The sequence below is a fragment of the Limisphaerales bacterium genome (genome assembly GCA_014382585.1).
Taxonomy (GTDB): Bacteria; Verrucomicrobiota; Verrucomicrobiia; order Limisphaerales; family UBA1100; genus JACNJL01.
Genome location: JACNJL010000036.1, coordinates 1 through 57,671, shown reverse-complemented (window position 1 = coordinate 57,671; position 57,671 = coordinate 1). Strand labels below are relative to the sequence as shown.

The 57,671-nt window shown below is 54.4% G+C and carries 48 protein-coding genes (1 of these 48 running past the window's edge); 13 read left to right on the top strand and 35 right to left on the bottom strand.

Translation table 11 applies throughout. The annotated features are described in order from the left end of the window. From H8E27_06820 to H8E27_06800, 5 genes are all read right to left on the bottom strand, one after another. On the bottom strand, nt 1–864 hold the 5' portion of the coding sequence (locus tag H8E27_06820; GenBank protein ID MBC8325323.1) for a sulfatase-like hydrolase/transferase. 540 nt of this gene lie to the left of the window's left edge; 864 of the gene's 1,404 nt are visible here — the first part of the coding sequence; it begins with the start codon at nt 862–864; its stop codon lies off the left edge, out of view. Next, nucleotides 861–2,066: a sulfatase-like hydrolase/transferase gene (locus H8E27_06815; GenBank protein ID MBC8325322.1), complete on the bottom strand. Its 1,206-nt coding sequence runs from the start codon at nt 2,064–2,066 to the stop codon at nt 861–863. The genes H8E27_06820 and H8E27_06815 overlap by 4 nt, the downstream gene beginning before the upstream one ends. A 74-nt stretch (nt 2,067–2,140) precedes the next feature. Next, nucleotides 2,141–3,973: an arylsulfatase gene (locus H8E27_06810; GenBank protein MBC8325321.1), complete on the bottom strand. Its 1,833-nt coding sequence runs from the start codon at nt 3,971–3,973 to the stop codon at nt 2,141–2,143. Between the two features lie 54 nt (nt 3,974–4,027). Beyond that, the gene (locus H8E27_06805) at nt 4,028–4,939 is read right to left on the bottom strand and encodes a dihydrodipicolinate synthase family protein (GenBank protein MBC8325320.1); all 912 of its coding nucleotides are present in this window, start codon (nt 4,937–4,939) and stop codon (nt 4,028–4,030) included. Further along, nucleotides 4,939–6,681 (bottom strand): dihydroxy-acid dehydratase, encoded by a 1,743-nt coding sequence (locus H8E27_06800; protein MBC8325319.1) that lies wholly within the window; start codon nt 6,679–6,681, stop codon nt 4,939–4,941. The genes H8E27_06805 and H8E27_06800 overlap by 1 nt, the downstream gene beginning before the upstream one ends. Before the next feature lie 95 nt (nt 6,682–6,776). On the opposite strand from H8E27_06800, the gene uxaC reads away from it, so the two are divergent. Continuing rightward, the gene (uxaC, locus tag H8E27_06795) at nt 6,777–8,183 is read left to right on the top strand and encodes a glucuronate isomerase (protein ID MBC8325318.1); all 1,407 of its coding nucleotides are present in this window, start codon (nt 6,777–6,779) and stop codon (nt 8,181–8,183) included. Here uxaC and H8E27_06790 read toward each other — a convergent pair. Further along, entirely contained in the window at nt 8,180–9,211 is a 1,032-nt protein-coding gene (locus H8E27_06790) for a hypothetical protein (protein ID MBC8325317.1), read from the bottom strand. The two genes, uxaC and H8E27_06790, sit on opposite strands and share 4 nt — an antisense overlap. 66 nt (nt 9,212–9,277) lie before the next feature. On the opposite strand from H8E27_06790, the gene H8E27_06785 reads away from it, so the two are divergent. The 3 genes from H8E27_06785 to H8E27_06775 all read left to right on the top strand — a co-directional run bounded on the left by H8E27_06785 (nt 9,278) and on the right by H8E27_06775 (nt 11,945). Then, nucleotides 9,278–10,003 (top strand): SDR family oxidoreductase, encoded by a 726-nt coding sequence (locus tag H8E27_06785; GenBank protein ID MBC8325316.1) that lies wholly within the window; start codon nt 9,278–9,280, stop codon nt 10,001–10,003. 226 nt (nt 10,004–10,229) lie between these two features. After that, entirely contained in the window at nt 10,230–10,619 is a 390-nt protein-coding gene (locus H8E27_06780; GenBank protein ID MBC8325315.1) for a hypothetical protein, read from the top strand. A gap of 69 nt (nt 10,620–10,688) precedes the next feature. Further along, nucleotides 10,689–11,945, top strand: coding sequence for a DegT/DnrJ/EryC1/StrS aminotransferase family protein (locus tag H8E27_06775; GenBank protein MBC8325314.1), 1,257 nt, complete (start codon nt 10,689–10,691; stop codon nt 11,943–11,945). Between the two features lie 18 nt (nt 11,946–11,963). Here the strand turns inward: H8E27_06775 and H8E27_06770 are convergent, their stop codons facing one another. From H8E27_06770 to H8E27_06735, 8 genes are all read right to left on the bottom strand, one after another. Continuing rightward, nucleotides 11,964–12,620, bottom strand: a complete 657-nt coding sequence (locus H8E27_06770; GenBank protein ID MBC8325313.1) for a hypothetical protein — start codon at nt 12,618–12,620, stop codon at nt 11,964–11,966. Beyond that, on the bottom strand, nt 12,602–13,672 hold the full coding sequence (locus H8E27_06765; protein MBC8325312.1) for a hypothetical protein: 1,071 nt from the start codon (nt 13,670–13,672) through the stop codon (nt 12,602–12,604). The genes H8E27_06770 and H8E27_06765 overlap by 19 nt, the downstream gene beginning before the upstream one ends. Before the next feature lie 228 nt (nt 13,673–13,900). Beyond that, nucleotides 13,901–14,515 carry a hypothetical protein gene (locus H8E27_06760; protein ID MBC8325311.1) on the bottom strand — a complete coding sequence of 205 codons (615 nt, stop codon included), beginning with the start codon at nt 14,513–14,515 and terminating at the stop codon, nt 13,901–13,903. 77 nt (nt 14,516–14,592) lie between these two features. After that, nucleotides 14,593–15,675 (bottom strand): hypothetical protein, encoded by a 1,083-nt coding sequence (locus H8E27_06755; protein ID MBC8325310.1) that lies wholly within the window; start codon nt 15,673–15,675, stop codon nt 14,593–14,595. 164 nt (nt 15,676–15,839) lie between these two features. Then, nucleotides 15,840–16,517, bottom strand: coding sequence for a hypothetical protein (locus tag H8E27_06750; protein ID MBC8325309.1), 678 nt, complete (start codon nt 16,515–16,517; stop codon nt 15,840–15,842). Further along, nucleotides 16,517–17,479 (bottom strand): hypothetical protein, encoded by a 963-nt coding sequence (locus H8E27_06745; GenBank protein MBC8325308.1) that lies wholly within the window; start codon nt 17,477–17,479, stop codon nt 16,517–16,519. The genes H8E27_06750 and H8E27_06745 overlap by 1 nt, the downstream gene beginning before the upstream one ends. Before the next feature lie 31 nt (nt 17,480–17,510). Further along, complete coding sequence (locus tag H8E27_06740; GenBank protein ID MBC8325307.1) at nt 17,511–17,756, bottom strand: hypothetical protein; 246 nt, start codon at nt 17,754–17,756, stop codon at nt 17,511–17,513. Next, on the bottom strand, nt 17,753–18,811 hold the full coding sequence (locus H8E27_06735; GenBank protein ID MBC8325306.1) for a hypothetical protein: 1,059 nt from the start codon (nt 18,809–18,811) through the stop codon (nt 17,753–17,755). The genes H8E27_06740 and H8E27_06735 overlap by 4 nt, the downstream gene beginning before the upstream one ends. 570 nt (nt 18,812–19,381) lie before the next feature. Here H8E27_06735 and H8E27_06730 point away from each other — a divergent pair. Next, nucleotides 19,382–20,350 (top strand): rhomboid family intramembrane serine protease, encoded by a 969-nt coding sequence (locus H8E27_06730; protein ID MBC8325305.1) that lies wholly within the window; start codon nt 19,382–19,384, stop codon nt 20,348–20,350. A 144-nt stretch (nt 20,351–20,494) separates the two neighbouring features. Here the strand turns inward: H8E27_06730 and H8E27_06725 are convergent, their stop codons facing one another. The 4 genes from H8E27_06725 to H8E27_06710 form a co-directional block, all read right to left on the bottom strand. Continuing rightward, nucleotides 20,495–21,217 carry a murein L,D-transpeptidase gene (locus tag H8E27_06725; protein ID MBC8325304.1) on the bottom strand — a complete coding sequence of 241 codons (723 nt, stop codon included), beginning with the start codon at nt 21,215–21,217 and terminating at the stop codon, nt 20,495–20,497. A 233-nt stretch (nt 21,218–21,450) separates the two neighbouring features. Further along, complete coding sequence (locus tag H8E27_06720) at nt 21,451–22,536, bottom strand: alpha/beta hydrolase (protein ID MBC8325303.1); 1,086 nt, start codon at nt 22,534–22,536, stop codon at nt 21,451–21,453. Nucleotides 22,537–22,621: 85 nt separating this feature from the next. Then, nucleotides 22,622–23,473, bottom strand: coding sequence for an alpha/beta hydrolase (locus H8E27_06715; GenBank protein ID MBC8325302.1), 852 nt, complete (start codon nt 23,471–23,473; stop codon nt 22,622–22,624). A 4-nt stretch (nt 23,474–23,477) separates the two neighbouring features. Beyond that, a complete protein-coding gene (locus tag H8E27_06710) occupies nt 23,478–24,392 on the bottom strand; it encodes a PIG-L family deacetylase (GenBank protein MBC8325301.1) in 915 nt (304 codons plus the stop codon). Nucleotides 24,393–24,473: 81 nt separating this feature from the next. Between H8E27_06710 and H8E27_06705 the strand changes: the two genes are divergently transcribed. Next, the gene (locus H8E27_06705) at nt 24,474–25,544 is read left to right on the top strand and encodes a Gfo/Idh/MocA family oxidoreductase (GenBank protein MBC8325300.1); all 1,071 of its coding nucleotides are present in this window, start codon (nt 24,474–24,476) and stop codon (nt 25,542–25,544) included. Nucleotides 25,545–25,616: 72 nt separating this feature from the next. Here the strand turns inward: H8E27_06705 and H8E27_06700 are convergent, their stop codons facing one another. Continuing rightward, nucleotides 25,617–26,615, bottom strand: a complete 999-nt coding sequence (locus H8E27_06700) for a hypothetical protein (protein MBC8325299.1) — start codon at nt 26,613–26,615, stop codon at nt 25,617–25,619. Nucleotides 26,616–26,867: 252 nt separating this feature from the next. On the opposite strand from H8E27_06700, the gene H8E27_06695 reads away from it, so the two are divergent. Then, nucleotides 26,868–27,911, top strand: a complete 1,044-nt coding sequence (locus H8E27_06695) for a galactitol-1-phosphate 5-dehydrogenase (GenBank protein MBC8325298.1) — start codon at nt 26,868–26,870, stop codon at nt 27,909–27,911. Nucleotides 27,912–27,965: 54 nt separating this feature from the next. Continuing rightward, nucleotides 27,966–29,078: a hypothetical protein gene (locus H8E27_06690; protein ID MBC8325297.1), complete on the top strand. Its 1,113-nt coding sequence runs from the start codon at nt 27,966–27,968 to the stop codon at nt 29,076–29,078. A gap of 35 nt (nt 29,079–29,113) precedes the next feature. On the opposite strand, the gene H8E27_06685 is transcribed toward H8E27_06690, so the two are convergent. The 3 genes from H8E27_06685 to H8E27_06675 form a co-directional block, all read right to left on the bottom strand. Then, complete coding sequence (locus tag H8E27_06685; GenBank protein MBC8325296.1) at nt 29,114–30,589, bottom strand: DUF1501 domain-containing protein; 1,476 nt, start codon at nt 30,587–30,589, stop codon at nt 29,114–29,116. A 106-nt stretch (nt 30,590–30,695) separates the two neighbouring features. Continuing rightward, on the bottom strand, nt 30,696–31,040 hold the full coding sequence (locus H8E27_06680; GenBank protein MBC8325295.1) for a hypothetical protein: 345 nt from the start codon (nt 31,038–31,040) through the stop codon (nt 30,696–30,698). A 77-nt stretch (nt 31,041–31,117) separates the two neighbouring features. Then, the gene (locus tag H8E27_06675) at nt 31,118–34,087 is read right to left on the bottom strand and encodes a DUF1553 domain-containing protein (GenBank protein ID MBC8325294.1); all 2,970 of its coding nucleotides are present in this window, start codon (nt 34,085–34,087) and stop codon (nt 31,118–31,120) included. Between the two features lie 113 nt (nt 34,088–34,200). On the opposite strand from H8E27_06675, the gene H8E27_06670 reads away from it, so the two are divergent. Beyond that, nucleotides 34,201–34,953: an AraC family transcriptional regulator gene (locus H8E27_06670; GenBank protein ID MBC8325293.1), complete on the top strand. Its 753-nt coding sequence runs from the start codon at nt 34,201–34,203 to the stop codon at nt 34,951–34,953. 3 nt (nt 34,954–34,956) lie between these two features. Here the strand turns inward: H8E27_06670 and H8E27_06665 are convergent, their stop codons facing one another. Beyond that, nucleotides 34,957–36,090, bottom strand: a complete 1,134-nt coding sequence (locus tag H8E27_06665) for a lactonase family protein (protein MBC8325292.1) — start codon at nt 36,088–36,090, stop codon at nt 34,957–34,959. A gap of 110 nt (nt 36,091–36,200) precedes the next feature. Between H8E27_06665 and H8E27_06660 the strand changes: the two genes are divergently transcribed. Continuing rightward, complete coding sequence (locus tag H8E27_06660) at nt 36,201–37,301, top strand: PDZ domain-containing protein (protein ID MBC8325291.1); 1,101 nt, start codon at nt 36,201–36,203, stop codon at nt 37,299–37,301. 18 nt (nt 37,302–37,319) lie between these two features. Here H8E27_06660 and H8E27_06655 read toward each other — a convergent pair whose 3' ends face one another. After that, a complete protein-coding gene (locus H8E27_06655) occupies nt 37,320–38,261 on the bottom strand; it encodes a mechanosensitive ion channel (GenBank protein MBC8325290.1) in 942 nt (313 codons plus the stop codon). A gap of 91 nt (nt 38,262–38,352) precedes the next feature. Here H8E27_06655 and H8E27_06650 point away from each other — a divergent pair, with 91 nt between their 5' ends. Together H8E27_06650 and fbaA are read left to right on the top strand one after the other, a co-directional pair. Further along, entirely contained in the window at nt 38,353–42,069 is a 3,717-nt protein-coding gene (locus tag H8E27_06650) for a S8 family serine peptidase (GenBank protein ID MBC8325289.1), read from the top strand. A gap of 88 nt (nt 42,070–42,157) precedes the next feature. Continuing rightward, entirely contained in the window at nt 42,158–43,192 is a 1,035-nt protein-coding gene (fbaA, locus tag H8E27_06645) for a class II fructose-bisphosphate aldolase (protein ID MBC8325288.1), read from the top strand. On the opposite strand, the gene H8E27_06640 is transcribed toward fbaA, so the two are convergent. The 8 genes from H8E27_06640 to H8E27_06605 all read right to left on the bottom strand — a co-directional run bounded on the left by H8E27_06640 (nt 43,193) and on the right by H8E27_06605 (nt 51,939). Beyond that, on the bottom strand, nt 43,193–44,533 hold the full coding sequence (locus H8E27_06640; protein MBC8325287.1) for a sulfatase-like hydrolase/transferase: 1,341 nt from the start codon (nt 44,531–44,533) through the stop codon (nt 43,193–43,195). Nucleotides 44,534–44,662: 129 nt separating this feature from the next. Further along, entirely contained in the window at nt 44,663–45,508 is an 846-nt protein-coding gene (locus tag H8E27_06635; GenBank protein MBC8325286.1) for a 1,4-beta-xylanase, read from the bottom strand. A 4-nt stretch (nt 45,509–45,512) separates the two neighbouring features. Then, nucleotides 45,513–46,541 carry a TauD/TfdA family dioxygenase gene (locus H8E27_06630; GenBank protein MBC8325285.1) on the bottom strand — a complete coding sequence of 343 codons (1,029 nt, stop codon included), beginning with the start codon at nt 46,539–46,541 and terminating at the stop codon, nt 45,513–45,515. 72 nt (nt 46,542–46,613) lie between these two features. Then, a complete protein-coding gene (locus tag H8E27_06625; GenBank protein ID MBC8325284.1) occupies nt 46,614–47,783 on the bottom strand; it encodes an SGNH/GDSL hydrolase family protein in 1,170 nt (389 codons plus the stop codon). 130 nt (nt 47,784–47,913) lie between these two features. Then, a complete protein-coding gene (locus tag H8E27_06620; protein ID MBC8325283.1) occupies nt 47,914–48,471 on the bottom strand; it encodes a hypothetical protein in 558 nt (185 codons plus the stop codon). 82 nt (nt 48,472–48,553) lie between these two features. Beyond that, nucleotides 48,554–49,012 (bottom strand): VOC family protein, encoded by a 459-nt coding sequence (locus tag H8E27_06615; protein ID MBC8325282.1) that lies wholly within the window; start codon nt 49,010–49,012, stop codon nt 48,554–48,556. A 4-nt stretch (nt 49,013–49,016) separates the two neighbouring features. Next, nucleotides 49,017–50,486: a sulfatase-like hydrolase/transferase gene (locus H8E27_06610; protein ID MBC8325281.1), complete on the bottom strand. Its 1,470-nt coding sequence runs from the start codon at nt 50,484–50,486 to the stop codon at nt 49,017–49,019. Between the two features lie 40 nt (nt 50,487–50,526). Then, the gene (locus H8E27_06605) at nt 50,527–51,939 is read right to left on the bottom strand and encodes a sulfatase (protein ID MBC8325280.1); all 1,413 of its coding nucleotides are present in this window, start codon (nt 51,937–51,939) and stop codon (nt 50,527–50,529) included. A 137-nt stretch (nt 51,940–52,076) separates the two neighbouring features. Here H8E27_06605 and H8E27_06600 point away from each other — a divergent pair, with 137 nt between their 5' ends. After that, nucleotides 52,077–53,255 (top strand): NAD(P)/FAD-dependent oxidoreductase, encoded by a 1,179-nt coding sequence (locus H8E27_06600; GenBank protein ID MBC8325279.1) that lies wholly within the window; start codon nt 52,077–52,079, stop codon nt 53,253–53,255. A gap of 77 nt (nt 53,256–53,332) precedes the next feature. Here H8E27_06600 and H8E27_06595 read toward each other — a convergent pair whose 3' ends face one another. The 3 genes from H8E27_06595 to H8E27_06585 form a co-directional block, all read right to left on the bottom strand. Next, nucleotides 53,333–54,748, bottom strand: a complete 1,416-nt coding sequence (locus tag H8E27_06595; GenBank protein ID MBC8325278.1) for a sulfatase-like hydrolase/transferase — start codon at nt 54,746–54,748, stop codon at nt 53,333–53,335. Next, nucleotides 54,745–56,922: a DUF1559 domain-containing protein gene (locus H8E27_06590; protein MBC8325277.1), complete on the bottom strand. Its 2,178-nt coding sequence runs from the start codon at nt 56,920–56,922 to the stop codon at nt 54,745–54,747. The genes H8E27_06595 and H8E27_06590 overlap by 4 nt, the downstream gene beginning before the upstream one ends. A gap of 81 nt (nt 56,923–57,003) precedes the next feature. Then, the coding region (locus H8E27_06585; GenBank protein ID MBC8325276.1) for a hypothetical protein at nt 57,004–57,671 on the bottom strand (668 nt) is incomplete at its 5' end.

Here is a 57,671-nt window from a genome sequence, read left to right as displayed (position 1 = left end):
CCACTCAATGATTGCCGGCACGCGAATGCCGCCTTCGAGCAGCACCCCTTTCTTGCCGCTCAATCCGCCCATCGAATTGGGCTTGAGCCCGCCGTTATCGCTGCAGTACCAAAGCACGGTGTTATCCGAAACGCCGAGCTTGCGAATGCCGTTGCGGAGTTTGCCCATCGCGGAATCCATCCCGGCGATCTCCGCATAAAAGTTCGCCATCGCCTTGGGCTCGTCTTTGTATTGTTTCAAAAATTCTTCCCCACCCTGATGCGGACTATGCGGGTTGCCGAACCAAACCACGGCGAGGAACGGCTTGTCCTTCACCTTCGCCATCCACTTCAGCGCGAGCTCCACCGTGACTTCCGAGCTTTCGCCTTTCGTTTCAATCACTTTTCCATTGTGACTAAAGAGCGGATTGTTTTCGTAAAAATTCGGCGCGGAAAACCATTCATCAAATCCGTTCTTCCCCGGTGCCACATCGCTCTCTGAACGCACCGAGCCCAAGTGCCATTTGCCAAAATGCCCCGTTGTGTAGCCCGCTTTTTGCAGTGCCTCGGCGACAGTGATTTCATTGTTCCGCAACGTGTGGCCCCATTGAAAACAGCCCATCCGATTGGGATGCCGTCCCGTCAGCACACTCGCGCGCGTGGGCGAACAAACCGGTGCAGCGGAATAAAAGCGGTCAAAGCGCAGCCCTGTTTTTGCCATCGCATCGAACACCGGCGTTTTCAAAACCTTGTGCCCCATGTAGCCCATGTCGCCCCAGCCTTGATCATCGGCCATGGCGAGGATGATATTAGGACGTTTATTTGCTGCCTGAATGGTGCAGATCGAGGCTGCAATGAGTAGTGAGAAAAATGTTCGTAATTTCATTTTTGAATTGGAATATTCAATTTTTGAAGGGCGGCCTGCAGTAATTGAAGATCTTTTGCCGCGTGACCCGTTACCTTTGTCAGCGGCTTCTTTTCCATCGCGTCAGCGCGAACGTCGTAGTAATTTCCGTTCCGATAAAGTTTATGTTGTTTCGTTCGAACCCATGCCCGGCCGCCTTTACTTTCAGAAAATGCAACGACGCGCGCTTGATGTCGGCGCGTGCTGAACAGTGTGCTGTAAAAACTTACGCCATCGATTTTATTTTCTATCCTGCCGCCCGCGATGGCTGCCAGTGTGGGCAGCCAATCGCTGAAATCCACCAGTTCGTGGCCCACACTGCCGCCCTGAATGTGCCCGCGCCAGTGGGCGATGAGCGGAACGTTGGTGCCGATATCCAGCAGCGTGCCTTTTCCGCCGGGCACGCGTTTGCCGTTACGGATGGAAAATACATTTTCGTATTCGTACTTGCGCCCCGCGATGTGTCGCAGCTTGGAACGGCGCGCGGTGCCATTGTCGCCGGTAAAAAGGATGATCGTATTGTTGCGCAGGCCAAGTTGATCAATCTTGGCGACCAGTTTACCCACCATCGCGTCCATGCTCTCAATCATCTCGCCGTAGTTCATCCAGCGATCCTTGCCCGGCGCGTACGGCACTTGCGTGGGAATGTCATCGGTCACGTCGTGCGCCAGTGCCATGGAGTAATACGCAAAAAATGGTTTCTTCGCCACAGCACTGTTCTCCATAAATTCGCCGAGAAAATCCACGTACAATTCCGGGCCATATTTCCCCTTTCCGTCCGTGCGCAACCGACCATTCTCATACACCATCGGCTCGTGAAACCGCGCGCCTTCGTGCCAACCAAAAACGCTCCACGCGTCAAAGCCCATTCGCGCCGGTTGGTTCAAATCATTCTTCATGAGGCAAAGCTGCCATTTGCCGGCAATGGCCGTCGAATAACCCGCGCGCTTGAGCACCTGTGCGATGGAGTTTTTCTCTTCCGTCTTCGGGAAGGTCCCCCAGCCCGATTTGAGCCGAAACGGATATTTGCCGGTCATCAAACAAATGCGTGAGGGATGGCACACCGGCATACTGAAGCAATAATCGAACCGCATGCCGCCCTTCGCCAACGCGTCAATGTGTGGCGTCTTCCAGCGCTGCCCGCCGTACGCACCAATCGGTTCGCAGCCGACGTCATCAGCCATAATCAATACGATATTGGGCTGCACTTTCGCGGCAATCAAGGACAGGCTCGTAAGTATTAGAAACAGGAAGGGTTTCATTGTAATTTCTCCGGGATGCCTTGGATGATTTGATCATTGGGAAACATCATCTTTACTTCCGCCAAAACCGCTGCGCGATCATCGGCTAGCGACGTGTAACTGACCGTCTCGCCATTGAGGTATAGCGCCCACTTGTTGCATATAAAACAAATTGCAACCTGCGCCGTGTGGTCACCGTGGCGAAAGCGCAACAGGACGCCCGGGTCAAAGTGTGATTTTTCGTCATGGCGAGTGGTCGAGTCCGCAGTGGCCATCAACAAGCTGCGCAGGCGACTTGTGGCTTTACCTCTGAGCGTGCGGCCATCCCGACTGACGGTATAATAGAGGAATCGTTTATCATTAGGTTCAGCGTTGAGTCGGTGAGTGGTAATTTGCGCTGACTCAGAGATCAGTTTACCAAAAAGCTTCATGGGCGGACGCGTTCGGCCTGATGTTTTTTGTTTTATGATTTGCTTTTCAAAGGATTCAACCAGCCTCGGTTCATCGAGCCATAGATTCCGTGTTTCGCCAATGTCCCTGGCCAAATTGTAGAGTTGGCCGCGCGGCCCCTTCGGCTCCGGTTGCACACGGCTCGGTTTGGAAAAACCACCGGATCCGAGTGAAGGGATGTATTTATACTGACCCTGACGTACAGCCATATGCGTTGGCTTCGTGCCGGTGATGAGCTGTTGCCGTGCGGTTTCCCGTTGCCCCACCAATACCGGCAGGAAATTTTCGCTATCCTCCCCCTCGTCATCGGCCAATTTGCGTCCGGTAAGTGCGGCCAAGGTCGCCATCAAATCCGTCTGGCAAATCAGTGCATCACTTGTCGAGTTGGCCTTCACCTTGCCTGGCCAGCGAACGATGAACGGCATCCGATGGCCCGCCTCCCACGCGTCGGCCTTCATCCCGCGTAAAGGCGTGACAGCGCTGTGGTCAAAGCGTTTGGTATCGGCGGGATACCACACGGGGCCGTTGTCGCTGGTGAAAATGACGAGTGTATTTTTCGCGAGTTTTGAACGGTCGATGGCGCCGAGGATTTGGCCCACGGTGTCGTCCACCATTGCCACAAAGTCACTATACCTATTGTTCGTTTTACCTTGGAATTTTTTCGTGGGCAACCACGGGGTATGTGGTGCGGGTAAAGCCACATACAGAAAGAACGGTTGCTCATTACCCTTTCGTCCCTCAATGTATTTCACTGACTCCATCGTGAATCGTGGCAACACTTCCTCATGTTTAAAGTTTGGTGCAATCGGGCCGCCACGCCAAAACTCTCCTTGGATAGGACTCCAACCCTTCGTGTTGCGGGGACCAACGGTCCCTGTGGGTGCCATTACCGCCTGACGACCGCTGATGTAATAGTACGGCACAATGTCCAGCGAATGTGCGATGCCAAAGTACGAATCAAACCCGCGGTCCAACGGCCCTCCCACGAGCGGTTTGGCGTAATCATATTTCGGCCCGCCATCAAACCCGAGATGCCACTTGCCGACCATCGCCGTCGCATACCCCTGCCCGCGCAATGCCGAGGGAATGGTTGATCGCCCTTTCTCGACCAACGCCCGGCTGCGCCAATCCAGCTTGATCCGGTGCGGATAACGTCCGGTGAGCAGTCCGTATCGAGTCGGCACACAAAACGACGCCGGCGCATGCGCGTCAGTAAACCTCATTCCCTCACGTGCCAACTGGTCGATATTATGCGTGGGATTCTTGGACTTTGGATTGTAACAGCGCGCATCGCCGTACCCCATGTCATCAGCCAGAATAATCACAATGTTAGGTGCCCGGTCATTCGCGGAAGCCACAAAGGCAATGAACAAATATCCAATGGCAAAAAAACGGTGCATGCGCAATTGAAGCATCACGACGCAGGAGGAGCAAGGTGGAAGCCAACAACCCAACTAATTGTGCGCCAACAATGTTTTTGCCGCTTGTGCAATTTTAGCACGTTCATCCCGATTCACATCGTTCAGCAGCGGCAGGATCGGCCCCGTGTCAGCGATGCCGGCTTCTGCTACGGCAGCGTGAAGGACACGGATGGGGTGGATGGCATTGCGAAAATCCTCGAGAGGCTCAAAGGTTTGGCGGATGGTTTCGGCGGTTTCGTCGTCGCCCGCCCTCAGTGCGGTCAGCATTTTCATTGAGAGGCTTGGCGCGACGCACACGCAGCCGCTGGTGAATCCTTGCACGCCGAAATCGCGGAGGTGGACGATTGCCGGTTGCTCGCCAATGCCGCTGACGATGCGTTTCGGATCCACGCAGTCCACAAGTTGACGGAGATAATCATCGTGCGCGGGATCGTCGCGGACGATAGCGTATTTAATCCAGCTCACCACGCCGTCGTCCATCAGCGCGCGCGCGTGCTCCGGCTCGAGGTAGCCTTCGAATTTGATGTATAGCACGATGGGATTGCCATAAGCCTCGGCGAATTTGCGAATGCCGGTGGCAACCCCTTTCGGCGTGGCGATATCGCGCGCGGGCAACACCATCGCGGTGGGGAAATCAAACTCGCGCAGTACGGCCGCTTGGTCGAGCGCCGTGCCAAAGGCGGGACCGACGGAGGGAATGACGGTTGTATCCGCGCCGGCGTGATCGCGCAGCATCGTCAACGAATCGGCAAACTCAGCGAGGGCGATGTGGTAAAACACCGCGTTGCCGCCGTAGAGCAACGTGCGCACGCCGCCGGCCTCGAGATGGCGAATCACCTTCGCATTTTCGGTGGCGCAAATTTTCAGGTCCGCATCGCGCGCCAAAGGCGGCACGGCGATGACCGAGCTGGCTAACATTTCTGGAGTAATGACGTTTGTGTTCATCAAAAAATCGGTGGCTCGGGTGTTGCCGGGCCGTGTTGCAAAAAATCAAAATCGCAGCCTTCGTGCGCCTGGGTAACGTGGTTGATGTAAAGCTGGCCGTAGCCGCGGGCGTATTTGGGCTCAGGTTTTTTCCATGCGGTGCGTCGGGTTTCGAGTTCGGCATCATCCACGTGCAGATGGATTGTTCGGTTGGGGACGTCGAGCTCGATTTCGTCGCCGGTTTGTACGAACGCCAAGGGGCCGCCCACGTGACTTTCGGGCGAAAGATGCAGCACGCACATACCGTAGCTGGTGCCGCTCATTCGGGAGTCGGAAAGACGCACCATGTCGCGCACGCCTTCCTTCAGCAACTTGTCAGGAATGGGCAGCATTCCCCATTCGGGAAAACCGGGCGCGCCTTCGGGACCGGCGCTGCGCAGCACGAGCACGGTGTCTTTGGTGACGTCGAGGTCGGGGTCGTTGAGGCGTGCCTTGAGGTCGGGATAATTATCAAACACCAGCGCGGGGCCACAATGGGTGAAGAGTGATTCGACGGCGGCGGCGGGTTTCACTACGCAACCGTGCGGGGCAAGATTGCCACGCAACACAAAGGTGCTGCCCTCGACGGCGACGGGATTGTCCGGCGTGCGGATGACGTCATCATCAATCAACTCCGCGTCGGCGATGTTCGCGGCGAGCGTGTCGCCGTTGACCGTTACACAATCGCCGTGGAGTTGATCGCCGAGCTGCGCCATCAATGCGCGCAGCCCACCGGCGTTATAAAAATCCTCCATCAAATACTGCTCGCCGTTGGGGCGAATGTTGGCGAGTACGGGCGTGGTGCGCGAGAGGCGGTCAAAATCTTCCAACGAAATATCAATGCCCGCACGACCCGCCATCGCGATGAGATGCACGATAGCGTTGGTGGAGCCACCGATGGCCATGTCCACCGTGATGGCATTCTCGAAGGACTCGCGCGTGAGCACGTCCGATGGCTTCAAATCTTCCCACGCCATTTCCACCGCGCGCCGGCCACAGGCGGTGGACATCCGATGATGTTCGCTGACCACCGCCGGAATGCTCGAAGCGCCCGGCAGCGTGAAGCCCAGACTTTCGGCGATGGCCCCCATCGTCGACGCCGTGCCCATCGTCATGCAATGGCCGGGCGAGCGGCCGATGGCGTTTTCGAACTTCGTCCATTCTTCATCACAAAAATTGCCTGCGCACCGTTCCGCCCAAAAATCCCAGACCGAGCTCCCGCTTCCGAGTGTTTCCTTGCCCCAACGCGCCGTCAACATCGGCCCCGCCGGAAGAAATAATGCAGGGACGTTCGCCGAAATAGCACCCATTAGCAGAGCCGGTGTCGTCTTGTCGCAACCGCCCATCAGCACCGCTGCATCGATGGGGTGGCAGCGCAGCACCTCCTCGGTTTCCATCGAGAGCAGGTTGCGGTAAAGCATCGTGGTGGGCTTCATCAACGTTTCGCTGAGCGACATCACCGGCACCTCCACCGGGAACCCGCCCGCCTGCCACACTCCCTGCTTCACTTTCTCGGCACGCTCGCGCAAATGCGAATGGCACGTGTTGAGGTCGCTCCAAGTATTGAGGATGCCAACAACCGGCTTGCCTCGAAAATCCTCATCCGCAACCCCCATCCCCTTCACCCGCGACCGATGCCCAAACGCCCGTAAATTATCCGGCGCAAACCACCGTGCACTGCGGAGATTATCCGGATTTTTTTGTGTTAAAGATTCGTCACTCATGCAAGTAGATGCGGGTTTGTAACGGATAACCCTCCCCGAGGCGATGGCCTTTTTCCTCGCAAATCCAGCCTGTTTCTTTTAAACGACCGGCTCGCATGGCATTTATTCACGACGATTTTTTGTTGGGCAATGAGGCGGCGCGCCGGTTGTACCACGAGTACGCGGCGGGCGAGCCGATTCTGGATTATCATAACCACCTGCCGCCGGCGGAGATAGCCGACAACCGGCAGTTCGCCAATCTCGGCGAGGTGTGGCTCGAAGGCGATCACTATAAATGGCGGGCCATGCGCGCCAATGGTGAAGCAGAGGAAGTTATCACCGGCGATGCATCAGCCAAGGAAAAATTTCTCGCGTGGTCGCGCACGGTTCCGCATACGCTGGGCAACCCGCTTTATCACTGGACACATCTGGAGCTGAGCCGGCATTTCGGCATCGATACTTTGTTAAACGAAGAGACGGCAGAGGAAATCTGGGAAACCGCCAACGCAAAACTCGCCCAGCCGGAATTGTCCGTGCACGGGATTTTAAAGCAGTTTGATGTGCGCGCGCTATGCACCACTGACGACCCCACCGAAAGCCTCAACCAACACAAGGCCATCGCCGCGCTTGGAATCAACACCCAAGTTTACCCAACATTCCGCCCCGATAAAGCATGGAACGTTGACCAGCCGGAACGCTTTAATGCGTGGGCCGACAAGCTTGCCGGTGCCGCTGATGGCGATACCAGCACGCTGGCCGGATTCCTCGCCGCGCTGGAAAAACGCGTGGAAGATTTTCACGCCATCGGCTCGCGACTTAGCGACCATAGTTTCCCCTATGCCTACGCCAATTTTCCCAGCGGCACAAAGGCCGCGGCAATCTTCGACCAGACTCGTGCCGGCACCGCCGCCACGCCGGAGGAACAGGAACAATTCGGCGCGCACGTGATGGAGCATCTCGGCAAATTTTATGCCGCCAAAGGCTGGGCGATGCAATTGCACATCGGCCCGCTGCGTAATAACAACACGCGCCTGTTCCAGGCCATCGGCCCCGACATCGGCTGCGATTCCATCGGCGACTGGCAACAAGCCGCGCCGCTCTCCGCGTTTCTCGATCGCCTTGACCAGAACAACACGTTGCCCAAAACGATTTTGTACAACAACAATCCGATGGACAATCTAACCTTCGCCACGATGATCGGAAATTTTCAGGGCGGCATCGCCGGCAAAATGCAGTTTGGCAGCGGCTGGTGGCACGCCGATCAGCAAGAGGGAATGGAATGGCAAATGAAAGCGCTGGCCAACACCGGCCTGCTCTCTCGCTTCATCGGGATGCTCACCGACTCCCGATCCTTTCTGAGCTTCCCGCGCCACGAATACTTCCGCCGCACCCTCTGCAGCCTCATTGGTAAATTCATGCACAACGGCCAGCTGCCCGATGATTACGACCTCGTGGGCAACATGGTGAAACGCATCAGCTACCAGAATGCGAAGGAGTATCTGGCCCTGAATGTGGCGGATTAATCAATCCGCAAGATGCGGTTGTGACCGGTGTCGACAACGTAAAGCCTTCCCTTTTCCCAAGTCACCCCGTGTGGGTAATCGAGCTTCACTTTCCCATGACCCAAAACTGTTGAGACTTGTCCGGTCTTGGGATCAAATTTCCGAATGAGATCATTCGCCTCATCCGCAATATAGACATTGTCCTTATCATCCACACAAATATGCTTGGGAGCACCCAGCGTGGCTTGTTTGCCTGATCCATCCTTCCTACCCTTTTTGCCCGTACCCACAACGGTGTAAATTTTCCCATTCGATCGCACCACGCGTAAGGCATGGCCGGAGCGTTCAAGGATGTAAACATTCCCCTTGGAGTCTGGCGCAACAGCACGGGGATCAAACAGCGGTGCTTTCGCAGCCTCCACCCCATCCTTGGGCACACCCTTCTTGCCGTTGCCGGCAAGGGTGCTGACTTTGCCGGTTTTCAAATCCGCCACGCGGACGCGCTTGTTGCCGATGTCCGCGATATAAATCTTATCGTGCGTGGCGTTCGTGGTGATGCACATCACGTTGGTGAACGTCGCTTTGCCGCTCGGACCGCCATCGCCACTGAAGCCTTTTTTGCCCGTACCGATCACAGTGCTAATGCGGCCGGTCTCGGCAGCAATCTTGCGCACGCAAAAATTCCACGAATCAGCGATAAGCACATCACCTTTCGGCATCACGGCAACGTTGTGCATGCCGTTGAAGGTGGCTCTTTTCGCGGGCCCACCATCGCCCGTATAACTTTTGCTGCCGTCGCCGCCGATGGTTGTGAAGAGATTGCCGGGAGACAATCGATGCACGCGCCCGCCACCGAGTTCCACAATCCACATATTTCCCTCGGCATCAAAATCAACACCGAAAGGTTGCTTCAATGGATTCGGCTGGGTGGTCATCGGCCTGCCCTCACCGGGATACCAACTGCCATAAATCAGGGTAACCTTGGGTTCAACGCCATCGGCAGCCAGCGCGATGAGGTGTACGACCAAAAGTGAAAGGATGGTTTTCATGTGCGCGGATTGTCACAGGTGCAGGCGGGCTTGGCAATGCGCGCTTGAACCGGTATCGTCTGGCGCATGAGTTTGGCAGAACAAAATGCACTGGTTCTGGGCGGCGGCTCAGGGATGGGCGAGGCGATTGCGTTAGCCCTGGCCGCGGAAGGAATGAACGTGGTGATCGCCGGTCGGCGGCTCGAAAACCTCGAGGCCGTGGCGGCACAGTCGGACACCAAAATGTTGACGCACACCGCCGACGTGGGCGACCGCGAAAGTGTGCGCGAGTTATTTGAATGGTTCGCGGGCAAATTTGATCGGCTGCATTTGCTGGTAAACAGCGCCGGCGTCAATGTCCCCAAGCGCTCGATGAGCGAGCTGTCACCGGGAGACTGGGACAAGCTCATCCGCATCAATGCCACCGGCGCGTTCAACTGCATGCACTTCGGCCTACCGCTGATGCGACCGCACAAGGCGGGATTAATCATCAATATCTCGTCCATCGCCGGCTTGCGCGCGAGTCACCTCGGCGGCGTGGGTTACAACGCCAGCAAATTCGCCATGAACGCGCTGGGCACATCCGCCTCGGGCGATGAACTGGAAAACAACATCCGCATCACCACCATTTGTCCCGGCGAAGTGGATACGCCCATCCTCGATGACCGCCCCGTGCCACCCAACGCCGAGCATCGCGCCACGATTTTGAAAGCCACCGACGTCGCCCAAATGGTCCTCGCCGTCGCCAAGCTCCCCGCCCGCGCCCACGTGCCGGAACTCACCATCAAGCCCGCATCGCAATTGTTTGTGTAGCGCGGGAGGGACGAGTTCCGCCTCGTCCCAATTCTTTTTTATCACAGCGAGGTAGGGCGTGCTCTCCGAGCGCGCCGCGGCGGTTTCGGAGAAACCGCCCTACCATTCATTCTCAGTGCCCTCTGTGCCTCTGTGGTGAATCATCAAACGCGCCATTGATTCAATCGATAGTTGCATTGGTTTTATCAATTAACGCCCAATCGCCATTCGGGGCTACCTTGAGGGCATGAAAGCAAAGCTGATCATCCTATCCGCCACCAGCCTCATCCTGTTGGGCGGCACGGGTTGCACCATCATTTCGGAAGAAACATTTGTCGGCAAACGGGTGGAGCGCCAAACCACCTCTTTCAAACGGTCGCACTATATTGAGACGCGTGAAAATGGCCGGGTGATTTATCGATTATCCACCGAAGGCAAAGCGGCCGTGACAAAAGAGGCGCAACGCTACGAAAACCGCAAGACCGCCCGCCAAACACGCCGCGATATCTCAAAGCCAATTACTCATCTTGCGGATTGGGCTGCCGCAACCGTCACGTTGCCATTTGAATTACGCGGTGGAAGTTGGGGCCGAGCGATTGGTGAGAGTAAAAAAACCACTCCCCTAAACTATCCATAAAAAGATGGCTTTCCGACAGTTGTTCTGCTACTTATCCACAACGGCTCCGCGCTGGCCGGCAGGTTTTTAATGTTTGCCCGCAAACAGATCGACATCGGTTACCGCGACTTGGCTGCGGCCTTGGGCTACTGCCTTTGGCCGAGCTTGAGTCGACGACGCCTTGAGACGGAGCTCACGCGGCTTTGGTCTGATGATGGCGATGCGGTCACCGCGCTTTCTGTTCGCACCGCCTTCGATTGCTGGCTGTCCACTCAAAATCTTCCGCGCGGCAGCGAGGTCATTGTTAGCGGCATCAACATTCCCGATATGGCGCGCATCCTCGAGCATCACGGGCTGCAAATGATTCCGGTGGATGTGGACCTTGCCACGATGGAAATCCTCGCCGACGAATTGGAGGACGCCATCACCCCGCGCACGCGACTAGTACTCGTCGCTCACCTCTTCGGCTCGCGCATGGATTTGGATCCGGTTTTTGAAATCACCGGCCAACATCCGGAAATTTTGGTGGCGGAAGATTGCGCGCAAGCGTTTGATGGATGCGAAGGCTATCGCGGCGATGCCCGCAGCGATCTCAGCCTCTTCAGCTTCGGCGCCATCAAAACCGCCAGCGCACTCGGCGGCGCGATGGCCCGCGTGCGCGATGCCGCTGTGCGCGAACGGATGCGCGCGATGATGGCCGATTACCCCGCGCAACGCCGCGCGTATTTTTTCAAACGCGCCCTGAAATTTGCCGCGCTCAAAACGCTTGGCCTCAACTGGATTTACACTGCCTTCACCCAAGCCTGCAAAATGTTTGGGGTGGATTATGATTTGCTCGTGGTCAATGCCGTGCGCGGATTTATGGGCGACCTCATCCCCCTCCTGCGCCGCCAACCCGCCCTGCCCCAGCTGGCACTCTTGCGGCGGCGACTGCGCCAATGCCCGCGTGCCCGCCTCACCGCCCGTCGACAAGCCGGCCAGCGAGTGAACCATCAGCTACCCACTCCGCTCCGCTGCGCCGGCCACGCTAACCCGCACAACACGTGGTGGCTCTTTCCAGTTTTCACCGAGAACAAAACCGAATTAGTAACCGACCTGCGCGCCCAAGGCTTTGACGCCACCGCATCCTCATCCCAACTCTGCGCGATGGAAGGCGAAGACGGCGCGGCAGTCGATTGCGAAGATTTTATGGACGGCACCGTGTACGTCCCCGTCTACGCCGGCATCCCCAACGAAGCCCTCGATCGCCTCGCCGCCACCCTCCGCCAACACGCCCACGCCACGCAATCCCTCGGAGTGCTGCCAGCCGAGGAACCCGAACTGGAGTCGGCGATTCTTGCGGAATAGAACCTCCCATAAAAACCCTCAACGGATAACTCGCCCTTTTTCCATCAGACGAGGAACGTTCACCTTCAAAAACGCCACCGCAGCCTTCTCGTTCCTGTCCTTCTTTTTCAACCACTTAGCTACTTTTAGATAATTCCTAGGATTGTATACGAAGTTATGAAGATCGCCAACTTGCAAACCGCTCATATTTTCCCAGAATGAATACGTCCTCATTTCGATAAGAAAGTCCCATCCATCTGAAATTTCAGGGCTAAATTTCTTAAAACCAATTCCTTGATAAAGGACAGCTCCGTTGTCAGTTTGAATCCGCCTCAAACCCGTTGGCTCGAATACTGGATCCTTTGGAAAGGTTAATTCCGATTCCAATTTATTACTAATTACACGCCAATCTATTAGGGGGGATTCACCGTCAACGTGTGGCCCAAATTGAACAATCAACTTCTCTTCGGCTGTGGAGAATATTACTTCACGCCTCGTTAAAACAAGTGTAGAACTTGCCGATGTAAAATCAGGCAAGTAGAGATTAGCTTGAGACCAAGTCATGCCAATTTTAAGATTTGCTATTGCGGGAGAGAATGGGTGGCCAACTGCTCCGTTAGAGACCGCCCTATCCTGCACAGCGCAACCAATCGATAATAAAAGCAAAAATGAAAACTTCATTTCTTCTTCCCCCATTTCCAAGAAAATTTCCCGTTTGCATCAATTGTATATTTATGCCAAAGCGTGATTAAACCAACAGGGATTTTCGTGCCTGTTTTATACGAATAAATATTGTGCTTTATTTCATTCTCACTCCCACTTATTCCAATTGCAGAATGTACAGTTGCCGCATCGGCAACAATCATTGCACCGGTAAATCCTGCTTTCGGATTCCTTAATGTTGACACAGTCCAGATCCCTCCGTCTTCGACTTTTCTCAATTCATTTTTTACGACTTTTTCGTTTACCCGTTTTCCTGCAACTAAATGCGCTGTGGAAAATGTCTCACTCGAGTAAAAATCGCATTCACCGGAAAATTGAACTACAATTCCTACGTAAAATGCGACCGTTTTTAGGGACCCAGCTTTCCACTCTTTCCCGCCCTTATCCTTGAATTTAAGGTTAAATGCTTCTTGCTTTCCCATATTTACAAAAGGCTTGAAAGTCATTTTTTGTTTTGCATATTTGTCATTTAAATAAACCATTGAATCTTTTGCTAGTTTAGATATCGGGCCTTCTTTATCTAAAAATTTAGCATTGCCATCAGCGATGGTTCCCTCATATAACAATTGATACCCACCAACCTTGCAGATTTGTTTTTGAACAGGTTTATCCGCCACTTCCCGTTCGCCAGTTTCTGGAAAATCTGAATCTTGATCATTGCCTTTATTTGGAATCGTTTCTCCGATTTCAAATCCGTACTCGAATCCTTCCGGGTTTTCTGGCAACTCTTTGGGGTATTCACCTTCAGTTCCGGTATATCCTGCTAATTCCAGTTCCTTGAGGTCGGCTTCCTCCATTCCTGTACTGGCCAGATATTTCTGCCATTCGGATTCTCCGGTTTCTGTATCCACATCGTAGAAAGCGATTTCTTCGTCGTTGGCTTCGGGTTCGAGTGGTACTAAAATCAGAAGTGCTTCGCCGGGTTCGGGGTGGTCTGCTTCGTCAGCCGTGGTTGTGGGGGCATAGCCTATGAGTATGGCTGCGGTTAGGGCCATCATCGGCGGGATGAGTTTTTGTGTTTTCATTTTTTTGGTTGGTTGGTTGGATTGGTGGATTATTTCAGTCTTTGCTCTTTCTTTGTTTCTCGATTGCTTCCCGCATTTCTCTTGTTTTTTTCATTTTGATTAACTTGATGATGACTGCTTCGCGGCGTTTTTCCATACGTTTGCAAATACGAGCCTAGCCATGCCGGCAACTCATAGGAGCGACTGCCAAAATGAGGCCCGCCATACTGTTGCCGTTCTTCATTCCCTTCACCGCCGACTTGGGCGAGCGGCCTCGGGATATTTAGTACCCTGATCACTCCAGACAGCATATTTCCCACCTCTTAACAAATCCTCACGCTTCACTTTTGGCGGCACGGATATATTTGGTTTAAGCCGTGCTGAAATAGCGCACAATTGATTGCCACCAACCACCAGAAGAATTGATTCGGAACGAAGATAAGTGCCCGGTGGATCTCTTTGACAAACTATATCTAGTAAATATTTACTATCTGGGCGAGGAGGGCAATCGGCGATAATCTCCTTTTCCCATTCATATTCTGCCTCTGCAATCTTAAGAGCGTGCCATGGTGAAGTTTTTAATATTCCGATCAAGTGGTTCCTGTAATTATCGAATTCTTGGATGACCTGATTAATTTCTTTTTTGCTGAATACCCCAGCACAACTTCCAAGCGTACCAAACACAACACAATTTTTGAATTCATAAGCAAAAACCTCGCCACCAATTCTTCCCACTCGCCTGCCTCCCATTCTTACAAAATCACGTGACATAATTTCACCGATTGCATCATGATCAAGCGGGGATTCGTTTAGTATTTTCGCCAAAAATCCAGGGAATTCCGCAAGTTCATCTTTTGGCGCCACTACACAACCACCCCCCCCACATAACATGAGGAGGCAACATATAATTAAGCACAATTTCATTGTCATAATTGCCCTCCCTACGGAAGTTTGAACTCAATTGATGAAAATTTTGGGCCCGCTTTGACATCTATGGTTGCGTCTGCCCTGATTCTGGTCTTTAATATTCCGATCGCGTCAACACGCCCGACAACAAATAAATCCCTGTATATACTCCCATCATAAATAACCTCAGGCTTTGCGCTCTCAGGATCATGTATGTTTCCAATGTGCTCCACAACAAGAACTTCCACGATTGCAAACTGGCATTTCCCCTTCTTTTTGATTAGTTTGCCTACGTACTCTTCGATTGAAATTTTAGGCCCTAGATTTAACTTTTTCAGTTTGCCTTTAGCAGAATGTTTCGCCGCAAACAGTTTGCCGCCTACAATATGCACATATGTTACCAATGCAGAAATGTTCACCCCAAGAATAACATCTCCCCTCTTCAAATTCACTCCGCCCACTTCAGGAAATCTTTCGTTCGATAAATAATTCTCACCTAAAGAGTGCAAATTCTTGAATGGAAACCCATACTTTTCATACTTTTTCTCATCAGAAAAATATTGAATTGCTAATTTCACAAGTTTTTTCTCGTTAAGGTTAACATCAATGAACAGTCGATCCAAAAACTCCTTGTTGTTTTGATTAATTCCACTGACCAAAAACGCCCCGCAATTACCCCAATTCACTGGCAGCTTTACATTATCCGCCACTTCCCATTCGCCAGTTTCTGGAAAATCTGAATCTTGATCATCGCCTTTATTTGGAATCGTTTCTCCGATTTCGAATCCGTACTCAAAGCTTTTCTCGATTCCCGGCAACTCTTTGGGGTATTCACCTTCAGTTCCGGTATTATCAGTTGAATCTGGTGTTTCAAGGTCGGCTTCCTCCATCCCTGTATTGGCCAGATATTCCTGCCGCTCGGATTCTCCAGTTTCTGTATCCACATCGTAGGAAGCGATTTCCTCGTCGTTGGCTTCGGGTTCGAGTGGCACTAAAATCAGAAGTGCTTCGCCGGATTCACGGTGGTCTGCTTCATCAGCCGTGGTTGTGGGGGCATAGCCTATGAGTATGGCCGCAGTTAGGGCCATCATCGTTGGGATGAGTTTTTGTGTTTTCATTTTTTTGGTTGGTTGGTTGGATTGGCGGATTATTTCAGTCTCTGCTCTTTCTTTGTTTCTCGATTGCTTCCCGCATTTCTTCAGTTTTCTTTATATGAATCTGTCCGACTCACATTTTTCCACATTCGGAAAACACGAAGTTTCTTAGCTTACGATTCCAGACATTATTCGACCCCTTTCAATTCTTCCGGAGGAAATTTTGCATTTGAATAATATACTTTCAAATCGGGGCGTTTCACCTGCAATAAACGGACGGACTGTTCTGAGAGCCTACAGCGAAAGAACATTACCTTTTCAAGCGAATTCATCATAACGATTTCCCTTAAGGCGCCCTCTGTAACTTGGGTGCACCTAATCAAACAAAGTTCTTTAATATGCCTCCCAAATGATGATTTAATTTCAAGAATAGAGCGATCACTCCAACCTTTCCCATGAATAGTCAATCGCTTCAACTGATTGAACTTCGCCCATTTATTTACAGGAAACGTAGTGGCCACATCGTGCCCAGCTGTAAGCGCAATTAAAGGGGCATTTAATACAATCTGCATTTGAGATGCGGGTACTGATATTTTATAATTCAAATCCATCTGGTTTTCATCTATATACTTTGAAAACCGAATTTCTCCATACGGCTCCCCTTCCACCTCATACACTGAAGGCTGCCTGCCTGAAATTGGCGAGTTTGAGTGATAGGTAAATTTGCAACCCAATCGATACAACTTGATTATTGTTTGCGCCTTTGAATGAGGATGATCTACTCCTACAGATTGACACCCAATGTGACTAATGGATATCAAGGAAACGATTATTATTAATATTTTCATATCGATTAAAACTTCCATTAATTCTCTATATCCAATCTAACGATCCTTGGTTTTATTTCTTGAAATAAACCTGGCTCTGCCCTAAGGCTGTCAACATCAAACACAACACCAGCAACCCATGCTGAATAATCACCTCTGGATGAAAATATAACCTCATCCATGCTGCGCACAGTTACATCTGACCCAAATTGTATCTGGTAATTAATTTTATTGCCGTCAAAAATAACTGGACCACTTGAAACCTCACCCTTTAGTGATACATGCAATGGTTCTTTGCTGTATTGATCAATTACGCCCTTCATTGGGACCATGAAATAATCGTCATTTAGCACCTCAATTCCGTTTGTTATCAATTTCATATTGACTAACTGTTCATAGAAAACATCTCCGGCCACATCCTCCCACTTTTTCCCATATTCAAAGTGCACCAAAAACGGGAGCACTATTTCCCATTTTGCTCGTTCACCTGGTATAATCACTCGATTAATGCTAAAGGGTTCAGCAAAAATATACGCGATCTCTTCAACTGAAAAGAGTTTCAGTAAGTCCTTTTTGTCATCTTCTTTACCTTCATTAAGAACGATTTCATCTGGGAAACTCAAACCCTGACCATCACCTTCATCTGGAAATATCTCTTTTTTTTCGAGTCCGTACTCAAATCCTTCTTCGATTCCTGGCAACTCATTGAGATATTCACCTTCAGTTCCGGTATAACCTGCTGATTCCAGTTCCTTGAGGTCGGCTTCCTCCATTCCTGTACTGGCCAGATAATCCTGCCATTCGGATTCTCCGGTTTCTGTACCCACATCGAAGGAAGCGATTTCCTCGTCGTTGGCTTCGGGTTCGAGTGGCACTAAAATCAGAAGTGCTTCGCCGGATTCACGGTGGTCTGCTTCATCAGCCGTGGTTGTGGGGGCATAGCCTATGAGTATGGCCGCAGTTAGGGCCATCATCGTTGGGATGAGTTTTTGTGTTTTCATTTTTTTTGGTTGGTTGGATTGGCGGATTATTTCAGTCTTTGCTCTTTCTTTGTTTCTCGATTGCTTCCCGCATTTCTTTTATTTTTTTCATTTTGATTAACTTGATGATGACTGCTTCGCGGCGTTTTTCCATGCGTTCTTTGAAATGAGGATCTTTGAGGCGGCGAATTACATGGGCGCCTACTTTGGCGCGTTGATACAGGGTGTGCTCATCCCAACCCGTACCCGTGGGTGGCTGGGCCACGAGATCGATGAGGTAGCTAATTTTGTTGCTCATAGACATACGCAAGAGATCCCCCGCTTCCCTGCGGGATATACATTGCAGCACGCCTGAATGTGAGTGAGGAAATCTCGGGTTACATCGTTATCCACCCCAAGGTATTGGCGCAGGGCAAGATCGCGGGCTACGCCTCGGTCGGCTCTATTGAGGTCGTAGTTGTTATAAAGTTCGCGCAGCAGGGGGATGCAGGCTTCGTGTTGGAGGGCGTTGATGTAGTTGAGGTGCAGGGTGTCGAGTCGGTCATTGGCATCAAAGAGGTTTTTGCGGGCGTGGATGAGGTAGGTTTGATCTTTGTGTTTGAGGAGTAATCCCACGAGAAAGTTGCGGGATAAATCATCAAACCGGTTGGGCTCGGCGATGTGAGGTAATTTGAGCAATAATGTCGCGGCATTTTCCAAAGCCATTTGGGTGTATTGACCGGGGGCCAATTTTTCGAGGTGCTGTGCGATCACGGCTAGTTCTGCGCCGGAGGCGGTGGTTCTTAATGTTGCTGCTAGAATGGTTTCGGCCTTTTGTTCCCCGTGCTGCGCGAGCACATCGATGAGGCCCAGCCGCAGGGTGCGCGGGCACAAAGCGGGCTCGGGGTCTATGGGTCTTACCAAAACGCTGCTGGCACTGACGTTGTAGAGATGCTTACGCCAGGTGCCCATCTCCATATAATACTCGCGATCCACGTTGCGCTTGAGAAAGGCTTCGATGGGGACCAACGCTGCATCGCCCTGATCGCGGAGGGATTGGAAGTGATGAATGATGATGCGTTTGTTGGTTAAAGGGGGGGTATTTTTCTCGATGGCGATGAGGGCATCGATGATATCAATGGGATTGGTAATCACGCCGACGGGGCGAATGACGCGGACTTCCGTTTGAATTTCGGTGACCTCCACGCAGTTGGCGCGTGCATTGGCTTTGTTTAATTGTTGGCGTAATTCCACAACGGACGATTCTTCGCGTTTTGAGTTTTCGCGGTTCGCTGGATCGCCGGGGTTGTGGTAAGTGAACCCAACTGCAAACGAGATCGCTCCAACGACCAACATTAGCCCGGATAACTTCATTTTCCCCAAAGTAATCATGATGGAAACTTCACGGTTAACTCGTGGGATTTTCCCTCCCGAGAAAAGTGGGGACAGAATGGAATTGAATTTCCCGAAAACACATCAGCCAATCTTTTTACGATTGCTCTCTTCATCATATCCATACCAGATTCACCGCCCTGTTCGGGACAGAAAACTCGCTTTTTTACTGCGTCAAGGACGAGGTAATCCTCAATGCACTGTTATTGTTTGGACACTCTGAGTTGTGTTGAAATAAATATATCTAAAGGGCTGAATTGAGTCAAGCCCCCCCCCCTTAAAAAGTTACACACAAACTATTCACAAGTTATTCACAATTAATTGCCTGAATTCTTCTCGGCGTTTCTGCTGTTTTACGTTTATAAAACTACTTCCTTGGGGGAAGTTTTCGGTCGTGAATTTGGCCTCGTTTCAATCCAACCTGAAACTCATTGGCGGAACTGGTTTGGCAAATGAACACATCACGATGAAAGCGTGGCACGCGGAGGATCCTAGGGGTGCGTTTCCAAAAAAGCCTGACTCCGGGCCGCATTTCGTTTTCAATCCGCGGCGATGCGCGAGATTGGTGAATTTTCAAATGAACAGGACGCCCGACGGCTGGGCGATTACCTGTACGCTAAGGGCATCGGCAATGACGTGGATGAGGATGACGGTGAATGGACGCTGTGGATTCACGACGACGACCAACTCGCCGAGGCCGCAGCTGAGCTGAACGCCTTCCGCGCCAACCCCTCCGCCAGCGAGTTTGCCAAAGGCGCGCGTCAAGCGGCAACTTTACGCAAAAAGGAAGCCGAACAAAACGCGCGCGCCGCCAAGCGCCAAGTGGATGTGCGCACGCAGGTGTTCGGGCAAAGCACATCGGGCACTCCGTATTTTACGTTTCTCCTAATCGGCCTCTGCTTCATTGTCCAAATGTTGGCGGTGGCGGAAAAAGATCTTTCCCACCTGCACATTTCCGGCATTGATCTCACTTTAGAAACCAAAAGCAAAATGACCGGCGGCCAGCAATTGCAATACCGGTTGAAAGAAATATTCCTGCCCGAGATCACCGGCCAAAAAGTGCAACTCTCCAAAGAAGAAAAAGTCGTGGGCCAAGGCCAAGTATGGCGGCTGGTGACGCCCATTCTTTTGCACTTCGGCTGGATGCATTTTATTTTCAACCTGTACTGGCTATATTTTTTAGGTGGCGGCATGGAAGGCAAACTCGGGACAGGACGATTTCTGGGGTTCATTTTGTTAGCGGCCGTTCTTTCCAACCTCGGCCAATATCTGCTTTCCGGCCCCAATTTCGGCGGCATGTCCGGTGTCAATTACGCGCTCTTCGGATACCTTTGGATTCGCGGCAACCGCGATCCCGGCTTCGGCCTACAACTGGATCAAGGCACCATCATGATGCTGCTCATTTGGTTTGCCGTTTGCTTCACCGGCCTCGTCGGCCCCATCGCCAACACCGCCCACACGCTGGGGCTCGTGGTTGGAGTCGCCGCCGGCTGGCTCGCGGCTCAACGGGCGATGCGATGAAGGGAGAGGTCGAGTTCCACCTCGTCCGTTTTCTTTTTTTTACCACAGAGGCACAGAGAACACAGAGAGGTAGGGCGTGCTCTCCGAGCGCGCCGCGGCGGTTTCGAAGAAACCGCCAAACCGCCCTACCATTTAGCCTCCCAATCAGTGCGCGTCGGCACTGAATTGATATTTTTTCCCGCTCACCGTCACATTCGGCGGGCGCTTGGTTTTTTCAAACCAATCAAATCCTTGTTTAAGATTATTCCATTCACTCATCCACTTGGATTTCCCGTGGCGTTTCATATTGGCCTCGGTCATCCGAAATGGAAAAGAGTGCACACGAAAAAAGCGCTGACCGTTTTTCAGCGCGGCGTCGCACAACGAATAAATTTCTTCAATGCGCGCATCCGTCATCGCATAGCAGCCGATGCTCACGCAATTGCCGTGGACCATCAAGGCGCTGCCGGTACGTTGGCGGGCGCGATCGTAGGTGTTCGGATAACCAAGATTGAAAGAAAGATGAAAGCGACTGCGCGGATTCATTCGCGTGCGCGGCACAAAATAAAACCCCTCCGGCGCTTGCCCATCGCCCTCCTTCAGCTTGGGCCCGAGCTCGCCGGAAAATTTACAAATGGCCCACGTTTTGAACAGTTGAAATTGCTTTCCATTATCCACCCACAACTCGAGTTGTTTTTCCTCCTTGAAAATCCGAATAAAAACCGGTGCCCCCCAACGCAATCCCTTAGCCGCCAACGCTTTTTCCAGCGCAGGCTTCACCCGCTGGGCCGCCGCCGGAGCGCGATCCGGCTTGGGCAAGCGTTGCCACGCCAGCACTGCCAACGCGCCCATCAAAATCACACCCACAATCCATCGCCCCGCTTTCATTCTGTGAGGTTATCGCCGCCCCAAAATCCAATCGAGCCAAAGTTGTCCGCAAGGGAGGGATGAGTTCCTCCTCGTCCCGTTTTCTTTTTTACCACAGAGGCACAGAGAACACAGAGAGGTAGGGCGTGCTCTCCGAGCGCGCCGTGGCGGTTTCGGAGAAACCGCCCTACCAATTCAAAACCTCTGTGTTCTCTGTGCCTCTGTGGTGAATCCTATTTGGGGCAAGGTGGAACTTATCGCGCGCGCACAGTTTCATCCGGCAGTTTATTGCCATTACCGAAAATGTGGCACTCCAAAAACAATCCAACCTGTATGTCGGTCATCGCGCGCCGGATGCCGTGGCCGCCGTTTTCCACGGTGATGAGTGTCGATTCAACACCGACTTTTTTTAAAGCGGCGTGGAGGATGACCGATTGCGAAAAAGGCACGGTCCGGTCGTTCGTGCCGTGGATGATAAGATGCGGGGCGTCGCCTTTGGTGACGTGCGTGAGCGGCGAGGCTTGCAGACTTTTGGCTTTAGCCGATTGAAGGGGCGCGCCGATGAGCCGACTCTCTGGCGAAGTGGGCGCGTTTTGCTTCTCGCCCATTTGCAACAGTGCGGTCGGGCCAAACAAATCGATGACGCATTTCACGCGGCTGGATTGGTCGAGGTGCGGGCCGAGTTTGCCTTCGAGTTCCTTCACGTCGCCGCTGGTGCCGAGCATCGCCACGAGATGCCCTCCCGCCGAGGAGCCGATGACGGCAATGCGGTTGGGGTCGAGGTTGTATTTTTTTGCATTGGCGCGAATCCAGCGGATGGCCGCCTTGCAATCGTGAATCTGCGCCGGCCATTGCGCCTCGCCGGTGAGCCGATAGCCGATGGACACGCCGACGAACCGCCCCGGCCGAATGTAGCCGGCGATTTGGTTGGCACCGCCGCTTTTGTGGCCACCGCGCCAGCCGCCGCCGTGGATACACACCAGCACCGGCAGTGGCTTTTTGTCGGCGCGCTTTTCGGGCAGCATCAAGTCCAACATTTGCCGGGGATTTTTCGTGCCGGCATACGGGAGATCGCGCAGCACGTTCACGCCGGCCACCTCTCCCGGCGCTTTTGGCTGACGCTTAAAAAGTTTCAAATGTTCCGCCAGCGAAATGCTGCCGTCACCATTGGCATCCGCACGCTTGAAATTTCGCTGGGTACCCTGCGGCACCTCGGCCAACACGAGCTTGCCGTCCCCATTTTTATCCCAACGCTTGAACAATCCCTCCGGCGAACGTTGCTGCGCCATTGCCGCCGACGCGAGCGTCACCCACATCATTGCAATAAAAACTCGCCTCATTGAAATCCTGTACGCATTCATCATAATTATTTTAGCAGTGAAAGTTGGTCTGTAAAGCAGACGGGCGTTGGTAAGTGTGGTTACTTTATTTCTCAATTGGCTCGCCCTTGAGCCACCCAAGTACCGCGAGAAACTTATCCATTTTCTCAATCGTATCGGGGTAATGATTGCCGGGTTTGCCTTTGTTGAAAAACCCGTGCGGGGCGTCTTTGTACAAATGCAACTCGCTGCGGCTGCCGATGGCTTTCATTCGTTTGTCGAATTCCTCACCGGTGGCCACGGGGATGAGTTTGTCTTTGGTGCCGAGAAACACAATCGTGGGCGGCGCGCCTTTTCGGAGGTTGTGCATCGGCGAAATTTCTTTCCAACGCGGCTTTACGCGAGAGTAACCGTAACCATTTTCGCTGTTATCATAAACGGGATTAAACAGCACGAGCGCATCGGGCTTGCTGCTGATTTTCAAGTCCTCGCCTTTTCCCTCGAGCCCGGGGCAATTGCCGACGGCCGCTGCCACGTGACCGCCCGCCGAGCCGCCACCGGCCGCGATGCGATTGGGGTCGATGTGAAATTTGGCCGCATTTGCGCGCACCCATCGAATGGCGGATTTGCCATCGGCCACGCATTCGAACGGCGTTGTTTGGTTGCGACTTTTCACGCGGTACTCCGCCGTGATGGCCACTATCCCGCGCGCGGCAAGGTGGCGGCAGTGCGGTTCGAATTGCTTTGGGGTGCCGCCATTCCATCCGCCGCCAAAGAAGAATACAATTGCCGGAAACTGCCCGCCGGAAGGGCGGTTCTGCGGTTCAAATATGTGCATAAACAGTTTGGTATCGCCCACGTGTTTGTACTGAACGGCCTTCGCGCCATCGAATTTTACTAATTGAGCGGAGGCTGCCAGCGGCAACATCATTGAAAGTAGGAGTAGTGTGAGTTTCATGGTTTTATTTTTTGAAAAATGGGAAAAGTTCTTTCATTTCCGCCTCGTTCGGACGGCGACCGTATTCGCAAATTTCGAATGCCTCGGCGGTTTTAACGGCTTTGCCTCTTTCGGGGCCGTACCATTTCACCAGCGAATCACGAAATAAATTGGCGATGCGGCCGTTGCGTGCGGTCCAGCTGGCTTTGAGAATTTCTTTGCGCGCCACGGGGTCGTGGGCTTTGCGGATGATGAGCGTCTGCGCGGAGCCATTTGCACCGCCTTCGTAAACTTGCGATTCCAACGCATCAAGCGCGTGCATTTTTTTATCAAACACATCATCGATGGAAATCGCGATGTCAGCTTGGAATGGATAGGGGCGCTTGAATCGATCGGGGAAATACATGAAAACGGGATTACGCTTCACCGGTGGTGTGTCGGGCACGTAAAATGGCACACCCACCATGAAGGCGGCATCGCGAATGAGCAGCCCGGCGTTGCGGTGATCCGGATGATAATCGTGCGGGCGATGGGTGAAGACAAGGTCCGCCTGCCATTCGCGAATGAGCCGCGCGATGGTTTTTCGGTTCGTGAGTGTGGGCATGATTTCGCCGTCGTGGATGTCGAGTACGAGCGATTCCACCCCCATGCGCTTGGCGGCTTCCTTGGACTCGGCGGTGCGGCGCTTGGCGAGCGGGCCGCCGGCCATTTTCCAGTGACCGATGTCGCCATTAGTCACCGAGACGAGCTTCACCTTGTGGCCGAGCTGCGCCCATTTGATAGCGCAACCGCCGATCTGAAACTCGGCATCATCCGGATGCGCGCCAAAGGCAATGATGCGCAGTACGCGCTTGGGTTGGGCGGCAGCTTCCGCGAGCGGGGTTAGTAAAGAAAGAACCAACAGAATTGAAAAAATATATTTCATGGTTGGCAAAAGCATCCGGGATTCGCCACTGCGAGGCAAGACCGGTTTGCCACGTTTAAAAATGACAAGAGAGCCGCCCAACGTTACGCTCCGCGCGTGGCTGGAAAATTACGCATCGCAATATTGGGTGTTGATCATCCGCACGGCATGGGTTGGCGTGAGTCACTGACACACGTCGCGAATGAATTAGAAATCACTGCGATCATGCCGGCCTTCGACAATGGCACCGCGAGTCTTGAAGAGCGATTAACCCACTTGCCCCGATTTGAAACGGTAGAAGCTTTGTTGGCCGAAGGCGGTCATTTATTTGATGCGGCATTAGTTTGCCTGCAAAATAATGTGGGGCCGGACGCCGTCATCCAACTCGCCCAAGCCGGCAAACATATTGTGCTCGAAAAACCCGGCGCGGCCAACGCCAACGATGCGCGCCAAATGGCCGATGCGGTCCGCGCAAACAAGGTGGCTTTTCAGAGCGGCTACCTGTGGCGCTACGATGAATTGGCCAACCGCCTGCGCGCCATGGTGGCTCGAGGCAGTTTCGGCAAGCTCATTAGCGTGGAAATGACATGGACCACCAGCAACATTTTCCGGCGCGATCCCGGCCATTACCTGTTTGACTCCGCGCAATCGGGCGGCGGATTTTTTAACTGGCTCGGCTGCCATCATCTTGATTTGCTTCATTACATAACCGGCGAAACCATCACCGGCATCACCGCACGCGTGGGAAACTTCAGCGGCAGCGAGGCCGAGGTTGAAGATGGCGGCAGCGCGATTCTGGATTTAGCTGGCGGCGGGCTCGCCACGTTCACCGGCGGCTACTGGCATCCGCGCTGGCAAAACGACATCCAGTGGAACCTCCGCGGCACACAACGCTGGGTGCACTGGGATCCGAGCCGCAGCAACACAGGCGGCGCATTGGAAATCCACGGGCCACAGCCACAGTTTTTGGCGATGGAAGAATCCTTCGAGTTGCCCCCCGATACCACAACCGGTTACGGCGGCAAAGCAATGGTGAATTTGCTCGAAGATTGGCTACGCGCGATTCGCGAAGGGACCGACTGCCGCAACACACCCGAAAGCACGGTGGCCGTTTTAGAAACCATCGATACAATTTACGAGGCTTCCAACACCGCCCGACGTGTGGAGTGTGCAATCGCTTCGAAATAATTAAAATTCAGAGCGCGCTCACCGAGCGTGCCACGTCAGTTTTGAGAACCCGTCGTTCCCTTTGTGGTGAATTCAATTCACCGGCTTCTTGACCGCCGCGCGGATGGCGTCGTGATGGCGGGACATGTAATAGAAGCTCTGCTTGCTGCTGCGTTCACCGAGGCAGAATTGGAACTCAATGCGAGAGCCGCCTTTCGGCCACGACGGGCCTTCGAGCGCGAGCGCGTTGACGGTAGTGCCGAGGCTCTGGCCGGGCTTGAGGGTTACCGGCTTCGTGCTGCTCAACAGGCCAATGGAGCCGGGCACGGGGTAGGATTTGCCTTGGCACAAAATAACGAGGCTTTCTTTCCACAGGATGCGTTTGCCGGCTTGGCGGAGGGCGTTAATGGTCACCGGTTTGGCGGTCGGGTTGATGACGGTGATTTTGTATTGGCCATCGCCATCGGGGTTGGTCCATTTGATAGCTTTGATGGGCGGTACTTTTTCCACATTGAAATTCACCGCACCACTGGCCAACAACGCGGGCCGACCGGTCACGGAACAGAAATGTTTGGCGTCAACTTTTTGCGCCTTGGGCCAGGCCCGTTCTTTTTGCGCGACCCATGGGGAGGTGAGTTTTCCATTCATTTTTTTCCAACCCATCGGCAATTCGCAGGCCAGCTTGATGGCGGCGAGCTTCTTGGCGTCCAGCGCTTCCACCGCTTCGATGCGCAGGTTACCGCGCACGTTGGACAGAGCGACGATCACTTTGCCTTTCGGATAAGCCGGCTTTTGCATTTGGCGCGCGGAATGGTTCGCCGTCAATTGCGCGCCCGCTTTGAGGTCGCCACGCAACACGCCATCAATGTCAATGGTGAGCTTGTGATTATAAATGGGCGGCAACGAGCGGGCTGTCGGCCCTTCTTTGATGTCGCTTATGGTGCCGGTGGCAACGATTTGTTTCTCAGCCCAATTGACCGGCTGCGGCTTGACTGGCCCTCGACCGGGAAAGCGCCCCGGCAATGGACGAATGGCGGGGGTTGGGCGAACAGCTTTCTGCTCCAGCGTTGGGCTCGGAATGGGGCTCGTCACAGGTTGATTACGCAGGGGCTCAACAGTCCAACCTTGGAGCGGAGCCAGAATCAAATTTAGGCTAAAACAGAATAAAACAAAGGATTTTGCATTCATTTTCATGTGAGTCAGACGTATTATTTGCTGAATTGCTCTACGATTTATTTAGAAAACCGATCGTCGAAAATACACTAATATTTTCGGGTCCACCTCAATCATCATAAACATCCGTGTTTGAATCGCGTGTTTTACTTCCGTATCATCCTGCCCACAATGAAAGCCCTATTGCTCGAAGAATACAAAAAACTGACCGTCACCGAAATGCCGCTGCCGGAAGTTGGCGGGCGTGATGTGCTCGTGCAGATTCGCGCGTGCGGGATTTGCGGGAGCGACATCCACGGCTTCGATGGTTCGAGTGGTCGGCGCGTTCCGCCACTCATCATGGGCCACGAAGCTAGCGGCGTAGTGTCTGGCATCGGCGGCGAAGTCACGAACGTGAAGGAAGGCGATCGTGTGACATTCGACTCAATGGTGTCCTGCGGCGCGTGCGATTTCTGTGCGCGCGGTCAAATGAATTTGTGTGATGACCGCCGCGTGCTGGGCGTCTCGTGCGAGGATTACCGCCAACACGGATGCTTCGCCGAATACGCCGTAGTGCCCGAGCACATCATTTATCCGATGCCCGACAACCTCCCCTTCGAACACGCGGCGATGATTGAGCCGGTATCCGTCGCCGTGCACGCGGTGAAGCGAACACCCATCGCGGCGGGCGACACGGCGGTGGTCGTCGGCGCGGGCATGATTGGCCTGCTCGTCGTGCAAGCGCTCAAGGCGGCCGGTTGTGACAAAGTCATCGCCGTTGATTTGGCCGATGAAAAACTCGCACTCGCCCAAACCCTCGGCGCGGACATCGGCATCAACCCCAAGACTTCCGACGCTGTTGCCGCCATCCACGACGCTACCGACGGGCGCGGCGCGGACATCGCGATGGAAGTTGTCGGAGCCACACCCACCGTACAAACCGCCATCGAAGCCACCCGCAAAGGCGGCCACGTCACCCTCATCGGCAATCTCGCGCCGACGGTTGATTTCCCGCTGCAATCGGTCGTCACCCGCGAGTTGACCGTTTATGGATCATGCGCCTCCAACGGCGAATACCCCGAGTGCATCGATTTGCTTGCGAATGGCACCTTCCAAGTTGAACCGCTTATCACCGCCAAAGCCACACTCGAGGAAGGGCCGGATTGGTTTGACCGCCTATTCGCTGCGGAGGCGGGGTTGATGAAAGTGATTTTGCAACCCAGCGGGGAGGAATGACGGATACCCAAAAAACCTCATCGACAACCTCCAGATTCCCTCTACTCTAATCCTATGAAAGCCACTCTCCTTTCCATTCTCTTTGCCGGCACGCTCGTTGCCGCTCCGAAAGTTTCGCTTGTCCATCTGCCGATGCACGGGAAACAACCTCAAATTGTCACCGATGCAAAAGGCACTGCGCATATTGTTTTTCTATCGGGCAAGGAACGGGCCACGGATGTTTATTATGTGACGCGCAGCAGCGGGAAATTTTCCAGGCCAATGAAGGTGAATCAAATCGCCGGCAGCGCGGTGGCAGTGGGGACGATTCGCGGGCCGCATATTACGTTGGGGAAATACGGGCGCGTGCACGTGGCTTGGAATGGTTCGCAAGCGGGCGGAGGTTCGCCGCATCACGGGTCGCCGATGTTTTACACGCGGATGCGCATCGACGGAAGCGGGTTTGAAAATGAACGCAATTTGATGACATGGACCACCGCGCTCGATGGCGGCGGCTCGGTGGCCGCCGATGGCAAAGGCAACGTGTACGTCGTGTGGCACGCTGCGCCAAAGAACACCCCGAAGGGCGAGAATGTGCGCGGCGTTTTTGTTGCGACCTCAACCGATGGCGGCAAGACGTTTGCGAAAGAGAAAATCATCAGCACAAAAAAAGGCACGTGCGGTTGTTGCGGGTTGAAAAGTTTTGTGAATGCGGATGGCAAACTGCACACCCTGTATCGCGGCGCGCAGAAATTTGTGAATCGCGACATGACACTGTTAGTCGGCAGCGAAACCGGCAAGGTAAACGAAAAAATCGTGGGCCCGTGGCGCATCGGCCAATGCGTGATGAGCAGCGCCGCATTCGTACAAACGCCCACCGGCGTGCTCGGCGCGTGGGAAGCGGAAGGGAATGTTTTTGTCGGCAAACTGGATGGCAAATCCGATGCCGTGAAAATTGCCAAAGATGACCGTCAACGTCATCCCGCGCTTGCGGTGAATAAAGCGGGCGACGTGCTGCTGGCGTGGAGCGAAAATACCGGCTGGAATAAAGGGGGCAACCTTTCGTGGTCGGTTTTGGGAAGCAATGGCACAATCCAACCCGCTCACGGCAGCCAAAAAGGATTACCGGTCTGGAGTTTTACCGCGGCGTTCGCGTTGCCGAACGGTGATTTTGAGATTCTTTATTAGAGTGAAGGCACGGGGTTCACGCGTGGAATCCGCATCTATATAATCTGCCGAATCGGCTCTGCGCCTTCAACGCCGACTAACCGTTGGTCGAGGCCGCGGTAGAAATACGACAACTTATTGGGGTCGAATCCGAGTTGGGTTAACACCGTTGCGTGGAGGTTTTTCACGTGAAAACGATCTTCCACAGCGGCCGAACCGAGTTCGTCAGTTTGGCCGACGCTCGTGCCGCCTTTGATCCCGCCGCCGGCCATCCACATGGTGAAGCCGTAGCTGTTGTGATCGCGGCCGGTGCCTTTGGCGTATTCGGCGGTGGGTTGGCGGCCGAATTCGCCGCCCCAAATAATGAGCGTTTCGTCGAGCAAACCGCGCTGTTCAAGATCTTTCAGCAAACCGGCGATCGGTTGGTCGGTGTTGCCGGCGTGGTAATTGTGATTTTTTTCGAGGTCGCCGTGAGCGTCCCAGTTGGCGTCGTTGTGGTTGCCGCCACTGTAGATTTGAATGAACCGCACGCCGCGTTCCACGAGCCGTCGTGCGAGCAAACATTTGCGGCCAAAATCACGCGTTCGGTTTTGGTCGAGGCCATAGAGATTGTGAATGTGCGCTGGTTCGCTATCAAAATCCACCGCCTCGGGCGCGCTCATTTGCATTTTGTACGCCAGCTCATAACTGGCAATGCGGGCAGCGAGGTTGGAATTGTCCGTGCGCGTGCTGAGATGGCGGTTGTTGAAGCGGCCTAACGCGTCGAGCATCGTGCGCTGTTCCTCGCGCTTCATGCCGCGCGCGTTTTTCAAATCCAGAATCGCCGTGCCGCTGGCATTCACAGTGACCCCTTGATACGCGGCGGGCATATAACCGCTCGTCCAATTCTTTGCGCCGCTGATGGGGCCGCCGGTGGGATCGAGCATCACCACGTAGCCGGGGAGGTTTTCATTTTCGCTGCCGAGGCCGTAATTTACCCACGAACCCAACGAAGGTTTGCCGCTGAGCAAGTGGCCGGAATTCATCATCAACATCGCCGAGCCGTGGATGGGCGAGTCGGCGGTCATCGAATGCAAAAACGCAATCTTATCCGCTTGCTGACCGACGTGCGGGAAAAGATCGCTGATGTGTTTGCCGCATTGGCCGTATTGCTTGAACTTCCATTTCGGGCCCACCACGCGCCCGCCCTTTTTCTTGCCGCCGCGCCCGAAGGTTTTCACCTCAATCGTTTTGCCATCGAGCGGATACAGCTTGGGCTTGTAGTCAAACGTATCCATATGGCTCGGGCCGCCGTACATAAACAGAAAAATCACGTGCTTCGCCTTCGCCGGCAACGGCGGATTCTTAGGCGCGAGCGGATTCGCCCACGGCGTCTTGCCATCTGCCGCCATCGCTTGGCGTGCGAGAAAGCCGTCCCCCGCCATCATCCCCGTCAACGCCAACGACGAAAAGCCGCCGCCCACCTGATGCAAAAATTCCCGTCGCGAGGTCTGCCCGCAGAACGTGTTCGTTGGTTTGTCTGTGTTTGCCATTAGCTTTTTTATTTTAACAATGATGGGCAGGATGAACAGGATAATGAATCCTAAATATCGTGCTTTTCTGTGTTCAATTGTGTTCAGCTCAAGTAAATAAATTCATTCATCTTTCCTTCGCCTCAATCTCAGCCTGAATCTTAGCCGCTAACTCTCGAATCCCTTGCATCTCCGGGGAGTCAATTATTTCGGATGGATATCTGTCGGCGTCGACATCTTTCATTTGCACTTCCAGAAAGAGGAGTTGTTTATCAATCGAATCACCATACACGGACCCTTTTTCCAATGCGTCCCCCAGCCCACAATCATCATACAATTGGCAATGAGCCTCAACGAATGAGGAAACATTACTCCCCGCCTCTCCTGTGGACAACCATAGCTTTTCCTGAAGCTCCTTGTTGCTGAGCTCCTCCAAACATTCACGCACACGCTGTTTGTTTACCCATCTCACTTTTTCTTTTTTTTACCACAGAGACACAGAGAGCACAGAGAATTTGGTTTTTAATCTCTGTGCTCTCTGTGGTTCATTCAATCCAAGTATACAAATTCATTCAGGTTCAGCACCAACAAACAGAAGCGTTGCAGGGCTTTGTTTTTGTCAGCGCCTTTTTTGGTGAAATGTTCGATGAGCTTCAGTCCGTCGGTGATGTCGGTTTGGGTGGCAGGGCGGCTGGTGGCGAGGGTTAGGGCGCGGGTGACTTGGGCGCGAAGGTCGTTGGGTTGTTCTTCCTGCAGACGGAGGGCGAGGACTTCGGCGGAGTCATTCAGGAATTTGCTGTTCATCATCGTAAGGGTTTGGGTGGGGACGGTGGTGACGAAGCGGACGTCGCAGGTGTTGTCGGTGTCCGCCCAGTCGAAGGCGGCGAGGAAGGGTTCGTTTAGGGAGCGTTTCACGAAGATGTAAACGCTGCGGCGAACGGCGTCTTCCTTGGAACTGCGGCCCCACGCGGCGCCGGGGCGCGAGGCGGTATTAGCAACTTCGGCGGGGATCTCGGTGTAAATGCTGGGGCCGGACATTTTTAAGTTCAACTGACCGGTGAGGTTGAGAATGGAGTCGCGGATTTCCTCGGCGGTAAGGCGACGCATATCGAACCGCCAGAAGAAGTCGTTGTTCGGGTCGGCAGCCAGCGCGGCCTTGTTACCGGTGGTGGACATTTGATAAGTGCGGCTCAGCATAATGACCTTGTGCATGCGCTTGAGTTTCCAACCGCCTTCGACCAAGTCAGCAGCAAGCCAGTTAAGCAGCTCCGGATGCGTGGGTTGTTCGCCAATGAATCCGAAATTATTTGAGCTGCGCACGATGCCGCGACCGAAGTGATGCTGCCAGAGGCGATTAGCCATCACCTTGGCGGTCATTGGATTATTCTTGCTGGCGATCCACTCGGCAAGCACGCGGCGTTTGCCCGAGGTTTTTCCGGAGTCGTAATCCTTCGGGATGCTCGCCTCGGGTACACCCAGGATTTGCGGGAACGATGGCCCCACTTCATCGCCGTGCAATTGCGGGTTGCCGCGCTTGAGCACCCAAGTTTGTTGCCGGCCACGCTCTGCAACGGCCATGGCAAATTCATCCTTCACCTCAAATTTTTGTTTCTCAAGGTTGGCCAACTGCTGGTTCAGTTGATTGTACTCAGCGAGCTTGGCTTCCCCGAGAATCTCCTTGCCGTGAAGCCGCGCGAGCAAAGGCACGGGCGTGATATTGTAATCCACCAGCAATCCGGCATCGATGTATTGACCGCCGACGGTTTGTTGGCAATGAATGGCGAGCGTGTTGCGGCCGGTCTGCATTACGTCGATCGCAGCCGCGGTGATATCCAAATCATGGTAGCGATTGGTGTGACCCTTGAGCGTCTTGACGAGCTTGCCGTTCAGGTAGACTTGCGCATCCTCATCATGGTGGATACGCAGGACGAGCTTGCCGGGAATTTCCACCAGCCGAAAATCCTTGCGCAACCAAATATCCTTCGTGTGCCACTCTGTGCGCACGTGGCTGCCGGGGGTGCCTTTGCGGCCAAAGCCGGACCAATCTTTTTTCCACGCGCGATCGTCGTAGGCAATTTCGAACCAGTTGTCGCCGGGCTTCTCAAATGTGTACTCCCAGATCTGGCCCTTGCCGCGCGAGGCGTCCGGCAAAGCAAACGGGTTGTTTAACTTCTTGGTATCCTTGGGAGCCTTCTCCTTGAGGGCGGGGTTTTTCTTGGCCAGTTCATCAAGCAACTGTTCCTCGATTGGATCAATCTTGGCCTGAACCTGCTGGATTTGCTTCTGATGCGCAGTGCGTTTTACCGCCATCTCCTTCTTTGTATTGGGGTCAGTAATAGGCACGTGATTGGTCGCGCCCTTGCCATGCGGAGAAATGTCGCTGAAAAACGACAGCAGCGAATAGTAGTCCTTCTGTGGAATGGGATCGATCTTGTGATCGTGGCAACGCGCGCAGCCGACCGTCATGCCGAGAAACGTCTCGCTCGTTGTGCGCAAAATATCATCGAGATAATCGTAGCGTGCCAGCGGCCGGTCGGCGGGTTCGTCGTCCCAAATGCCGAGCCGATAAAAACCCGTGGCCGTGATGGAGTCGCCCGTCATATCGGGTAATTCATCGCCGGCGATTTGTTCCATGATGAATCGGTCATACGGCTTGTCTTCGTTGAAGGCGCGAATGACGTAGTCGCGAAATTTCCAGATGAGATCCTTTTTGCTGTCGCGCTCGTAGCCGTTGGTCTCGGCGAAGCGCACAAGGTCGAGCCAATGCCGGCCCCACTTCTCGCCGTACTGCGGCATGGCCAGCAACCGGTCGATGACTTTCTCAAACGCCTTGGGCGATTTGTCGTTCACAAAGGCCGTCACTTCCTTTGGCGAAGGCGGCAGGCCAATGAGATCGTAATACGCGCGCCGAATGAGCTGGCGTTTGTCGGCCGGTCCATTGGGCGAAAGTTTTTTGCGCTGCAACTGGTCGAACACAAATGCATCAATGGCGGTTCGGCTCCAGTCTGCGTTGGCCACCTTGGGCACGGACGGGCGGGCGATTTTTTGGTACGCCCAGTAAGCGCGCGTGCGGGCATTGATCTGCGTGTTGGGCAGCTTGTGCGGCTCGTCGTTGCCGGCGATTTCCAGCTTGGGATTGAATGGCGCGCCCAGCTTCACCCATTGCGTAAGTGCATCGATTTGCGCTTGCGGCAGCTTCGCCTTGGGCGGCATTTCGTGGTCGCCATCGCGATAGGAAATCATGTCGAGTAAAAGGCTCTTCTCCGGCTCCTTGAGATTAATCGCCGGCCCAATCTCGCCCCCCTTCAAAAGCCCAGCGCGGCTGGTGATGCGGAAGTCGCCCTTGAGCTTCTCTTTCGCCCCATGGCAGTTGAAACAATTGGCTTTGAGAATGGGGAAAATCTTTTGGCCAAAAAACTCAGCCTTGGCTGCATCGGAAAGTTCCTGTGCCGATAGCACCACGGGCATCACCAGAATAGTCAGTAACAATCGTATCCAGTATTTCATCGGATTGGTCATTCGCGGAACACTTTGAATATACCTCAAACGGGAAAATCTGTCTTGCATTCTTTCGGCCTTTTTTATTATTAATGCGACATGCGAGGGCAATTGTCTCCAGCTCAATTTCAGCTATGATAAGCACCAGAGAGGTTCAAAAACGGCGCCGCGTTTTGTTGAATGCGCTCAGTTCGTCTACTCCTGTCTATCATCTTTTCGACTGTATTGAGAATATCTCCTTCTTTGCCAAGGATCGCGAAGGGGTGCTCTTGGCGGCCAATCAGTTTCTGGTTGAGTTGTATGAATTTAGAACCGAAGCGGAGTTGATCGGCCATACGGATTTCGACCTGCTGCCACGCCGGTTGGCGGAAAAATTCCGTCGCGATGACCTGCAGATCATGGAACGCCGCAAGCCGGTCACCAAGATTGTGGAAATTTTCCTCAATCGTCAGGGCATCCCGTCGTGGTTTATCACATCAAAATATCCCATCCTCTCCAAGACCGGCCAAGTGCTCGGCGTGATGGGTATCATTCAGGACTATCACCAACGTCTCGAATTATTCTCCGGCGAGCAAAGCATGGCCCGCGTGATGAACCATTTGCATGCTCAATTTCGCGACAAGCTGTCCATCCGTAAATTGGCTGAAATGGGCGGAATTTCGTTGCGGCAGTTTGAGCGACGGTTTCAGGATCATTTCAACCTGACCCCGCAGCAGTATCTCATCAAGCTGCGCATTCATGAATCATGTGATTTGTTGATGCAACCCAACCTGAACATTGGCACCATCGCGCTTGACCTTGGCTTTTACGACCAAAGCTCCTTCACCGTGCAGTTTAAGAAAGCCATGGGCCTTACGCCGCTGCAGTACCGCAAGCAGTTCCTCTAACCCTCATTCACCTAAATCCAAAAACTGAACGCAAACCGGCATAGGGATTTTAACTGAATGGCCTGTGGGCTTCAGCTCGCCGGTATCTTGGTTAATATGAAAAGTGAAAACATCACCGCTGGATTGATTAGCGGCAATTAGAAAATTTCCCGTGGGATCAATGCCAAAATTGCGAGGTGTCTTTCCCAAGGTGGACTGATGCTGAACGGCTTTAAGCGTTCCGGTATCCTGATTAATTTGGAATACAGCAATCGTATTGTGACCACGATTTGAGCCATACAAAAACTTTCCACTTGGGTGCACCCGAACCTCCGCCGTGCTCATCCCCTTCCCTCGTTCTACCGGTAGCGTGGTGATGGTCTGCAACTCACCCAGCTTACCTTTCCTCTCGTCCCATGCGAAAGCGGTCACGGTAAGCGTAATCTCATTGATTACATAAGCAAATTTACCATTAGGGTGAAACGCAAAGTGCCTTGGCCCGGCTCCGGGAGCCACCTTGGCAAAACCTGCGGGAGTCAGATTACCGCCTTTCGAATCAAAACCGTAAACCAGAACCTTATCTAGACCAAGATCCGCTGCCACCGCAAACTTGTTACTCGGTGAAACATTAATGGAATGGCCGTGGGGAGAAGCCTGCCTAGGTTTCAATACGCTTGAACCCTTATGCTGGACAAACGAGGAAGCTTTAAGTAACCGCCCTTTTCGTGAGATCGGCAAACTAGCCACACTGCCGCCGGTATAGTTGGCCACGAGAACGTTTCGGCCGGTGGCATCAACCACCAGATGACATGGTGCCCCACCCTTGGAGGATTGTTGGTTGAGGAACGTTAACGCACCGGATTTTGGATCAATTGAATACGCACTCACTCCTCCGGCTTTCTCACCCTTGTAATTGCCAATCTCATTAACCGCATAGAGAAATTTTTTATTGGGATGGATGGCGAGGAATGAAGGGTTCTTTTGCCCGGCCAATTTGCCAACCGCCGCAAGTTTGCCCGTTGCCAATTCCAGCTTTAGCCAATGAATGCCCTGCTCCTCTGTCTTGGTGTAGGTGCCGATATAAACCAGAAACTCCTTTGGAGCCGCCTGAAGGTGGAAAACAAAAATACTGGCTAGAATCAGTGAAAACGTGCGCATATATGATTATGGGCCGAGCTGCAATGGTTCTGCAATTTTTTTAAAAAATAATTTGCTCCCGACCGCTTTCCACTTGCATTAAGCAACAAAACAGACTTAAAATCGCGCAAATGAAACAACTGCTTTTCCCAATAATCGCTGCAGCCATCGCGTTGCCCGCCTTGGCAGCTGACAAAAATAAGATTCAGGAACCCTCCGCCAAAGAAGCCTCCGGCACCTACCTTGGGGTTGCGATGGGCGAAATTCCGCCTCTCACCCGCGCGCAGCTCGGCCTGCCCGAAGGCATTGGCGTATCCGTAGGACACGTGGCCAAAGGAAGCCCGGCAGAAAAAGCCGGCCTCAAGGTGAATGACATCATCACCCAGCTTGAAGATCAGCTCATTATCAATAGTCAGCAATTACAGACGCTCATCCACACCAAGAAACCCGGCGACGAAGTGACGCTCACTTTTTTGCGCAAAGGCAAAGAGCACAAGGCCAAAGCCAAGCTCGCCAAGGGGTCACTCGCCGCGCGTACGCCGCAAGCCTTGCGTTTGCAGAACGGCCAGTTGAGGCCCTTCAATCTGCCCAACGGCGCAGAAGGCCAGTGGAAACAATTCAATTTTCCCAACGGACTGGGCCAGGGGCAAATGAGAATGTTCAAACTGAACCCGCAAAATCTCAATCAGTTGAACGAGCAGTTGAAAAACATCCCCGGCGTGAATCCGGCGGATTTGAAAAAAATGCTCGAAGCTCAAGGCCTGCAATTCGGTCCCGCTATCCCGAACGGGCCAAACGGAAATGGCGCCAGAGAATTCAAGTTCCACTTCAACTTTCCTGGTGGAGGAAATAAGGGCGACCTCGACCCCAAAGACCCGAACGTCAACGTCCGCAAACAAGTGATGACCAGCGTCACCATCAGCGATAACACCGGCTCGTACACGCTCACCACGAAGAACGGCAAAAAAACCTTCAGCGCAAAGGATCCCGACGGCGCGGAATCATTCACCGGCCCGGTGGATACGAAGAAACAACGCGACTCGCTCGACCGCGATCTCTTCAAAAAACTCGAGCAACTCGAGGGCATGGGCGCCGGCAAAGGCGGCATCCGGCTGAACGGGCTGAACCTGAATGGCGGCAATTTCAAGTTCGACAAAAATTTTGATTTCAAAATCGAACCGTTCAAACCTGCGCCAAAGCAAGCGCCAAAGAAACCGCGCTCGGATGCGTAATTAATAATCCCGATCTGTCTAGCGGGAATCTTTCTCCGGACGATCACCAAGGCCGGTGGGAGGTTCCGCTTCCTCCGGTCTTTTTATTTCCACCGCGCCCACATTGCTCACATCACTCGAACGAATATGCAAATCACGTTGCGGGAAGGGAATCTCGATATCATTTTCGCGCAATTTTTTCTCGATGGCGAAATTGATGGTGCTGATAAATCGCCGCGGTCGCGTGGTCATCGAAGCCGTCCACAGCGCCAATTCAAAATTCAGCGAATTGTCGCCGAATTCGGAAAACAGCACCGACGGCTTCGGATCTTTCAACGTCTTCGGATTTTCATCGGCAATTTCCAGCAACAGTTTTTTCAGCAACTCGATGTCCGACCCATACGCCACGCCCACCGGCACGCGAATACGCACTTTCGGATCACCGTGACTCCAGTTGGTGACCGTTTGCGAAATAAAATCCGCGTTGGGCACGATCATCGTGATGTTGTCATTGGTAATCACCGTCGTGCTACGAAGGCTGATTTTTACCACGCGCCCGGCGATGCCACTCACCTCCACCCGATCGCCAATGGTGATGGGCCGCTCGGCAAAAATAATGATGCCGCTCACAAAATTGTTGATGATATTTTGCAGGCCGAAGCCCACACCCACACTGATGCCGCCGGCGATGAGCGCCAGCGAGCTGAGGTCGATCCCTACAAACTGCATCGACATGTACCAGCCGATGACAATGAACACGTAACCAAGAATGCGCGCGATGCCGTATTCGAGCGCCTCAGGAAAATCCGTCTTCTCAAAAATGCGCATAATCACCCGCTCGCGCACCACTTTTTCCATCACCAACACCACCGCAAACAGCAGCCCTAAAATCAGCAAACTTTGCAGCGTGAGACTGCCGTCGCCCATTTTAATGAGCGGATAAGTCAGAATATCCCGAATAATTTCCCAAGTACGTTCCATACAAAAACTGACTGATGAGTAAAGCAAACCCCGCACAAATTCAACGAACAATGTTGGCAAAGCCGACGTCCATCATTACCCTATCTCGAAAATGAAACGATTCATCCCAGTGTTTGCCGTGCTGCTGGTCGGCTGTCACACGCCCGATCCGGCCAACGTTAGCGCGTACGCCAAATACATTTCCCACGCTGCCCCCGGCAAGGAAGGCAACCTGCCCTTCACCGCACTCATCCCCAAAAAGGCCACCGGCGCAGCGCAGTTTCTCAAGGAACATCCGCAGTACGATGGCCGCGGCGTGGTGGTGGCCATCTTCGATACCGGCGTGGATCCCGGCGCGCCCGGACTGCAAACCACTCCCGACGGCCGGCCCAAGATTGTGGACGTCATTGATGGTTCCGGCAGTGGCGACGTGCGCACCACCACCGTGCGCGAACTCAAAAACGGCAAACTCACCGGCCTCACCGGCCGCACGCTCACGCTGCCCAAAGCGTGGAAGAGTCGCGATAAAACATACCGCGTCGGCATGGTGGAAGCGTGGCGCATTTTCCCGCGCGATCTCGTCAGCCGCCTCAAAACCAAACGCCGCGAAGCGTGGGACATCCAACAACGCAAACGCACCGAGGGGATTGAGCGCACCATCGCTAATTGGGACAAAGCCAACCCGAAGCCCACCCAAGAACAAATGCTCCAACGCGATGACCTGAACGCCAGACTCGTCCAGCTCAAATCGCTGCAAGCCAAGTACCGCGATCCCGGCCCCATTTACGACTGCCTTGTTTTCCACGACGGCAAACAGTGGAACGCCAGCGTGGACACTGATGAGGACGGCGATTTCTCCAACGAAAAACAAATGACCAATTTCCGCGTGAACCGCGATTACGGCACCTTCGGCGGCGAGGCGCAGATGAATTTTGCCACCAACATTTATCGCGATGGCGATTTACTTTCGATCGTGGTCGATTGCGGCGCGCACGGCACCCACGTGGCCGGCATTGTGGCGGCGCATTTTCCCAAGCAACCCGAGCTCAACGGCCTCGCGCCCGGCGCGCAGATTGTTTCTGTGAAAATCGGCGACACCCGTCTTGGCTCCAGCTCCACCGCTACCGGCCAAATGCGCGGGATCATTTCCGTGTTGCAAAACAAATGTGACCTTATCAATATGAGCTACGGTGGCCCGTCATCGCGCCCGAATGTCGGCCGCATTTACACCGAATACGCGAACATCGTAAACCGCCACGGCGTCATCTTTTGCGCCAGCGCGGGCAACAACGGCCCGGCGTTGTCCACCGTCGGTTCCCCCGGCGGCACCACCAGCGCGCTGCTCGGCATTGGGGCGAGTGTCACCCCACAAATGATGCTCGACCAATACGGCATGCGCGCCACACGCAAAGATATGCAATACACCTGGAGCTCGCGCGGGCCCGCGCTCGATGGCGACCTCGGCGTAGATCTCACCGCGCCCGGCGGTGCCATCGCCCCCGTGCCCAATTGGTTGCTGCGCCGCAATACGCAAATGAACGGCACCTCGATGTCCTCCCCCAATGCCTGCGGCAACATCGCGCTGCTGCTCTCCGCGCTGAAATCTGAAAAAGCCAATTGCACGCCCCATCGCGTGCGCCGCGCGCTGGAAAACACGGCCAAGCCGATTGGCGGTTTGTCGCCGCACGAACAAGGGCGCGGAATGATCCAAATTCACAAGGCGTATGATTGGCTGAAAAATAATCCGGCCGTGACGGACAGTGATTTCAAATTTGACGTCAGCATTCGGTCACGCGGCAATGCCCGTGGAATTTATTTGCGCGAGCCTTTTGAGGTGAAACGTGTTCATTCTGTTTCAGTAACATTAAAACCGGTGTTTCATCGGGACACAAAGCCCACGGAGAAAATCAATTTTGAAAAACGTTTACTGCTCCATTGCGAAGCCGACTGGGTGGAACACGCCAGCCAAATCCTGCTCGCCAATGATTCCGAACGGATCACGGTAGAAGTCGACCCCACCGGCCTCGCGCCCGGCGTGCATTATACCGAAGTGGTGGGTACCGACGCCGATGCGCCCCAAGGCGGCGCGCTCGTGCGCGTGCCGGTCACGGTCATCATTCCTGAACAAGTTGAGGGCGCAAAATGGAAAGCAACGCTTACGTTCAAAGGCGGCGATACCACGCGCCGGTTTCTCGCTGTGCCGACGGGGGCCACGTGGGCCGATCTCCACGTGCGCACGATCAGGGCCGGCACGGATCAGCGGATCACAATGCACGCGGTGCAGTTGTTGCCGGGGTTGTCTTTCCGCGCTGGCGAAGCGGAACGCTACATCACACTGCGCGAAGGTGCAGAGCGCGTGGAGAGTTTCGCCGTTACCGGCGGCCGTACGTTGGAACTTTGCCTCGCGCAATATTGGTCCAGCCTCGGCGAGGCGGAAGCGGAATTCACGCTGCAATTTCACGGGCTCGTTCCCGCCAGCGAAGTGGTTTCGATGGATGGAAATGATTTGACCGACAGCGTGGTGGTCACCGCACCGCTGCGCGATGAACGAGTCTCACCTTCGGGCTCATTCAAAACGTGGCGCCGCTCGGTGCGTCCGACGAATGCGGTAATCCGGCCGCTGGATCCCGTGCGCGATCGCTTGGATGACGAGGAGCAAATCCACGAAATGATGATCACATACAACTTCGACCAAGCCAATCCTGCGCGAGTGACGCCCGTGCTCACGGTGGATTACAATGATGGCTCGGATTATTTTTTTGAGTCCGGCGTATGGCAGTTATTCGATGCACAAAAGCGCCGCCTCGGCAGCGGCTCACACAATGATCCTGTGAGCCTCGCCAAAGGCAAACACGTGCTGCGCTATCACGTGCGTCATCCGGACAAAAAATTACTCGAGCGTTTTCAACATTCGCTTTTGATGCTCGATCAACCCGCCTCGCGCGCCGTTTCACTGGCCTTCCACGAACACGCCGAAGGAGCGATCCGCGGCACGGCGCGCTTTGCCGCACGCACACTCCGGCGCGGCGATTCAATTCGTCTTCACTTCGCCATCCCAAAACACGCGCAACTGTCTTCCGGTGTAAAGCCCGGCGACATATTGCGCGGCGAAATTCAGTACGGCGGCAACACCGACGGCCTCAACGGTGTCGGCCAAAAGCCGGGTGGTTTCCCCGTGCAATACATCGTGCCCGCCGCGCGCAATTCGTTCCCCTCCACCCAACCCAAAGTCGTGCCCGCCAAAAAACCGGAACCCAAAAAACTCACCGACGAAGAAAAGCTCGCAGAAAAAAATCTCGAACTCGCACTGGCCAAACTCAAACCGCTTGACCCCGTCAAGGACGCCGATGCGATCCTGAAGGCCACCGATGCCGTCCTCAAACTTCTCGACCTTGACGGACTCCAGCAATATCTCGGCACCCCCGCCGATGAAACTGCTGCCGACAAAGATGCTTTGAAGAAGAAATGGGATGCTCACAAAGCAGCGCTCATCACCGCCCTCCGCGCCCAAGCCCGGGTGAGACTCGCCCAAGCCAAAGCCGACAAGAAAACCATCGCCGCATTTGAAGCCGCTTGGAAAAAACTCATCCGCTGGAGCCCCGCCACCGATGCCGCCAATGCGGAGCTCTTGCTCGAAAGCGAACTGCTCCACGAACGCCTCGGAAACGCCGTAAAAATTCTCGCCGCCAAGATTTCCAAATCCCCCGAATCCCGGGCTCATTACGAAAAACGTGCCGAACTCCTCGGTAAAATCGGCTGGACTGAATGGCAAGCCCACGAGAAAAAGTCCCTGCTCGTGCGGTTCCCTAGCGAATATCCACCGTTCTAAAAATTGACCGCGGATTTTTTGATTCCCTTTTCTCCGCTAACCCCCTACTTTCCGGCGCTTTCCGCCCTCGAATGGCGCGGAACCCATTATGCCCATTGCCACACCCACGCAATACGCTGCGATGCTCGATGCCGCCCAAGCGGGCGACTACGCTTATCCCGCCGTTAACGTCACCTCCATCACCACCATCAACGCCGCGCTCAAGGCCTTTGCCGACGCGAAATCCGATGGCATCATTCAGTTCTCCACCGGCGGCGGCCAGTTCGCTTCGGGCCTCAATGTGAAGGACGCCACCTTTGGCTGCATCGTCCTCGCCGAGGCAGCCCATCGGCTCGCGGAAAAATATGACGTGCTCATCGGTCTGCACACCGATCATTGCCAACCGGAAGTAGCCGCTGATTTTCTCAAACCGCTCATCGCCGAAACCGCCAAGCGCCGCGCTGCCGGAAATGGAAATCTTTTCCAAAGCCATATGCTCGATGCCTCGATTTTGCCATTAGAAGAAAATATGGCGATCTCGAAGGAATACCTCGAGCTGTGCGCCGCCAATGAGATCATTCTCGAAGTCGAAGCCGGCGTCGTCGGCGGCGAAGAAGATGGCTCCGCCGGCAGCGACGACACGCCCGCCGAAAAACTTTACACCACGCCCGAGGATATGCTCACCGTGTACGAAAGCCTCAACGGCCTTGGCCGGTACATGTTCGCCGCCACCTTCGGTAATGTGCACGGCGCGTACAAACCCGGCGCGGTGAAGCTCAGCCCCGAGATTCTCAAGCAAGGGCAGGACGCCGTCATCGGTAAACACGGCGAGACCGCGAAGTTCGATTTGGTTTTCCACGGCGGCAGCGGCTCCGAGAAACATCAAATTAAAGAGACCCTCGAATACGGTGTCATCAAAATGAACATCGACACCGACACGCAATACAGTTTCACCCGCCCCATTGCCGACCACGTGATGACGAATTACGAAGGCGTGCTGAAAATCGACGGAGAAGTCGGCAGCAAAAAGGTTTATGACCCGCGCTCCTACCTGAAGAAGGGCGAGGAAGCGATGGCCGCTCGCCTTGTGGAAGCCTGTGACGATCTTGAGAGCACCGGCAAATCCATCGCCGGGACAGTATAATTATTTCGGCAAGCACTCCTTCAACAACGCATCTCTCCGCTTACGCAAATCGTTGAAGAGCTTCGGATGCTGCGCCTTGAGATTCGCCTTCTCATGCGGATCCTGCGCGAGATTGAAGAGAAACTGTTCCCCCTCCGCCGTCTCCAAAAATTTCCAGTCCCCCTGTCGCAATGCCGTCCACTCGCCGCGCTTCAACTCGGCGTGGGAGCCGGTGTGCCAGAGGAGCTCGCGAGCGGGCAAAGTCTTCTGCACGCCCGATAAAATACCGGTGATATTTCGGCCATCCACCGGCCGGTCACCGAGATTTACTTTCCCAAGCGCGCAGAGCGTCGGGAACAAATCCAGCGCGCTCAACACCGCATCACTCATGCTGCCGGCCTTGATTTTTCCCGGCCAACGCATCAGGCAGGGCACGCGAATGCCGCCCTCGAAGAGCGTCGCCTTCTCGCCGCGGAAGGGCTTGTTGCTCCCGCCGAATTCATAATCACCACCGTGGTCGGTCATGAAAATCACCAGCGTGTCACGCTCCTGCCCGTTGGCTTTCAGCGCCGCCAACACGCGGCCGATGCCGTCGTCCAAATTCACCACCTTCGCCGCGAACGCCCGCCGGATGGGATCGGTGATGTGCCCGACGCGAGACAAATCCTTCGGGTGCGGCTGCATGATATTCACCGCCAGTTTCTTCGTCGGATCCCAGCCCTTGCCGAAGTGCGGCGCGTTATAAGCGAGGTGCAGGAAAAACGGCTGGCCCTTATTCTGCCGCTTCAAAAACGCCACCGCCTCATCGGTGATTAATTCCGTCGCGTAGCCGTATTCGTCCACGTGTTTCTCGCCGTGATACCAGTCCCGCTGAATGCCGTACCGCATGGTGTAAAAATCAATGCACCCGCCCGTGTGCCCAATGAATTCCGCGAACCCATGCCGCGTGGGCAGAAACGCATTCGCGCCGTGGCCGAGATGCCACTTGCCAATCAGCGCCGTATGATAGCCTCCCTTGCGCAACAACGTCGGAAACGTCACCTCGCCTTTTTGAATCCCCCGTTTTTTATCCCCGAGAAACATCAGCGCACTTAACAGCCCGTCACGCGACCGCGTGGGAAACTGTCCCGTCAACAACCCAAACCGCGACGGTGTGCAAATCGAGGACGCCACATACCACTGCGAAAACTTCACCCCATCCCGCGCCAGTGAATCGATATGCGGCGTGGCGATCTCACTGCCATACGCCCCCACATCATTCATCCCCTGGTCATCAGTGAAGATGAGCACGACATTCGGCCGTTCCGCTGCGGGCAACAGCAACGCCAGACATCCTGCTAGTATTAAACTCCATTGCATCATAATTATTCAGTCACTCAACGTTTGTTGGCCTTTCCTTCGCTTGAAGATCGAAGTCAAACCCCACCACCGCCACCCTACGCCTCACCAACACGGGTGTAAATGCTGTTGGGGGGAGAAGAGATGAGCGGACTACTTGCTGGAGAGTGCCTTTTTAAAATGTGCGGCATGAAAACGCATGATTTCCAGTCCATTTTTCTCATAAATCTTTGTGGCACTATGCGGAGCATCGGGAATAATAAGATGCTCAAAGGGAATCTTGAGTTGCTTCAGGTGTTCCATCCATTCGAGGTTGTTCTGGTAATTAAATCCCTTGCTACCCACATGAACCAAAATATTGAGTTTGGGTTTGGGGTTGCGTGCATATTTCCGGGCCAAGTCCCACGTATTGTCACCCTTGGCAAAGATAAGCTTGTCACTCTCGCGACCTCCTTCCTCAGAGATCCTTTTCTCAGTCGCATGACCGCCCCCACCGGGTGCTGCTGAAACAAAAAGGTGCGGATGGCGAAACATAATTCGAGCGGTGCCGCGCCCACCCTGCGAGAAGCCCTCCACCCCCCGTCCTTCGCGCCTCGGGATGGTGCGGCAGGTTGCGTCCACGTGCGGGATGAGCTCCTTGATGAAGACGTCTTCGCCCATCTGGCCTTTCTTCCCCATATTGTAGTGACTCACCGGGCCTCCATTAACAAAAACATAAAGTGCCGGTGCCACCTTGCCTGCTTTCATGGCGGCATGAATCCAAGACACCAGTTTCACGCTCTTGATCTCGCTACCAGGCCTACCCCCATGCAAATAGTAGACCACCGGAAACCGATTTTTTTTGTTCGCCGCATACTGTGTCGGCAGATAAATGCAGTAACCCACCTCCACTCCCATCGAAGGGCTCCTGAAGGTGGCGTGCCGCACCTCCTTGGGCGCATCCTGCGCGGCCAACACGCCGGCCAAGATCAGCATTAATCCGGTTGCAAGTAGCTTCATAAAATCAATTCTCCATCTTTGCCTTCATACCCCCACGCAAGGCACCGGCCTCTACCGAACCGTAGTTGTCGGCAAACATCGGGTCAAGCGGGCGGCTGTTGGGCATGCTCAGCCAGATGCGCAGAATGTGGCGACGCCGCTCGGGCTCCGGCCAATCCTCGAAGGCCGAACGTTTGTGTAACGTCACCCAGTTGTTCAGGAACACCATATCCCCGGGTTCCTGCCGAAAGGTGGCGTGTAATGCCGGATCGCTCGCCAGCGACTCAACAAGATCGAGCGCCTCGGTTTGTTCGGGCGTGAGGTCCGGCAAATCCGGATGCGTATGGGCACGATCGATCAACACCCTCAACAGGTTCGCCGCAAAGTGCCCTTCGCAAAAAGAGAAGATCGGCTGCCGGCACCACGACCGGTCGTTGCCGCCATCCACAGTGTGGCGCAGGTAATAAAACGGCTCGCGCAACACGGCGAGCAAGTCCGGCCGTTGCTTGAGGATGGCGTTGTAAATCGCCATCGAATTCACCACGTAATTTTCGCCGCCGCTCTTCGCCTGCCGGTGGCAGCAAAAGCCAATTACATCACATCGATCCGTGTGGAAGCTGAGCTTGCGGCTGGTGTTCGGCCCGCGGCTGCGGGCGTCCTCCGGCGCGTAACCTGCATCCGCCACACTGAAGAGGCGATCGCCCTCCGCGCTTTGCGAAACCGCCGAGCCCAAGTGCAACGCAATGCCCCAGAACATTCGCCGCAACTGCCCTTCATCAAGCCAGTTCGCCGGCAGACCACGCACAAAGGCAAACCCCGCCCCGTCCTCCAGCCGCCGTTGCATCGCCTCCAATCGGCCAGTCAAATCGCTGAGCACAAAATCATCCGGCCCGATCGCCTCCACCTCTATGTTGGCGCAGTTGGCCGCGGCCGATTCAAGCTGCCGCAATTCATCGTCCGAAAGCCGCACCTCCCAGTCATCCCGCCGCCACAATTCCTCGCCCCGCCAGAGACCAGGGTGATCAATTATCGAATTTGAAATGGTGGCTTTCATTTTTCACCATAGAGGCTCAGAGAACACAGTGAAATACTTTTTAAAATTCTCTGTGTTCGCTGTGCTTTGTGGTCAATTCACAACAAACTGCAAAATCCGGGCCGCCGTGCCTTTGCTAAGCGGGTTGGATTTGGAGCTCAATTGAAGCTTGGCCGTGTGGGTGCCGGCATTTAAATCGGCGGCGAACATCACCGTGCGCGGGTAATGCAGACCACGGCTGTGATGATGATATAAATCCACGCGCTTCCATTCGCCGCCGTCGACGCTCACTTCCAGCACACCCGCATCCGGCCCCGCTAAAACATACGCGCCGAGGGCACGGCCTTTGAATTTCACCGTGGTCCCTTTTCCGGGCTCCGTTGACGTCAGCAATTTCATCCCGCCAAAAGGGTTGCTGCGAAAACTGCCGGGAATCTTTTTCCAATCCGGCACGTGCCACGTCCACGCCGCATTTGCAGATTCGGCAGGCGAACGAAAATGGCCGTCAAAATAACTCCCCTCATCCAGCGGCTTCGCGGGCAGAACGTGAGCGACAGGTTTCTTGTCTAATTTTTTGGCCCACGTAGAATCGAGAAGCTGCCCAATCATCGCGGCCGCAATCGCGTTGCCCGGAGGCTTGGGATGCGTTCCGCCGAATTCCTTCCACGTGAGCGTGCCCGCGTCAATGCGATCGGCCACTTCGCGCGCGAGGAAAATCGTGGAGACGTTGTACCGCTTCAGAACCGTCTCGTGCGCCGCAATGGCGAGCGGCACTTTGCCGGCACGCAGTTGGGCGAGCATTCCGGGATTCACAAAATGTGTGACCACGATGTCCATATTCGGCTGCGCTTTTCGCGCTTGGCGGATGATGCCTTCCAATCCCCGGATGCAATCGCGCCGCGCGTGGGCCGCGTCCTGATCATCGTTCACGGCGAACTCGATAAAAAATAAATCCACCCGCCCCTCCGCCAGCACTTGCGATCGCAACCGAAACGCGCCTGTCGTAGAGCACGTCGACGAAATTCCCGCATTGATAAATTCAAACTTTGTCTTCGGAAATCGCTTTTGCAGCCAAGCCATCACCATCGGCCGATATCCGTTCATCTGTGTGATTGACCCCCCCATAAAGGCCACGCGCCCCGTGCCGCTCGCAAACTGCAACTGTGAATTGGTCAAGTTGCCACGCGAAATGATGTTGCGATTTGCGGCAACCGCTTGGCTGGAAACCGCGCACAGTGTTGCTAGGAATATCAGGATTTTCACGCGGGGATTTTAACCACTGAGGCACAGAGAGCACAGAGAAAAGAATCATGATTTTTTGACACCGCCTCCAAGACAAAAAAAACGTCTCCCGACATCGCCGGGAGACGGTGAACATTTTTCCGAGGATTAATTACTCACGGCCTGGCGGGGAAAGTAGCATTTCAAGCCACTCGATCATATCCAACGAGCCGTCGCTGTTTTTGTCGCCTCCACGGAATTGTGCCTTCCGTCCGGCATTGGCGCCGCCTTCGAACATCCGGCCCCATTCGGCCTCGGTCACTTTACCGTCGCTGCTTTTGTCGTATGTGCTAAACAACCGCGCTCGTTTGTCGCCGCGAATCCTTGCCTCCAATGAGGGGCCGCGTTCGCCATTACCTCCGCCAAGATGAATGTCGCGTCGCACGGCCTGAAATTCAGTCACGCTCAAAGCGTTGTCTTTGCCACTGTGCTTTTTGAAGATGGCCAACCACTTTTTGGCACCACCTTCGCCGTAAAGGCTGTTGAATTCGCCGAGTGACATTGCGCCGTCTTTGTTTTTGTCGCGTCCATTAAAAATGCGCGTCTGTTCCTTATCAAACGATTTGTCGAGCAGCGCCAAAAGTTTGGCCTCTTTTTTCGATTGTTGTTGGGCGGACGCATCGAATGCGCCCAGCATCAGGGCGAGGGTGATGATGATGTTTAGTTTCATTGTTTTCTTTGGGTTGTTGTTTTTGTTTGGTTTATTTTTCTTTGCCACCGGATTTCCAGTTGAGCCATTCTCAGAGTTGATTTCATTTAGGCATCGGGCCAAGAGAACCGCCCCAAATTGTGCCGTCATCGGAAAAAATGTTATTCGGATTAAAAGCGATTTCCCACGGGTATCCATCGGGATCAGCAAAGTAACCACTATGGCCGCCCCACTCTGCTGTTTGAGCGGGCTTCAATATTTTTCCGCCAGCCGATTTGGCAAAGGCGAGCACCTCGGCAACTTCTGCCTCGGTGCGGACATTGTGCGCGAGGGTGATGCCGCCAAAGCCGGTGCCGGTTTGTGGATGATCGGCGGCGATGTCTTTCGCAAGCAATTTTTTCGGATACAATGCGAAACGCGTTCCGGCGGTGCGGAAGATGGCCCAGTCTGCGGTGGCTTCGGTGATGTCGGTGGAGAAGCCAAGGCCGTCGCGGTAGAAGGCGATGGCCCGCGCCATATCGGCGACTCCCAGCGTAATGATGCTGATGCGCGGTTCAAACATGCCGCTACAATTTCGGGAACGATTTTTTTAGGTCGAGCTTATCGTCCATTTCTTTTTGGAGCTTCAGCATCCGCGCGAAGAGTTGAGAGATACGCTTTTCCTGTTTGGCGTCGTGGGCAAGGTCGTTCATTTCCAGCGGGTCAGCTTTGATGTTGTAAAGGCGGGCCTTGTTGACGGCGGGGTAGAGGATGAGCTTCCAGTCATCAACCGTCACGCTGCGTTGCACACCGAGATAAGCACCGTGGATGGCATTGTAGGCGTGCTTCGTTGACTTGCCCTTGAGCATCGGGAGGAGGCTGTGGAATTCCACTTTATCGGCGGGCTTGGCGCCGGCGATTTCGAGCGAAGTGGGATGGACGTCCTGCAAATAGATGGGGGCATCAATTTTCGTGCCCGCGTTGATGCCCGGGCCGACGGCGATGAAGGGCACGCGGGTGCTGTGCTCGTACAAATTTTGTTTACCAAACAAACCGTGATGACCGACGGCGAGCCCGTGGTCGGCGCTGAAGAAAACGTAGGTGTTGTCGGCCTGGCCGCTTTTGTCGAGCGTGTCGAGGACGCGCCCGATTTGCGCGTCGAGGTGCTCGATGATAGCGTAGTATTCTTGGCGATGAACTTTCACCGAATGCTCCGTGCGCGGCATCGGTCCGAGGCGTTCATCGCGCAAGCTATGCGGGTTGCCGATTTGATCTTTGTACGGATACTGCGGCAGGAAATTTTTCGGCAACTCGATGCGCTTGAGCGGATACTTGTCGATGTACTCCTTCGGCGCCTGGCGCGGATCGTGCGGCGCGTTGAAGGCGATGTACATAAAAAATGGGCGCTTGTCCTTCTTTGCAATGCCGAGGTAATCAATGGCGTCATCGGCGACAATCTCGCTCCAGTGCTTTCCGCCTTTCCAAAAGCCCTCGAATTTTTTGTCAAACGGACTCCACGGATCGGGCTTGCCGGGTAAGGGTCGATTGTAACCGGCGGGCGTTTGGTTCGGCATCCCGGGTCGAATATTTCGTGCCACCTCAAAGGCATCATCGGCCTTGGCGCGGATGTGCCATTTGCCCGTGAAAAAAGTTTGGTAACCCTGCCGCTTCATTGTTTGCGGCCAAAGACCGTCAAATTCCGTTTGCCGCGCCTTAAGCTTCGCCGCATCTGCCTTGCCGGCGAAGAGATTGGAAGCCGCCTGCGCGCGCCAAATGTAACGACCCGTGATGAGCATATGCCGACTGGCCACACACACCGCGCCGCTCCACGAACCCATATTATACGCGCGCGTGAACGTGGTGCCGCGCTTCATCAACCGGTCGAGATTGGGCGTGTCAATATCCGTGAGCCCCATCGCGCCAACCGCTTCGTAGCACATATCATCGGCGAAGATGAACAGCACATTCGGCTTGCCCGCCGCGCGGGAAAGCAATGGCGCGGCCAATAGAATCGCCAACAACAGCCGGCCCAATAAGTGAATCACAGAATGTTTCATGGATGCGCAATGCTCGCGCAATCCACCCGGGCGAGCAAACTTATTTACGTCCGTGAATTTTAGAAACGGCCTGCGGATCAAATAACGGATTTTTCTCCGTGGGCACAGGGGCGTTTGTGGCTTTGCGCCATTTCAACATTGCGGTGTGTAGTTCTTTGATTTTCGCAGGCATCTCTTTGGCAAGATCGGTTTTTTCACTGAGGTCGTTTTTCAAATTATACAACTCCAGTTTGCCGTCTTCAAAAAACTCGATAAGTTTCCAATCGCCCATACGGATGGCCGCAGCAGGTGTGGTACGAAACGGACCGTGGCGGGGAGTGTAGCCCTGAAGGTAACACGGAAAATGCCAGTGCAACGCGTCCCGCCCAAGTGATCCGGAGGCATCACGCAGCAACGGCGTTAGGCTGACTCCATCGAGTTGATAATTCTTTGGCCGCTTGGCTCCGGCGATTTCCAGCAGCGTGGGATAAAAATCCACGGCGATGACCGGCACGTGGCAGGTGCTGCCGGGTTGGGTGACGCCCGGCCATTTCACCGCGAGCGGTTCGCGGATGCCGCCTTCGTAAAGCATTCCTTTGGAACCACGCAGCGGAGCATTTGACGTCACGCCGCCGTGCCCGCCGTTGTCGGCAAAGAAAATCACAATCGTGTTGTCATCGAGCTTCAATCGCTTGAGCGTTGCCTGCACCGCGCCGATGCTGTCGTCCATACTTTCAACCATTGCCGCGTATGCCGGATTGTTGTGGCCGCCGATGGGTTTCTTTTTTTTGTATTTCGCCGTGAGTTCCGCCTTTGCCTGAATGGGCGTGTGAACGGCATAATGCGTGAGGTACAAAAAGAATGGTATGTCCTTATTGGCCTCGATGAATTTGCACGCCTCCGCGCCAAGGCGGTCGGTGAGATACTCGCCCTTTTCGCGATTAACGAGGTTCGGGTAATGGTACGGACTATGATAACCGCCGCCGCTGGGGCTGCCCCATTGTTTGCCGGCGATGTTCACATCGAAACCCTGCGTGGTGGGATCCGTGCCGAGATGCCATTTACCCATCGTGGCGGTCACATAGCCCGCAGCTTTCAACGATTCGGCGAGAGTTACGAATTTATCCTCGAGCACAGTTTTGTTTTTGATGGGGATCAACTTGCGAAACTCTGCCTTGCCGCGATCGGAATTGGCCACCGTGTAAACCCCGTGCCGCGGGCCGTACTGGCCGCTCATCAGGCACGCGCGGCTCGGAGCGCAATTAGGTGCATTGGAATACGCACTCATAAACTTCATCCCCTCCCGCGCCAACCGATCCACGTGCGGCGTCTCATAATATTTCGACCCCATAAACGACACATCCGTCCAGCCGAGGTCATCGATGAAATAAAAGACAATGTTGGGTGGCTTGGCAGCGAAAGCAATTGTGCCCAAAGCCATCCACGCGATGAATGTGAAGAAAAAACTTTTCATAAGCGGCCCAAATTTAGTGGGCTGGAGGCGCGGTCAAAAGGCTAAAATTTCATCCTCCGCGCTTGACGCTTTCTCCATGCGCCGAAAAGGTGACGGCGTATGACTGATTCCGTGATTGTGAGTCCACTTGATTTAAAATGAACCAACGATTCGATGCCATCATCATTGGCGCGGGAGGCGCGGGGCTGTTGTGCGCGATGACCGCCGGGCACCGCGGGCGCTCGGTGGCGGTGTTGGAACATAACGCACGGATTGGTAAAAAAATTCTGATCTCCGGCGGAGGCCGTTGCAACTTTACCAACCTCGATGCGGGGCCGGATAATTATATTTCCAATAACCCGAATTTTTGTCGCTCGGCGCTGTCGCGTTATCCATCGAGTGAATTTATTAAGTTAGTTCGCAAACACGGTATTGAGTTTTACGAGAAAACGTTGGGCCAACTTTTTTGCAAATTCTCATCAAAGGAAATTGTGGGATTGCTCAATCACGAATGTCGCGATGCGGGCGTTAAAATTTTCTCGGGTTGCGAGGTGGATTCGCTCGAAGCGAACAACGGATTCCGGCTGCAAACTTCACAGGGCGATGTTGAATGCAAATCGCTGGTGATCGCCACTGGCGCACTTTCGTTTCCCGCGTTGGGCGCCACGGATTTCGGGTATCGAGTTGCGGAGCAATTCAACGTGCCCATCATTGATCCGCGCCCGGGTTTGGTGCCCATCATTCCGCGGCTCGAAGATGGCGCGCCATGGCCATTCATCAAACTCACCGGCATTTCGGCTGACTGCATTGCCACCGCGGGCGGGCAGTCCTTTCGCGAAAACCTGCTCTTCACCCATCGCGGCCTGAGTGGCCCGGCGATTTTGCAGGTGTCCAATTACTGCGCGGATGGGGAATCATTCACGCTGAATTTATTGCCGGATGAAAACACCGGATCGCTAATGGAAGCCGCGCGGCATTTTCGCCAAACGCCCGATCGCTGGCTGGAACAATGGTTTCCCAAACGCTTCGCATATGAATTTGCAAAACAATTTTCGCCGTACAAACCAATGGCCCAAATGAAACAAACCGACCGCCAGCGACTCGTGCAACATTTGTGCGAATGGAAATTGTTGGCCTCCAAAACCGAAGGCTACGCCAAAGCGGAAGTCACCGTGGGCGGCGTGGACACCGATACGTTGTCCTCCAAAACAATGGAATGTCGCTCGGTACCGGGGCTGTATTTCATCGGCGAAGTGGTGGACGTCACCGGCTGGCTCGGCGGCTACAACTTCCAATGGGCCTGGGCCAGCGGCCACGCGGCCGGGGAAGCGGTTTGATTTTAACTGATGTGCAGGATATACAGGATGGGGTGTTATCCTGCACATCGTGAGTATCTGTGTTCAATTTCTCCAGCTCAATTTTTGTAATCCCCGCCGACGTCGCTGTGGCGGCAGGATTTGCGCCATTGCTCGAGAGTCGCGATCATTTTTTTGATGAGGTCCGGGTGTTGATGGGCTATGTCGTTTTTCTCTGATGGATCTCTTTTGAGATCAAATAATTTTATTTTCGAAGCATTACCCGATTCTTTTTTCCGGTCGCCGTTCCTGTATATTTTGTAGCGATCGCTGATGAGCGCCGCTTGGTTTCCAGATTGGAATCCAATGGGCTGGCTGCGTTCGTTCATTTTGCCCTCGAAGAGTGGCAGCAAACTTATTCCATCGAGCGGGCGTTTATCGGCGCGCTTCGCGCTTATGATTTCCAAGATTGTCGGTAAATAATCGCTGGTGACGGCGGGGATATCGGTTTTGCCGGGTTTAATTTTGGCGGGCCATTCGATGAGGCCGGGCACGCGAATGCCGCCTTCGAGCAGCGAGCGTTTGCGGCCGCTTAGGTGACCGGCACTGCCGGGGTTTTTGCCGGCCTGCCCTTCGGGGCCGTTGTCGCTGCAAAAGGCCACGAGTGTGTTATCGGCGATGCCGAGCGTGCGAAGTTCTTTTCGCAACCGACCGATTTGTTCGTCCATCGCGGTGATGCAGCCAAAATAATGTTGCTCGAATTTTTTGTGTTTGGCGTAGAGCTTGGTGTGTTCCGGTCCGGCAACCACAGGAAGATGCGGCGCGTGAAACCACACGATGGTGAAAAAAGGTTGCTCTTTTTTTGCCGCTGCGCGGATGAACGGAACGGCGCGATCCATGATCACGCGTGAGTCGTCACCGCGCAGATTCTCTGTGATGCGCACGCCCTTCTCGTTCCAATACGCGGTGCCGTACGGTACGTTGTGTTTGGCCGGATCCCACCACGTGCGGCTATTGCTGGTTTCGGGGCGGAGCATCGGATCCCACGTGGGCACTTTGGATTCAGTGGAAAAACACACATCAAACCCGTTGACCTGTGGCGGCGAAAAATTTTTCGCGCCGCGCGGGCCGCCGCGGTTGGCGTCCTTTTCGATTTGGGTAAGCGTGCCGAGATGCCATTTACCAAAGTGGCCGGTGGCGTAATGATGTTTTTGCAGCAACTCGGCCAAAGTCAGCTCTTCCGTTTTCATGTGGCCGGTATTGGCAAAATAAATACCGTACCGGAAGGGATGGCGTCCGGTGAGGCAACTGCCGCGCGTGGGACTGCACACGGGTGCCGCCGCATAAAACCGCTCGAAACGTAGGCTGTTTTTCGCCATCGCATCGAGGTGCGGCGTTTGGATTATTTTGTTTCCGTTAAACCCCACATCACCCCAGCCGAGGTCGTCGCACATGACGAGAATAATGTTGGGGGTTGCCGCTGTGACCAAGAATGGCACGACACACATAAACGCGATCAGAGCGCTTCGAATCATGGGGTCCAGTTTAATTTTTCGAGAGCATCAAACGACACCCGTTCCACATGGCCGTCGGCGAAGCCGATGAGGTAATTATCATTTAGAGTAAACACGTCTTCGATGCCACCGGCACCGTTCCAGCCAAGGTCGCTTTCGAAAAACACCACGGTGCGCGCAGCCTCGCGAAGGGTCTCGAGCTTGATGCCGCTGAGGTTTTTGTTGAATGCATACGAACTCCCTTCAGCACCGGGATCGGCGGGCGAATTGAACACCGCTCTTTCATTGCCCACGATTGGCAACAGGGCATCGCTCCACTTGGCGGCGTCGGGCAGTTGATCGTGGTCGGCATGGAAAGCGTGAATCGCAACGCCGAGTTGTTTGAGGTTGTTCATACTATGAATTTCCCGCGCCTGGGAACGGCCATTCTGAATCGCTGGCAGTACCAATGCCGCCACCACGGCGACGGGCACCACGGCGCCCACCCCGAGCACTGCCGAATCGTACCCCATGCCTTCGGTGTGCGAATGAATGAGGAATCCTTCGGGTAATATTTTCAGGATGGATACTTGCCCGCTCATGCCAAGGGTCATTAAGCGCACCGCCAGATTTTTCACGGACTCCGGCAACATTGCAGCCTCGGCCGCCAGAGCCTGTTTAATCATGCCGCTGTACAATCCTTTGACGCGACTGCTCATGAAGGTGAACTGGTTACCTTTTAACTCCATACCTTTGGTAAGTTTTTTGAACTCAGCTGTCCCGCGCAGGCCGGCATCCGGATTGGCTTGGGCGGCGATCACTTTGGCCGCCAGTGCGGGGCTGCTTGCCAGCACCAAGTAGCCGCCCGATTGAAATGCCACCGGCTGCACGATCATCCCCGGCGCTGGCAACGGCATGGGTTGGGGAAATTGAAATGCTTTCACTCCACCGAGATCAACCTCCACCAAAGGCATTCCCATCGATTCGGTAATGCCCTGGAGCATAGCGATCAAATCACCGTTGTTCACTTTAAGAGTGAGCACCAATCCCGGTTCGGGGATTTCGAGTTCCTTTCCACCTTCGCCAGGCACGGCGGGCACGCCGCCGGGAATTGCAGGCGCATCGCCGGGCAATGTGGCGCCGACAACTCGATTGGGCAGTTTCAACATCTTCTCTGAGTCCAACGTGAAATACACCCCCACTTCGCCGTCGTATGTGCCGAGGGCTTGTTGTGCCGGAGGATGGGCGAGTATCGCATCGAATTGCTCCGTAACCTCAACGGGCAGATGGGTGGCTACCATCGTTTTCGCCCAAGCGAGTATGGCTGCCACATCAAGATCGCCGTGATAGGCGTACACGGTATCTGCGGGCATCAGATTCAGTCCGTCCAAATCGTGCGACGCGGCGCCGAGGGCTTTCCACAAAATGCCCTCGCCCTTGGCGGGATCGCGATGGAGCATGGCCACGTTTCGCTTGAGACCGCCGCCGAGGCTGCGCGTGCTTGCGCCGATGCCGTCAATGGCGTCCAATCCGATGCCCGTGTACAATGCCTTGGCGGCAGCCAATCCCGTTGCCGCCTGCCCCGCGCCGTCCTCGCCGAGCATCGGGCCAAACTGCTCCAGCAATTTTCCGCCTTCATCAAAACCCGTCCGTACCCAGCCCTGCGCTTCATCGGTGCTGAGGTAAAAATAAAAACTGCCGCCGGTATCGAGGTGTTGGGTGACCGCTTCAAAGGAAGTGCTCGAAGGTCCGTTGGGCGCGAGCGGCACGGAGAGCGAATTTGTGTTTCCAACCCGATCAGGAACGCCCACTGACGGCGCGTTGGTTTTAGGAGTACCGGCAATCTTTCCCGGCTGATTCTCCGAAGGGGGGTTCCCCTCTTGATCGCCAAGAAATTTAGGAATCAATACCGCCGCCGCCGCACCCAGCACCACGACTGCTGCCACGCCGGCAACCAGTAATTTTTTACTTCCACCCTTTTTGACAGGTGACGTTTTAGCGGGTGATGCTTTGGCGGGTGCGTCCTTCTTTGATGGAACCGATGCGTCACCGCCATCCAACGTGCCCAGAATTTCCGTCACCGGCACCCAATCCGGCAAGGCTGCGTGCCAAGCGATGTCTGTCTCGATCAACGCCCCGCTCGCAAGGCATTCCTCAATTTGCTCGGGCGAAAATGGCCCAAACTGCCCGTCATCACGTTTGACATAAATTTCCATCGGTGGAGGTGATCACTCTGACAAAAGGACACAAAAAAAGCCAGCGGGAAAAAATCCCGCTGGCGGTGTGGGAACAAAAAACTAGCGCCGTTGGCCGGTCCAGTTAAACCGGCCCAATTCCACGAAGCGCGCCTGACGGCTGGAGCCGTCAGCCATCGTCACGGCGATGGTCGACAAACTGCCATAATTGCCCGGACGGGCGCGGGCACGCTGAATGTCCACCAAGCCGCCCGAGCCGTTCCAGCCCAACGGGCACTCGAAAACCATCACCGTATCAGGCGACAATTCATCCAAGTTTTTGCCCGCCACAGCGGCATTCATCGCGTAGGAGCTGAATGCCTTATTTCTTTCCATGTGCGCATTGGCCAACGGATCCTGAGGCGAGATGAAAATCTTGCGCGTCTGTGCCTCCGGCATAATGGCGTCGCACCAGCGATTGGCTACAGGAAGTTTTCCATCATTAACCTCTGCGGTCCATATGAGCGCCCTGCCCAGAGACTTAGTATTATTCACACTCTTGATGGCATTGGCCTTAGCCTTAGCCTTGGCCAACGCGGGGAGCAGCATGCTGGAGAGAATGCCCAACGTGGCCACGGTGCCGGCACCTCCTCCGCCACCGGCCATCAAGCCGCCTTCGGTAGCGCGGTTGTCCACTAACAAGCCATCGGGCAACCGCTTGACGAGGATGACTTGGTGCGAAACATAGTTAGCGAACATGCCGATGAGCTGCATCATTGCCGCGCGTGCAT

Coding starts and splice junctions, on each gene's coding strand:
- H8E27_06815 (MBC8325322.1), bottom strand. CDS start 2,066: ATGGCTGATGACGTCGGCTGCGAACCGATTGGTGCGTACGGCGGGCAG.
- H8E27_06810 (MBC8325321.1), bottom strand. CDS start 3,973: ATGCACCGTTTTTTTGCCATTGGATATTTGTTCATTGCCTTTGTGGCT.
- H8E27_06805 (MBC8325320.1), bottom strand. CDS start 4,939: ATGAACACAAACGTCATTACTCCAGAAATGTTAGCCAGCTCGGTCATC.
- H8E27_06800 (MBC8325319.1), bottom strand. CDS start 6,681: ATGAGTGACGAATCTTTAACACAAAAAAATCCGGATAATCTCCGCAGT.
- uxaC (MBC8325318.1), top strand. CDS start 6,777: ATGGCATTTATTCACGACGATTTTTTGTTGGGCAATGAGGCGGCGCGC.
- H8E27_06790 (MBC8325317.1), bottom strand. CDS start 9,211: ATGAAAACCATCCTTTCACTTTTGGTCGTACACCTCATCGCGCTGGCT.
- H8E27_06785 (MBC8325316.1), top strand. CDS start 9,278: ATGAGTTTGGCAGAACAAAATGCACTGGTTCTGGGCGGCGGCTCAGGG.
- H8E27_06780 (MBC8325315.1), top strand. CDS start 10,230: ATGAAAGCAAAGCTGATCATCCTATCCGCCACCAGCCTCATCCTGTTG.
- H8E27_06775 (MBC8325314.1), top strand. CDS start 10,689: ATGTTTGCCCGCAAACAGATCGACATCGGTTACCGCGACTTGGCTGCG.
- H8E27_06770 (MBC8325313.1), bottom strand. CDS start 12,620: ATGGGGGAAGAAGAAATGAAGTTTTCATTTTTGCTTTTATTATCGATT.
- H8E27_06765 (MBC8325312.1), bottom strand. CDS start 13,672: ATGAAAACACAAAAACTCATCCCGCCGATGATGGCCCTAACCGCAGCC.
- H8E27_06755 (MBC8325310.1), bottom strand. CDS start 15,675: ATGAAAACACAAAAACTCATCCCAACGATGATGGCCCTAACTGCGGCC.
- H8E27_06750 (MBC8325309.1), bottom strand. CDS start 16,517: ATGGAAGTTTTAATCGATATGAAAATATTAATAATAATCGTTTCCTTG.
- H8E27_06745 (MBC8325308.1), bottom strand. CDS start 17,479: ATGAAAACACAAAAACTCATCCCAACGATGATGGCCCTAACTGCGGCC.
- H8E27_06740 (MBC8325307.1), bottom strand. CDS start 17,756: ATGAGCAACAAAATTAGCTACCTCATCGATCTCGTGGCCCAGCCACCC.
- H8E27_06735 (MBC8325306.1), bottom strand. CDS start 18,811: ATGAAGTTATCCGGGCTAATGTTGGTCGTTGGAGCGATCTCGTTTGCA.
- H8E27_06730 (MBC8325305.1), top strand. CDS start 19,382: ATGCGCGAGATTGGTGAATTTTCAAATGAACAGGACGCCCGACGGCTG.
- H8E27_06725 (MBC8325304.1), bottom strand. CDS start 21,217: ATGAAAGCGGGGCGATGGATTGTGGGTGTGATTTTGATGGGCGCGTTG.
- H8E27_06720 (MBC8325303.1), bottom strand. CDS start 22,536: ATGAGGCGAGTTTTTATTGCAATGATGTGGGTGACGCTCGCGTCGGCG.
- H8E27_06715 (MBC8325302.1), bottom strand. CDS start 23,473: ATGAAACTCACACTACTCCTACTTTCAATGATGTTGCCGCTGGCAGCC.
- H8E27_06710 (MBC8325301.1), bottom strand. CDS start 24,392: ATGCTTTTGCCAACCATGAAATATATTTTTTCAATTCTGTTGGTTCTT.
- H8E27_06695 (MBC8325298.1), top strand. CDS start 26,868: ATGAAAGCCCTATTGCTCGAAGAATACAAAAAACTGACCGTCACCGAA.
- H8E27_06690 (MBC8325297.1), top strand. CDS start 27,966: ATGAAAGCCACTCTCCTTTCCATTCTCTTTGCCGGCACGCTCGTTGCC.
- H8E27_06685 (MBC8325296.1), bottom strand. CDS start 30,589: ATGGCAAACACAGACAAACCAACGAACACGTTCTGCGGGCAGACCTCG.
- H8E27_06675 (MBC8325294.1), bottom strand. CDS start 34,087: ATGACCAATCCGATGAAATACTGGATACGATTGTTACTGACTATTCTG.
- H8E27_06670 (MBC8325293.1), top strand. CDS start 34,201: ATGATAAGCACCAGAGAGGTTCAAAAACGGCGCCGCGTTTTGTTGAAT.
- H8E27_06665 (MBC8325292.1), bottom strand. CDS start 36,090: ATGCGCACGTTTTCACTGATTCTAGCCAGTATTTTTGTTTTCCACCTT.
- H8E27_06660 (MBC8325291.1), top strand. CDS start 36,201: ATGAAACAACTGCTTTTCCCAATAATCGCTGCAGCCATCGCGTTGCCC.
- H8E27_06655 (MBC8325290.1), bottom strand. CDS start 38,261: ATGGAACGTACTTGGGAAATTATTCGGGATATTCTGACTTATCCGCTC.
- H8E27_06650 (MBC8325289.1), top strand. CDS start 38,353: ATGAAACGATTCATCCCAGTGTTTGCCGTGCTGCTGGTCGGCTGTCAC.
- fbaA (MBC8325288.1), top strand. CDS start 42,158: ATGCCCATTGCCACACCCACGCAATACGCTGCGATGCTCGATGCCGCC.
- H8E27_06640 (MBC8325287.1), bottom strand. CDS start 44,533: ATGATGCAATGGAGTTTAATACTAGCAGGATGTCTGGCGTTGCTGTTG.
- H8E27_06635 (MBC8325286.1), bottom strand. CDS start 45,508: ATGAAGCTACTTGCAACCGGATTAATGCTGATCTTGGCCGGCGTGTTG.
- H8E27_06630 (MBC8325285.1), bottom strand. CDS start 46,541: ATGAAAGCCACCATTTCAAATTCGATAATTGATCACCCTGGTCTCTGG.
- H8E27_06620 (MBC8325283.1), bottom strand. CDS start 48,471: ATGAAACTAAACATCATCATCACCCTCGCCCTGATGCTGGGCGCATTC.
- H8E27_06615 (MBC8325282.1), bottom strand. CDS start 49,012: ATGTTTGAACCGCGCATCAGCATCATTACGCTGGGAGTCGCCGATATG.
- H8E27_06610 (MBC8325281.1), bottom strand. CDS start 50,486: ATGAAACATTCTGTGATTCACTTATTGGGCCGGCTGTTGTTGGCGATT.
- H8E27_06605 (MBC8325280.1), bottom strand. CDS start 51,939: ATGAAAAGTTTTTTCTTCACATTCATCGCGTGGATGGCTTTGGGCACA.
- H8E27_06600 (MBC8325279.1), top strand. CDS start 52,077: ATGAACCAACGATTCGATGCCATCATCATTGGCGCGGGAGGCGCGGGG.
- H8E27_06595 (MBC8325278.1), bottom strand. CDS start 54,748: ATGATTCGAAGCGCTCTGATCGCGTTTATGTGTGTCGTGCCATTCTTG.
- H8E27_06590 (MBC8325277.1), bottom strand. CDS start 56,922: ATGGAAATTTATGTCAAACGTGATGACGGGCAGTTTGGGCCATTTTCG.